Origin of the sequence: Tabrizicola sp., from assembly GCF_030373185.1 — a bacterium.
Lineage (GTDB): Bacteria > Pseudomonadota > Alphaproteobacteria > Rhodobacterales > Rhodobacteraceae > Tabrizicola.
Genome location: NZ_JAUCZH010000003.1, coordinates 1 through 57482 on the forward strand (window position 1 = coordinate 1; position 57482 = coordinate 57482).

General features: G+C 62.5%; 53 protein-coding genes (1 of these 53 running past the window's edge). 31 read left to right on the forward strand and 22 right to left on the reverse strand.

The genetic code is table 11. From position 1 onward, the window contains the following. The 6 genes from QUV21_RS06670 to QUV21_RS06695 form a co-directional block, all read left to right on the forward strand. Window positions 1-208: hypothetical protein (locus tag QUV21_RS06670; protein ID WP_300853859.1), on the forward strand; the 208-nt coding region annotated here is incomplete at its 5' end. A 3-nt stretch (window positions 209-211) separates the two neighbouring features. After that, entirely contained in the window at window positions 212-2584 is a 2373-nt protein-coding gene (locus QUV21_RS06675) for a hypothetical protein (protein WP_300853860.1), read from the forward strand. Between the two features lie 134 nt (window positions 2585-2718). Beyond that, entirely contained in the window at window positions 2719-4785 is a 2067-nt protein-coding gene (locus QUV21_RS06680; RefSeq protein ID WP_300853861.1) for a dynamin family protein, read from the forward strand. A 30-nt stretch (window positions 4786-4815) separates the two neighbouring features. Next, window positions 4816-5769, forward strand: a complete 954-nt coding sequence (locus QUV21_RS06685; protein ID WP_300853862.1) for a dynamin family protein — start codon at window positions 4816-4818, stop codon at window positions 5767-5769. Between the two features lie 36 nt (window positions 5770-5805). Continuing rightward, window positions 5806-6171, forward strand: coding sequence for a hypothetical protein (locus tag QUV21_RS06690; RefSeq protein WP_300853863.1), 366 nt, complete (start codon window positions 5806-5808; stop codon window positions 6169-6171). A gap of 66 nt (window positions 6172-6237) precedes the next feature. Then, window positions 6238-7155 carry a hypothetical protein gene (locus QUV21_RS06695; RefSeq protein ID WP_300853864.1) on the forward strand — a complete coding sequence of 306 codons (918 nt, stop codon included), beginning with the start codon at window positions 6238-6240 and terminating at the stop codon, window positions 7153-7155. A gap of 3 nt (window positions 7156-7158) precedes the next feature. Here the strand turns inward: QUV21_RS06695 and QUV21_RS06700 are convergent, their stop codons facing one another. The 6 genes from QUV21_RS06700 to QUV21_RS06725 all read right to left on the reverse strand — a co-directional run bounded on the left by QUV21_RS06700 (window position 7159) and on the right by QUV21_RS06725 (window position 13199). Continuing rightward, entirely contained in the window at window positions 7159-8157 is a 999-nt protein-coding gene (locus QUV21_RS06700) for an ATP-binding cassette domain-containing protein (RefSeq protein ID WP_300853865.1), read from the reverse strand. Window positions 8158-8164: 7 nt separating this feature from the next. Beyond that, the gene (locus QUV21_RS06705; RefSeq protein WP_300853866.1) at window positions 8165-9187 is read right to left on the reverse strand and encodes a Gfo/Idh/MocA family oxidoreductase; all 1023 of its coding nucleotides are present in this window, start codon (window positions 9185-9187) and stop codon (window positions 8165-8167) included. Continuing rightward, window positions 9184-10020, reverse strand: coding sequence for a carbohydrate ABC transporter permease (locus tag QUV21_RS06710; protein ID WP_300853867.1), 837 nt, complete (start codon window positions 10018-10020; stop codon window positions 9184-9186). The genes QUV21_RS06705 and QUV21_RS06710 overlap by 4 nt, the downstream gene beginning before the upstream one ends. Further along, window positions 10020-10940 carry a sugar ABC transporter permease gene (locus QUV21_RS06715; protein ID WP_300853868.1) on the reverse strand — a complete coding sequence of 307 codons (921 nt, stop codon included), beginning with the start codon at window positions 10938-10940 and terminating at the stop codon, window positions 10020-10022. Before QUV21_RS06715 ends, QUV21_RS06710 begins: the two co-directional genes overlap by 1 nt. 85 nt (window positions 10941-11025) lie before the next feature. After that, window positions 11026-12273, reverse strand: a complete 1248-nt coding sequence (locus QUV21_RS06720) for an ABC transporter substrate-binding protein (protein ID WP_300853869.1) — start codon at window positions 12271-12273, stop codon at window positions 11026-11028. A 41-nt stretch (window positions 12274-12314) separates the two neighbouring features. Continuing rightward, entirely contained in the window at window positions 12315-13199 is an 885-nt protein-coding gene (locus tag QUV21_RS06725; RefSeq protein ID WP_300853870.1) for an N-acetylmuramic acid 6-phosphate etherase, read from the reverse strand. Between the two features lie 151 nt (window positions 13200-13350). Between QUV21_RS06725 and QUV21_RS06730 the strand changes: the two genes are divergently transcribed. The 9 genes from QUV21_RS06730 to QUV21_RS06770 all read left to right on the forward strand — a co-directional run bounded on the left by QUV21_RS06730 (window position 13351) and on the right by QUV21_RS06770 (window position 23067). Then, window positions 13351-14199 (forward strand): BadF/BadG/BcrA/BcrD ATPase family protein, encoded by an 849-nt coding sequence (locus QUV21_RS06730; protein WP_300853871.1) that lies wholly within the window; start codon window positions 13351-13353, stop codon window positions 14197-14199. Continuing rightward, window positions 14199-14966 carry a GntR family transcriptional regulator gene (locus QUV21_RS06735; protein WP_300854154.1) on the forward strand — a complete coding sequence of 256 codons (768 nt, stop codon included), beginning with the start codon at window positions 14199-14201 and terminating at the stop codon, window positions 14964-14966. The genes QUV21_RS06730 and QUV21_RS06735 overlap by 1 nt, the downstream gene beginning before the upstream one ends. After that, the gene (locus tag QUV21_RS06740; RefSeq protein ID WP_300853872.1) at window positions 14963-15988 is read left to right on the forward strand and encodes an SIS domain-containing protein; all 1026 of its coding nucleotides are present in this window, start codon (window positions 14963-14965) and stop codon (window positions 15986-15988) included. The genes QUV21_RS06735 and QUV21_RS06740 overlap by 4 nt, the downstream gene beginning before the upstream one ends. Next, complete coding sequence (gene nagA / locus QUV21_RS06745) at window positions 15988-17148, forward strand: N-acetylglucosamine-6-phosphate deacetylase (RefSeq protein ID WP_300853873.1); 1161 nt, start codon at window positions 15988-15990, stop codon at window positions 17146-17148. Before QUV21_RS06740 ends, nagA begins: the two co-directional genes overlap by 1 nt. Window positions 17149-17261: 113 nt before the next feature. After that, window positions 17262-18107 carry a flagellar motor protein MotB gene (locus tag QUV21_RS06750; protein WP_300853874.1) on the forward strand — a complete coding sequence of 282 codons (846 nt, stop codon included), beginning with the start codon at window positions 17262-17264 and terminating at the stop codon, window positions 18105-18107. 96 nt (window positions 18108-18203) lie between these two features. Beyond that, window positions 18204-19511, forward strand: coding sequence for a flagellar hook protein FlgE (locus QUV21_RS06755; RefSeq protein WP_300853875.1), 1308 nt, complete (start codon window positions 18204-18206; stop codon window positions 19509-19511). Window positions 19512-19517: 6 nt separating this feature from the next. Beyond that, window positions 19518-20981, forward strand: a complete 1464-nt coding sequence (flgK, locus tag QUV21_RS06760) for a flagellar hook-associated protein FlgK (RefSeq protein WP_300853876.1) — start codon at window positions 19518-19520, stop codon at window positions 20979-20981. Next, the gene (locus QUV21_RS06765) at window positions 20978-21979 is read left to right on the forward strand and encodes a flagellin (protein WP_300853877.1); all 1002 of its coding nucleotides are present in this window, start codon (window positions 20978-20980) and stop codon (window positions 21977-21979) included. The genes flgK and QUV21_RS06765 overlap by 4 nt, the downstream gene beginning before the upstream one ends. Then, window positions 21976-23067, forward strand: a complete 1092-nt coding sequence (locus QUV21_RS06770; protein ID WP_300853878.1) for a flagellar basal body P-ring protein FlgI — start codon at window positions 21976-21978, stop codon at window positions 23065-23067. The genes QUV21_RS06765 and QUV21_RS06770 overlap by 4 nt, the downstream gene beginning before the upstream one ends. A 9-nt stretch (window positions 23068-23076) precedes the next feature. Here QUV21_RS06770 and QUV21_RS06775 read toward each other — a convergent pair whose 3' ends face one another. Further along, on the reverse strand, window positions 23077-23889 hold the full coding sequence (locus QUV21_RS06775; RefSeq protein ID WP_300853879.1) for a VOC family protein: 813 nt from the start codon (window positions 23887-23889) through the stop codon (window positions 23077-23079). Between the two features lie 291 nt (window positions 23890-24180). Here QUV21_RS06775 and QUV21_RS06780 point away from each other — a divergent pair, with 291 nt between their 5' ends. The 7 genes from QUV21_RS06780 to QUV21_RS06810 all read left to right on the forward strand — a co-directional run bounded on the left by QUV21_RS06780 (window position 24181) and on the right by QUV21_RS06810 (window position 28928). Then, on the forward strand, window positions 24181-24795 hold the full coding sequence (locus QUV21_RS06780; protein WP_300853880.1) for a ribonuclease D: 615 nt from the start codon (window positions 24181-24183) through the stop codon (window positions 24793-24795). Next, a complete protein-coding gene (locus tag QUV21_RS06785) occupies window positions 24776-25747 on the forward strand; it encodes a KpsF/GutQ family sugar-phosphate isomerase (protein WP_300853881.1) in 972 nt (323 codons plus the stop codon). The genes QUV21_RS06780 and QUV21_RS06785 overlap by 20 nt, the downstream gene beginning before the upstream one ends. A 2-nt stretch (window positions 25748-25749) precedes the next feature. Then, on the forward strand, window positions 25750-26352 hold the full coding sequence (lptC, locus tag QUV21_RS06790; protein WP_300853882.1) for an LPS export ABC transporter periplasmic protein LptC: 603 nt from the start codon (window positions 25750-25752) through the stop codon (window positions 26350-26352). 19 nt (window positions 26353-26371) lie between these two features. Continuing rightward, entirely contained in the window at window positions 26372-26866 is a 495-nt protein-coding gene (locus QUV21_RS06795; RefSeq protein WP_300853883.1) for an LptA/OstA family protein, read from the forward strand. After that, the gene (lptB, locus tag QUV21_RS06800; RefSeq protein WP_300853884.1) at window positions 26866-27627 is read left to right on the forward strand and encodes an LPS export ABC transporter ATP-binding protein; all 762 of its coding nucleotides are present in this window, start codon (window positions 26866-26868) and stop codon (window positions 27625-27627) included. Before QUV21_RS06795 ends, lptB begins: the two co-directional genes overlap by 1 nt. A 224-nt stretch (window positions 27628-27851) precedes the next feature. Further along, window positions 27852-28427 carry a ribosome-associated translation inhibitor RaiA gene (gene raiA / locus QUV21_RS06805; RefSeq protein ID WP_300853885.1) on the forward strand — a complete coding sequence of 192 codons (576 nt, stop codon included), beginning with the start codon at window positions 27852-27854 and terminating at the stop codon, window positions 28425-28427. A gap of 36 nt (window positions 28428-28463) precedes the next feature. After that, window positions 28464-28928: a PTS sugar transporter subunit IIA gene (locus QUV21_RS06810; protein ID WP_300853886.1), complete on the forward strand. Its 465-nt coding sequence runs from the start codon at window positions 28464-28466 to the stop codon at window positions 28926-28928. On the opposite strand, the gene QUV21_RS06815 is transcribed toward QUV21_RS06810, so the two are convergent. The 7 genes from QUV21_RS06815 to cysQ all read right to left on the reverse strand — a co-directional run bounded on the left by QUV21_RS06815 (window position 28925) and on the right by cysQ (window position 36810). After that, window positions 28925-30322 carry a nodulation protein NodH gene (locus tag QUV21_RS06815; protein ID WP_300853887.1) on the reverse strand — a complete coding sequence of 466 codons (1398 nt, stop codon included), beginning with the start codon at window positions 30320-30322 and terminating at the stop codon, window positions 28925-28927. The two genes, QUV21_RS06810 and QUV21_RS06815, sit on opposite strands and share 4 nt — an antisense overlap. A gap of 4 nt (window positions 30323-30326) precedes the next feature. After that, window positions 30327-32024 carry a beta-1,6-N-acetylglucosaminyltransferase gene (locus tag QUV21_RS06820; RefSeq protein WP_300853888.1) on the reverse strand — a complete coding sequence of 566 codons (1698 nt, stop codon included), beginning with the start codon at window positions 32022-32024 and terminating at the stop codon, window positions 30327-30329. Continuing rightward, window positions 32021-33031, reverse strand: a complete 1011-nt coding sequence (locus tag QUV21_RS06825; protein ID WP_300854156.1) for a glycosyltransferase family 2 protein — start codon at window positions 33029-33031, stop codon at window positions 32021-32023. Before QUV21_RS06825 ends, QUV21_RS06820 begins: the two co-directional genes overlap by 4 nt. A gap of 13 nt (window positions 33032-33044) precedes the next feature. After that, a complete protein-coding gene (locus QUV21_RS06830) occupies window positions 33045-34136 on the reverse strand; it encodes a glycosyltransferase family 2 protein (protein WP_366907655.1) in 1092 nt (363 codons plus the stop codon). Window positions 34137-34139: 3 nt separating this feature from the next. Next, complete coding sequence (gene galU / locus QUV21_RS06835; RefSeq protein ID WP_300853889.1) at window positions 34140-35036, reverse strand: UTP--glucose-1-phosphate uridylyltransferase GalU; 897 nt, start codon at window positions 35034-35036, stop codon at window positions 34140-34142. 185 nt (window positions 35037-35221) lie between these two features. Continuing rightward, the gene (locus tag QUV21_RS06840; protein ID WP_300853890.1) at window positions 35222-36022 is read right to left on the reverse strand and encodes a manno-octulosonate cytidylyltransferase; all 801 of its coding nucleotides are present in this window, start codon (window positions 36020-36022) and stop codon (window positions 35222-35224) included. Next, the gene (gene cysQ, locus QUV21_RS06845; protein ID WP_300853891.1) at window positions 36019-36810 is read right to left on the reverse strand and encodes a 3'(2'),5'-bisphosphate nucleotidase CysQ; all 792 of its coding nucleotides are present in this window, start codon (window positions 36808-36810) and stop codon (window positions 36019-36021) included. The genes QUV21_RS06840 and cysQ overlap by 4 nt, the downstream gene beginning before the upstream one ends. 121 nt (window positions 36811-36931) lie before the next feature. On the opposite strand from cysQ, the gene QUV21_RS06850 reads away from it, so the two are divergent. The 4 genes from QUV21_RS06850 to dnaJ all read left to right on the forward strand — a co-directional run bounded on the left by QUV21_RS06850 (window position 36932) and on the right by dnaJ (window position 41712). Continuing rightward, complete coding sequence (locus QUV21_RS06850) at window positions 36932-37756, forward strand: ABC transporter permease (RefSeq protein ID WP_300853892.1); 825 nt, start codon at window positions 36932-36934, stop codon at window positions 37754-37756. Then, entirely contained in the window at window positions 37753-38361 is a 609-nt protein-coding gene (locus QUV21_RS06855; RefSeq protein WP_300853893.1) for an SH3 domain-containing protein, read from the forward strand. The genes QUV21_RS06850 and QUV21_RS06855 overlap by 4 nt, the downstream gene beginning before the upstream one ends. A 215-nt stretch (window positions 38362-38576) precedes the next feature. After that, entirely contained in the window at window positions 38577-40484 is a 1908-nt protein-coding gene (gene dnaK / locus QUV21_RS06860) for a molecular chaperone DnaK (protein ID WP_300853894.1), read from the forward strand. A 73-nt stretch (window positions 40485-40557) separates the two neighbouring features. Continuing rightward, on the forward strand, window positions 40558-41712 hold the full coding sequence (gene dnaJ, locus QUV21_RS06865) for a molecular chaperone DnaJ (protein ID WP_300853895.1): 1155 nt from the start codon (window positions 40558-40560) through the stop codon (window positions 41710-41712). Window positions 41713-41772: 60 nt separating this feature from the next. Here the strand turns inward: dnaJ and QUV21_RS06870 are convergent, their stop codons facing one another. Continuing rightward, on the reverse strand, window positions 41773-42843 hold the full coding sequence (locus QUV21_RS06870) for a DUF475 domain-containing protein (protein ID WP_300853896.1): 1071 nt from the start codon (window positions 42841-42843) through the stop codon (window positions 41773-41775). 108 nt (window positions 42844-42951) lie between these two features. Here QUV21_RS06870 and radC point away from each other — a divergent pair, with 108 nt between their 5' ends. After that, on the forward strand, window positions 42952-43722 hold the full coding sequence (radC, locus tag QUV21_RS06875) for a DNA repair protein RadC (RefSeq protein WP_300853897.1): 771 nt from the start codon (window positions 42952-42954) through the stop codon (window positions 43720-43722). A 43-nt stretch (window positions 43723-43765) separates the two neighbouring features. On the opposite strand, the gene QUV21_RS06880 is transcribed toward radC, so the two are convergent. From QUV21_RS06880 to secA, 3 genes are all read right to left on the reverse strand, one after another. Continuing rightward, complete coding sequence (locus tag QUV21_RS06880) at window positions 43766-45292, reverse strand: phosphate ABC transporter substrate-binding/OmpA family protein (protein WP_300853898.1); 1527 nt, start codon at window positions 45290-45292, stop codon at window positions 43766-43768. An 18-nt stretch (window positions 45293-45310) separates the two neighbouring features. Then, a complete protein-coding gene (locus tag QUV21_RS06885) occupies window positions 45311-46228 on the reverse strand; it encodes a hypothetical protein (protein ID WP_300853899.1) in 918 nt (305 codons plus the stop codon). Between the two features lie 147 nt (window positions 46229-46375). Then, window positions 46376-49108, reverse strand: a complete 2733-nt coding sequence (gene secA, locus QUV21_RS06890) for a preprotein translocase subunit SecA (protein ID WP_300853900.1) — start codon at window positions 49106-49108, stop codon at window positions 46376-46378. A 189-nt stretch (window positions 49109-49297) separates the two neighbouring features. On the opposite strand from secA, the gene QUV21_RS06895 reads away from it, so the two are divergent. From QUV21_RS06895 to QUV21_RS06910, 4 genes are all read left to right on the forward strand, one after another. Beyond that, complete coding sequence (locus QUV21_RS06895; RefSeq protein ID WP_300853901.1) at window positions 49298-50140, forward strand: peptidylprolyl isomerase; 843 nt, start codon at window positions 49298-49300, stop codon at window positions 50138-50140. Window positions 50141-50179: 39 nt separating this feature from the next. Beyond that, window positions 50180-51514: a bifunctional glutamate N-acetyltransferase/amino-acid acetyltransferase ArgJ gene (gene argJ, locus QUV21_RS06900; RefSeq protein ID WP_300853902.1), complete on the forward strand. Its 1335-nt coding sequence runs from the start codon at window positions 50180-50182 to the stop codon at window positions 51512-51514. A gap of 78 nt (window positions 51515-51592) precedes the next feature. Beyond that, a complete protein-coding gene (locus QUV21_RS06905; protein WP_300853903.1) occupies window positions 51593-51991 on the forward strand; it encodes a (deoxy)nucleoside triphosphate pyrophosphohydrolase in 399 nt (132 codons plus the stop codon). 91 nt (window positions 51992-52082) lie between these two features. Further along, on the forward strand, window positions 52083-52223 hold the full coding sequence (locus QUV21_RS06910) for a hypothetical protein (RefSeq protein ID WP_300853904.1): 141 nt from the start codon (window positions 52083-52085) through the stop codon (window positions 52221-52223). A 63-nt stretch (window positions 52224-52286) separates the two neighbouring features. Here QUV21_RS06910 and infB read toward each other — a convergent pair whose 3' ends face one another. The 4 genes in view from infB to rimP are tightly spaced (at most 25 nt apart) and all read right to left on the reverse strand, a layout consistent with a single transcriptional unit that may run on beyond the window. After that, a complete protein-coding gene (gene infB / locus QUV21_RS06915; protein ID WP_300853905.1) occupies window positions 52287-54872 on the reverse strand; it encodes a translation initiation factor IF-2 in 2586 nt (861 codons plus the stop codon). A gap of 5 nt (window positions 54873-54877) precedes the next feature. After that, a complete protein-coding gene (locus QUV21_RS06920; protein ID WP_300853906.1) occupies window positions 54878-55513 on the reverse strand; it encodes an RNA-binding protein in 636 nt (211 codons plus the stop codon). A gap of 25 nt (window positions 55514-55538) precedes the next feature. After that, window positions 55539-57152, reverse strand: a complete 1614-nt coding sequence (nusA, locus tag QUV21_RS06925) for a transcription termination factor NusA (RefSeq protein WP_300853907.1) — start codon at window positions 57150-57152, stop codon at window positions 55539-55541. Between the two features lie 18 nt (window positions 57153-57170). After that, window positions 57171-57482, reverse strand: the 3' portion of a protein-coding gene (rimP, locus tag QUV21_RS06930; protein ID WP_300853908.1) for a ribosome maturation factor RimP. Its footprint extends 294 nt past the window's final position; the window shows 312 of its 606 coding nt (coding positions 295-606); the start codon falls outside the window, past its right edge; its stop codon occupies window positions 57171-57173.

Here is a 57482-nt window from a genome sequence, read left to right on the forward strand (position 1 = left end):
CGCAATGACCGTCACAAGACCCAGACGCTTGACGAGCGTCGTCACAGAGCCGATGCTGCTGCCGATCCAGACGCCCCCGGCGCCGGCGGAGCATGTCGTTGCAACGGCACCAGAAGACCCACCAGAGCCTTTGCCCCTGGCAGAGCCGCCGGCGGAGAATTTGTCCGAAGTGCGGATGCGGCCACGGCGCGTTATCGTCGTGAAGTGAGACATGATTGAAGAAGACGGTGAACTGACGGTCGCAGAGCGGCTTGGTCGTCTTTTGGACCGAGGGCTTTTGCCTGCTGGTGGCCCGGCCGAGGCTGCGGAACGGCTGATCGAACGCCTTGAACGACCGGCGCGCGTGGCTTTGCTGGGCTTGCCGGGCGCTGGGAAGTCTTCGGTTCTCAACCTGCTTGCCGGTACCGTGGTCGTTCCCGAGACGCTTCGGCTGCCAACGATGGTCGTGCAGCATGGCTCAGAGGCCCGAATGCTTTGCACCCTTGCCGATGGCCGGGTGGAAGATGTTCCAGGCACGAACCTGGAACAGGCGCTGAGGTTGAACCCGGCACTTGTGACTGTCGAGATGGACCTGCCTTCCCTGAAGGTCATCAGCCTGCTGGAGGTCGCCGCCGGGCCGATGGAGACCGAACAGCGCCGGGCCGCAGTCTGGGCCAGCAAGCGCGCCGATATCCTGATCTGGTGTACGACTTCATTTCTACCCAAAGAGCAGATGGTGTGGGAAAGCATGCCCGACTCGGTGAAGGACAACGGGTTCCTGTTCCTGACCAAAGTAGACTTGCTTGGCAGCCCCGAAGCTGCGCAGGGCATGCTTGAGCGTGTGGAACAGCGCGCAGGCGAAGATTTCCGGCAAGTCCTGTCGATTTCCACAAAACAGGCACGGGCGGCGATGCCTCCGGGCGGACCGATCGACCGGAATCTTTTCCGGGACAGTGGTGCCGCAGCCGTGATCACGACAATCAAGGCCCGGGTGCAAATGGCGCAGCGCGCTGACACCGACATGGCGGAACTCTTGCTGGCGCGGCACGTCGAAGCTGGCGGCATCGTTGCACGCCGCTTTGCAGATCCGGACCCGGCGGCCGCCACAGAGGCGGTTGCCGGACAGGCAGATGCGTCGACCGAGCCAGCGACACCCCCAGCCAGCACCGAGCCCGAAAAGGTGCCAGAGCCGGAGCAGGTATTCAGGCTGGAACTTGTGGCCAAACCCGAACCAGCGCCGGAACCAGCCCTCGTCGAAGATCCCGCCCCGGAGCCGGATCAGGTTGCAGGCCTGCTTTCAGCGCTCAGGCTGGAGCCTGAGTTGGAAGCTGCCGTCGAGCCGCAACAAGAGAGTGCAGCAGAGGGTGTTGCAGAGATTGCCGAAGGGCCGGACTCGCAGCCGGAGCCGGAAATTGAGCCGGAACCGGAAGATCAGGACGATCTTCCGGCTGACGCCGCTTCCAATGAACCAATGGACGCAGAACCACTGTCAGCGGCGGGGGCAAAACGCTTCTCGGACCGGATCAGGCAGGCCGCACCTGCCACCGACGCAGGCGCCGCGCCGCCCGTGCCATTGCGAACAACCTGGAAATCACGGAACGAGCCTGCAGAAACGTCCGCCGCTGCGCCGAAGCCAACTCTGACGCCACGGAAAGACATTCCGAAGACCCCTCCCCCGCCGCGTGGCAAAGTGCTCGAGACCCCCGCCCGACCCGCCGATACATCGACCGACGCCGGGCCTGACGATGCGGCGATTGCCGCAATGCTTGCAGCGGCTGCCGCCCCCCCGAGAGAACCGCGCACCCCCCGCGACCGGCAATCGCAGTCGGCGTCCACCGCGCCAGTTGGGCCAGCAGCAAGTGACCGCGCCCAGCGGACCCGGCTGTTTGGCGCCCGCAAACCTGCCGCCCCGGAACTTGAACCCCCGGAACTTGCGCCCGCAGAAATTGCTCCCGCGGCCGAAGCGCCTGTCGAACCGGTTCAGCCTCAGGATGAGGCCGTTGACCTGGCCGAGGCACCCGCACCGGCCGCGACCCCGGTCGAACAGCTGACCGATCTGCCCGAAGACCAGCCGACCGCCCCATCAGCGCCGCCTGCGGTGCCGGAAACCCGTCGGTTTGTGGCTGCGCGAGCCGCCGGCGCTGAAGACATGCCTTCACCCCGGGTTGCGGTGTTGCGCGAACGCAGGGCTGACGCTCCCACTGCCGAACGCCGCGAACGACCGCGGATCGCCGCCCGCGTCGTTGCCGCCGCACCGGCACCTGAGGCTGGCCCCAGGGCCGTTCCTGCCTCCGAACATGGAATTCTGAATCAGGCTGTTGCGCTGATCATCTCGCGGGCTGCCGATCTTGAACGTCTGGTTGATCCCACTGAAAAACCACCGGTCGACCTGATCCTTGACCACGGTCGGGAAACCACCGAGCAAGTGATCGAGGTTCTGTCGCAGGCATCTTCCGCCGAGTTGCGCCGAATCAACCATGACCTGAGTGAGGTTCAAGACCTGATCATGCTGATGCAGCTGGAGAAGGGACATGCCCCAGCCGACGACGCAATGACGCTTATCTTGCAGATTCGTCGCGATCTGGAAACATTGCGTGCGGCGTGACACTATTACTCATCGAAGAATCGACAAAAACCTGCCCAATTCGGACCACTTTCCCAACTTATGTCATGATCACGGGGACTTGCGCCGTTTTATGTGCGACATAAGTGGTTTGGGGCGGAGGTTGTGAGGTTATCATGGGACTTGGCGCCATAGTTCAGAGCGATGAACAGGCAGTCGACGCTGCCGCTGGACCAGCACCTGAAGTTGCGCTTGAACGCAGCTTCCCGGGCCTTGGGCGTATTGCCGAAGCAACCCAGCAGTTCGAGGACGTTCTGCGCGACTTCGTGACGATGGCAGACCCCGACACGTCGAAGAAGGTCACGCGGATCCTGCAACAGGTGCGCGACGTTGAACCTTCGGTAACGGTCATCGGCCAGATCAAGGCTGGCAAGACCTCGCTGATCAACGCGATGATCGGCGCGCCGAACCTGCTGCCGACGGACGTGAATCCCTGGACGTCGGTCGTCACGTCGCTGCACATCAACACCCCCAGCCCGGAACTGAACGTCAAGGCGAAATTCAAGTTCTTTGACGGCGCAGAATGGGACAAGCTGGTCTCGAACGGTGGCCGGATCGGCCAGCTTGCGGCGCGTGCGGGTGCCGATGACGAACTGGAAAAGCTGCGACTGCAAGTCGTGGCCATGCGTGAAAAGGCGCAGGCCCGGCTTGGCCGCAAGTTCGAGATGCTGCTTGGCACCGAACACCGCTATGGCGCGGTCGATGATGCGCTTTTGCGCCGCTATGTCTGCGTTGGCGACGAAGAGGCAGGTTCCGCCGATCAGGGCCGCTTTACCGACATCACCAAATCGGCCGATCTTTACATCGAACGTGATGACATTCCGGTCATGCTTTGCGTGCGCGACACGCCCGGCGTGAACGACACCTTCATGATGCGCGAACAGATCACGATCAACGCCGTGCGCGACAGCCGGTCCTGTATCGTCGTGCTGTCTGCCCATCAGGCGCTGACGACGATGGACATGGCGCTGATCCGCCTGATCGCGCACCGCCAATCGCGTGAGATCATCATTTTCGTGAACCGGATCGACGAACTGCCTGACCCGGGGACACAAGTGCCGGAAATTCACCGGTCCATCCTTGAGACGCTGGAAAAGAACAACGCGCCACAGGATATCGACATCATCTACGGCTCGGCGCACTGGGCCAATGCCGTGCTGCTGGGTCAGATCGACGAGATGACCGACGACAGCACGGAATCGGCGATCAACTGGACCCGCGCTGCCTTCGCCGACAAGATGGACAGTTGGTCAGCCGAACAGCTTGTCTGGCATGCCTCGGGCGTGCCAGCGCTTCTGGATGCGCTTGGGCAGCGGATGTATGAAGGCCCGGTGCAAGAGGCGTTGCAAAAGTCGGCCCGTCAGGCGCTGAACCTTGCGCAAAGCCTTGATGTGGTGGATCAGGTCCGCATCCTTGAATCCGACGGCCAGCTTGACCGGACGATGACGCCCGGGCAGCTTGACTCCGAACTGCGCCAGATCGAGGTCGCGGCGGTGGAAAAGCTGACCCACCTTACCGACAATGCCTGCAAGGACTTCACCAACCGGATCGACCAGTCCTACGAACGCTTTCTGGAGCGCGCAACGAATTCGCTGATCGAACATCTTCAGGCCAATGGCGAAGATGCGACCTGGCATTACAGCCCGCTTGGGCTGCGGATGCTGCTGTCTTCCAGCTATCAGGTGGTGCTGAAGAAGATGCACGTCATCGCCGCCGACGTGAACAATGAGACCGCTGTCAGGATTGCCGATCTTTACGGCAAGACCTTCTCGATCACGGTCGAAGGCTTCAAGATTGAAACCCCCGTCGTTTCCTACATCCCGCCGCCGATCAACCTTGGCCAGACCATCGCGCTGGACCTTCAGGTTGGCTGGTGGAAGGGCTGGTGGCAGCGCCGGCGGGGCTACAAGGCCTTTGCGCAGGATTTCTACAAGTTGATCCGCGCCGAGACTGACCCGATCATCAATGATCTCAAGACAATCCAGATCGGCCTGTTCCGCGAAAGGACACAGAACACCCTGCGCGACTTCCTGCAAGAACAGCGGGAACTTCTCATGAGCGCGCTTGCAAGCTCGGAAATCTCGATGGAAGAGATGAAAGAGTTGTTCGGCGTCAACGCCTGGGAAGACAGACAGGAATGTCTTGCGTCGATCATGGACGAACTTGGCGCCTATGCCGAGTAAGCCCGTGCTGCGCAAAAGAGGACCAGACCAATGCCTTTGACCCGCAAACCCCGCATCGCCATCATGGGCGAGTTCAGCTCGGGAAAAAGCACACTCTGCAATGTGTTGATGGGTGCGCGCCCCCTGCTGGAAAAGGTGACTGCCACCCAGTTGCCGCCCGTCTGGCTGTCCTACGGGCCGGATGATGCCTACACGATGGGGCTGGACGGCGTGGCCTATGATCTGGACGTCGCCGATCTGGAATCCGTTTCGCTGGAAACGACGGAACATGTCCGCATCTTCATGCAAAGCGACATCCTGCGCTACTGCGACCTGATCGACATGCCCGGCATTTCCGACCCCAGCATGTCACCCGAAGTGTGGGAGCGGATGGCCCACCTTGCCGATGGCGTGTTGTGGTGTACCCATGCAACGCAAGCCTGGCGTCAGTCGGAATCCGGGGTCTGGTCGACATTCCCTGCCGAACTGCGCCGCAACAGCCTGCTTCTGGTCACCCGGTTCGACAAGATCGTCAACGAAAGCGACCGCGCCAAGGTGCTGAAGCGGGTGGTCGCCGAAACCAGTGACCTGTTCGCCGAGATCTTGCCGGTCTCGCTGCTCCGGGCGATGAACGCCGGGGATGACGAACAGAAATGGGCCGACAGCGGCGCGCAGGCCCTCACGTCTGCTCTGTTTGACATCGTCCACCGCGTGATTGACGAAGGCCACCCCGAGCCGGGGGCGGAATTGTCTGCGCCCATTCAGCCGGAAGCCGTTGAAAATCCGGAAATTGGCCAAAGCCTGATCGCCAGAGCCTTTGAACGGTTGACGACCATTCGCCGCACGCCCGTGGTAAAGGTCATGCCGCGTCGGGTTGCTGCGGGTGAGCGTCTGCTGCGCACCGAGCGGCCAACGGGGGAAACCGGTCCTGCCGTGGTGTCCTTCTCGGATGGGCCCGTGGAAGAAGATGCCCTGCTTGCCCTGACCCGGGCGCCGGGCCGCTAACGGGCGCCAGAGCCGGGAAGGATTCATGGATTGGGCGTGAACGAAACACTCGGTGCTGTGATCACGGCCCATCCGCAGGCGCGGGTGGTGGCCTTCGCCGACCTGTCTGCCAGCATGATACTGGCGAGCCAAGGCAGGGATGATATCACGCAGGAACATCTTGACCGGCTGTGCCTTCAGGCGCGCGCAAGTTTTGACGATCCGCTCTTTTCGCTTTCGGTCGAAGCCTTCGGCGAACCGCACGGCGCTGTTGTGATGGGTGCGGATGGCATCCGGGTTTTCCTGCGTTCGGAAAGCGAACCCGCCGACGCATTGTGCTGCATTTGCGATCATGGCATTGACCTTGCGGCGTTTGTGGCCAAGATCCGCGTAACACTTGAGAGCATCACCTCCGGTGGGTGACGGGGCAGGTTCAAGTCAGGATCGGGCAAGCCGTTGAACAGAGGCACTCTTCCTATCATATCCCGTTTGCAGTCCTTGCAGGCACCCGCGCATGTGGCGCCGGGCGGGGCGCGTATCATTGCTGCGGCTTCGGATCCGAACCCGCTTGCCGCGCTGCTGCGCGAGGTGAACGAAACAATGCTGGGCCGCGCCCTCACCTTTGAGTCGCGCATCGGCACCAATCTTACGCTGGAGGTTTCCGGGCGCCGGGTCTTGCGGTTGACGGCGGCCAGCGGGCTTGCCGGGGCTGAAAGCTGTCTGTCCGAACCAGCGCTGGAAGACGCGCACAAGGATGACCTTATCAAGTTGCTGCAAGCACTTGCGGTCCCAAATCAGGAATTGCGGGTCACCACGACCCCGATCGACCGCGAGCGGGAAGGGGTCAGCGTCGGCTTGCCCGTTGCGTTGCTGGCTGATCTGCTGCTGGTCGATCTGAACCCGCTTGCGGCGACCGAGTTTACTGCGCTCGAGGCCATGCCGACAACCGCCCCCTCTCCAAAGGTCGCACCCGAGGCAAGGCTTTTCGCAGTGCCAGATCCGCCTCCTGTCGCTGTCCGCCCCCCGGCAACCGCGCCGGTAGCGCCCGAGGCAGCCACCTACAAGACCGCAAGTGCCGATTTTCTGGGTCGCTTTGCGCGGGGAACGGGGCCTGTGCTGATGGCGTGGCTGATCACCGGCGGCGATGAGGATGGCACCACCGAAGGCCCGGATGAGATGGTTTCGCATCTGCAAGGCTTTCTGGACGATGAGGCTGAGGCTGTTTCGCATCAGCTTGACCAGATTTCCACCGCTCCCGATGGGCCGATCTGCATCGTGCTGGGCGCGACCCTTGTCGAAGGTCACAGCGTGCTTTGCGCCCGGTCGGGTGAAGGTGTTCTGCTGGGCGTCATCGAAGGGGATGGAACCCAGACCCTGATGCAGGCGTGGTCCGCCGCCTTTGCCTGACGGTCAGCGCCGCCTCTGACCCTCGGGGTCGAACAGGAATATCCGATCACGCGACAGCGACAGATGAACCGTTTCGGAAACGGCGTAGTCATGTTCGCCAAACAGCCGCACGGTCAAAAGCCCGTGCTGCGGATGGCGGGCATAGACCAGCGTTTCCCCACCCAGCTTTTCAATATGGCTGACCTCGGCGGCAAATTCACCGCTCTCGCGTGAGATCATCAGGTGTTCGGGCCGGATACCCACCTGCCCCGGCGGAAAGCCAAGTGCGGCGGCATCAAGAAAGTTCATCTGCGGGCTGCCGATGAACCCGGCGACGAAGGTGTTCGCCGGGTCGTTGTAAAGTTCCATCGGAGAGCCAACCTGTTCCACCTTGCCCGCGCGCAAGACGACGATCCGGTCGGCCAGCGTCATCGCCTCGACCTGATCATGGGTCACATAGATCATCGTGGCCTTCAGGTCGCGGTGCAGGCGCGCAATTTCGATCCGCGTGGCCACGCGCAGGGCGGCGTCAAGGTTCGACAGCGGTTCGTCGAACAAGAACAGCTTCGGGGTCCGCACGATGGCCCGGCCAATGGCAACACGCTGGCGTTGGCCGCCGGAAAGTTCCGCCGGACGTCGGTCCAGCAATGGCCCCAGCTCCAGCATCGCCGCAGCCTTGTCGGTCGCCGCCATGATTTCAGCCTTGGGCTTGCCCGCCTGTTTCAGCGCCAACCCCATGTTGTCACGCACGGTCAGATGCGGATAAAGCGCATAAGACTGGAACACCATGGCCAGTTCGCGTTTGGCCGGGGCCACGTCATTCATCCGCCGCCCATCCAGCAGGATGTCACCATCGGTCGCATCCTCCAGCCCCGCGATGATACGCAAAAGCGTGGATTTCCCACAGCCTGACGGGCCGACAAAGACGCAGAATTCGCCGTCCTTCACCGACAGGTCAACGCCCTTGATCACCTCGGTCGCGCCGAAGTTCTTGGTGACGCCTTTCAGTTCCAGCGCGCCCATACGGCCCTCACAATTTCACAGGATGGCCGGACCGGACGCTTTCGTCCGCGGCAAGACAGATGGCAAGCGACTGCACGGCGTCTTCCATATGCCGCGTCAGATCGAGATCTTCCGTAATCGCGCGGGCCACGAAGGCCTGTTCGCGTTCGCACAATTCCTGATGGCCGGGTTCATCCGCCATGCTCAGATCCTGATCCGGCTGGCCGACGCGATGCACGCGGATGGTCTGGGTCATCGTGTGGGTGGAATGGTCATCCGACCTGGCGCTTTCCGGCATCTTGATCGACACCGCCCCGTTCGGGCTGACCACATCCTTCACGAAGAACGCGGTATCCGACATCATCGGACCCCAGCCAGCCTCGTACCAGCCGACCGAGCCGTCCTCGAACAGCACCTGGAAATGGCCGTAGTTGTACATGTCCGGCGCGATTTCATTGGACAGTCGCAGCCCCATGCCGCGCACCTCGACCGGCTTGGCATCGGTGATCTGGCACATGACATCGACGTAATGCACCCCACAATCCACCAGCGGACTGGTGGTCTGCATCAGGGTCTTGTGAACCTCCCATGTCGGGCCGGATGACTGCTGGTTCAGGTTCAGCCGGAAGACATAGGGACCGCCCAAGGCCCGCGCCTCGGCGATCATGCGCATCCATGACGGGTGATGCCGCAGGATATAGCCGACCACGACCTTTCTGCCGTTGGCCTTGGCGCAATCGACCACGCGACGGGCATCGGCCACGGTTGTCGCCAGCGGCTTTTCGACAAAGACATGCGCCCCCGCCTCCATCGCCGCCACGGCATAATCGGCATGGCTGTCGGAATAGGTGGACACGTTCACAAGGTCCGGCTTCAACCGGGTCAGAGCCGCATGGAACACTGGCTCGACGACATATCCGTCCAGCGCCGGGTCCAGCTTCGGCGTCGAGCGGTTGACCAGCCCGACCAGATCGAAGGCCGGGTTGCGGTGGTAGGCCAGCGCATGGCTGCGGCCCATGGTGCCAAGACCTGCGACCATCACACGGATCATTTCACGGCTCCTGCGGTGATCCCGCGGATCAACTGCCGCGAGAAGATGAGGTAAAGGACCAGGACCGGAATGATCGCCAGCGACAGGGCCGCCAGAACGGCATTCCAGTTGGTCACGAACTGCCCGATGAACACCTGCGCACCCAGTGTCACGGTCTTGGTGTGTTCAGCCGGGGCAAGGATCAGCGGAAACCAAAGGTCATTCCAGATCGGGATCATGGTGAAGACCGCAACCGTTGCCATCGCCGGGCGCACAAGCGGCAGAACAAGGCTGAAGAAGATACGGTATTCCGACAGCCCGTCGATCCGGCCCGCGTTCTTCAGATCATGCGACACGGATTTCATGAACTCGGACAGGATGAACACCGCCAAGGGCAACCCCTGCGCCGTGTAGACCAGAATAAGCGCGGTCAGCGTGTTCACCAGACCGGTGGCCACCATGATCTCCAGAATGGCAACGGTGCCAAGCCGGATCGGAATCATGATCCCCAGCGCCAGATAAAGGCCCATCAGCGTATTGCCCTTGAACCGGTATTCCGACAGCGCAAAGGCTGCCATCGCGCCAAACAGCAGCACAAAGAACAGGCTGACAACGGTGACAATCAGACTGTTCTGAAAATACAGGAAGAAGTCCCCTTGTTTCAGCACCGTCTGGTAGCCCACCAGATCAAAATTCTCCGGCCACGGCAGCGCCAGCGGGTCGGCAAAGATCGCCTTGCGGGTCTTGAAGCTGTTGATGACGATCACGAAGACCGGGAACAGCGCGATCAGCGTATAGGTCAGCAGCACCGCATGGGCTGCAATGGTTCTCCCGGTGGACATGCGCGCGCTCATCAGAACTGATACCTCCGCAGCCGGGTCTGGATACCGAACAGATAGACACAGACGCCAATCAGGATGATCCCGAACATCGACCCGGCAATGGCCGACCCCATGTAGGGATCGCCCAGTTGCAGCTGAAAGCCAAAGAAGGTGCGATAGAGGAAGGTGCCAAGGATATCGGTGCTGTAATCCGGCCCGGCCAACGCACCTTGCGCCACATAGATCAGGTCGAACGCATTGAAATTGCCAACGAATGTCAGGATCGAGATGATCCCGATGGATGGCAGGATCAAGGGCAGCTTGATCTTCCAGAACTGCGAGGCACCAGTGATTCCGTCCATTTCGGCGGCTTCCAGAACCTCATCGGGGATCGACAGGAGGGCCGCATAGATCAGCATCATCGGGATGCCGACAAACTGCCAGACCGATACCAGCGCCAGCGTGGTCAGCGCGTATTCCTCGCGGCCCAGCCACGGCGCGAACAGGGATTTGAGGCCAACCGCGTCCAGCATCCCCGGCGCGATGCCCCAGATCGGCGACAGGATCAGCTTCCAGACAAAGCCGACGATCACGAAACTCAGGATCGTGGGGATGAAGATCGCGGTCCGGTAAAAGGCCGCCATTCGCAAGCGAGGTGTGGAAAGGATCGCCGCCAGCGCAATGCCGATCGGGTTTTGCACCAGCATATGCACGACGAAGAACCAGGCGTTGTTGCCCAGCGCGTTCCAGAACGCGTCAGACCAAAGGGCATTGCCAAAGAGCGTGGCAAAGTTCTGCAAGCCGACGAAGACCCGCTCCCCTGCCGCGCCCTTGTTGAACAGCGATTGGAGCAGCGTCCCGAACAGCGGGATGATCATCAGCGCGGTGTAAACCAGCACCGCCGGGGCCAGAAACACGCCGATATGCCAACGCACGGGCTTGCGCGAAGCCATGGTCTTCCCCTTCCTGCCTGCTCTTTTCGGAAATACTCCGCGGGGGTCCGGGGGGCGCGAAGCCCCCCGGTTCCGTCGGTTCAGCTTACTGCTGCGGCGCGTACCAGCTGGCAAGACCAGCTTGCAGACGCTCGGCCGCAGCCTCGGGCGCTTCGGACCCGCGGATCACGTTGGCCGAGGCGTTCCAGGTCTCGTTTTCAAGGTTCGGGGTGCCACGCGACAGGATCTGGTAGGTGGACCGGATCGTCGATTCGCACTTGCCGCGCCACGACACGAACTCTTGCGCCAGCGGGTCTTCCATCGCCACCGGGGTGGAATTCAGGCTGAAGAAGCCTGGCAGGGCGTTGGCATACATCGTCGCAAACTCGGGCGAGCCGACCCAGTCAAGGAACACACGCGCCGCATCGGCATTGGGCGAAGCCGCGTTCAGGCCGATGGCAATGTCGGTGTGATCGCTGATATAGCAGGTGTCACCTGCTGCCGCGACCGGCGGCGGGAAGGCACCCATCTTGAACTCGGCCTGTGCGTTGAAGCCCGAGATTTCCCACGAACCTGCCGGATAGATCGCGGCGCGGCCAAGGGTGAACAGGTTCTGGCTGTCGGGGTAGGTCTGCGCCTCGAAGCCGTCGCCCAGATAGTCCTTCCACTTTGCCAGTTCGGCAAATGGTGCGACCCATGCGTCATCGGTCAGCTTCTGTTCGCCCTTGATCAGCGCCAGACGGCCCTCCTCGCCCTTCCAGAAGTTCGGCCCGATGTTGTTATACCCCATCGTAGCGGCTTCCCACTGGTCGTTCGTCCCCATCGCCATCGGGATATAGGTGCCATCGGCCTTGATCGCGTCCAGAGCGGCGTAGAATTCGTCGTTCGTCGTTGGAACCGACAGGCCCAGCGCCTCGAAAGCGTCAGCGTTGTAGATGAAGCCGTGGATCACCGAAGCCATCGGCACGCAGAAGGTGGCGCTGCCGTCATCGGTCTGCCACGCCGATTTCGCCACCGGCGAGAAGTTCGCCATGCTTGCCAGATCGGACAGGTCGGCCAGATGGCCCTGATTGTAGAGCTCAAGGCTGGCATCGAACGGGCGACAGGTGATCAGGTCGCCCGCTGACCCGGCCGAGAGCTTCGAGTTCAGCACCGCGTTGTATTCTGCCGGGGCGCTGGGGGCGAAGATCACCTTGATATCGGGATGCTGGGCCTGAAACGCCGGAATGATCGTGTCCTGCCAGATGGTCAGGTCGTCATTCCGCCAGCTTTCGATGGTCAGCGTGGTTTCGGCCAAGGCCGGACCGGCAAGCAGCGTGCTGGTCAGAAGGGCGTAGCGGATGGTTCTTGTCATTGCAGTCTCCCTGTTGGGGCAGTTCGCCCGGTTGGTTCTTGTCAAATCTTCATGGCCTCGGCCAGATGCCCACCTGCACGGGCCAAGTTTTCAGATGCATCCTTCGGTGTTGCGCCGCGCGCCACCAGAACAGCAGGTTTCACCGCGCCATCGGTGATGTCCAGAGCCATGCGGGCGGCGCTGGTTTCCACCCCCGCGATCCGCGCCACGATCCGGGCGGCGCGGTCGCGCAGCTTGGCGTTGTCGGCAATTACATTCACCATATTGCCATCATGCACATGGCCAAGCCTCACGCCAACCAGTACCGAAATCAGGTTCAGCGCCACCTTCTGCGCCGTTGCCGCCCCCAGCCGCGTGGACCCGGCGACGATTTCGGCTCCGGTATCCAGCAAGACAGGCACATCGGCCATTTGCAGCAGGGCGGAACGCGGCACATTCGCAATCCCGATCACCGTCGCCCCCGCCCGCGCGGCATGTTCGGCCACGACCAGGGTGTAAGGGGTGGACCCCGAGGCGGAAATGCAGATCACCGCATCCCCCGCCCCAAGACCTGCGCTGGCAAGATCGGCAAGGGCAAGCGCCGGGTCATCTTCGACCCCGCCGGTCATCTGCAAAAGCGCCTCCGCTCCACCGGCAAACAACATCGGCGTGCGCGCTGTCGGAATCCCGAAAGTCCCCAGAAGCTCCAGACAGTCGGCCAGCGCCATCAGGCCGGACGACCCCGCCCCGGCATAGGCCAGCTTGCCGCCACCCCGCAGCGCGGCAACGGCCAGTTCCGCCGCAGATTCAAGCGCCGGAAGGATTGGCCGGACTGCCGCCAGTGCCGCTTCCTGCGCGGTCAATGCGCGCGACAGCACGTCAATAGCCGGGGCCAGATGCAACCCGGCAGACAATGGATGCAGCGCCTCTGTGGGACGTTCGGTCATTTGATTCCCCCTGACATCAGACAATGCCAAAACAATACCACTTGTAAAGAAGGAAGTATCACATGGCACTATTTTCACTTAAATGCCGCTCCGAGAGATACCACTTTCCAAATGGTCTTGTTTTGGTATTATTTCAAACAGGAGGATTCGCATGGCGCTTTTCTTGGGCATCGACGGCGGGGGAAGCGGCTGCCGCGCGGCGGTGGCCGATGCGTCGGGTCGTATCCTTGGCGAAGGCCATTCAGGCCCGGCCAATATCGCGAGCGATCTGTCGACTGCCCGCTTGAACATCCTTGCCGCCACCACCTCGGCCCTGACCAAGGCTCTTGGTGCCGATCAGGTGGCACACGCCTTGCCAACCCTGTCTGCCGGGCTTGGCCTGGCTGGGGCAAATGCTGCCGGGGCGGCAGAGGGTTTGCGCGCGGGCCTGCCCTTCGCCCGGATCCGGGTGGAAACCGACGCCATCGCCGCCGTGAAAGGCGCGCTGCGGGGCCGGGACGGGATTGTCGCGGCCATTGGCACCGGGTCGGTCTATGCCCGACAACTGGGCGGCGTGATCCGCCAGATCGGGGGCTGGGGGCTGGTTCTGGGCGATGACGGCAGCGGCGCGCGCCTGGGGCGCAGCCTCTTGGCCGAAGCGCTTGGCGCGGTTGACGGGTTCCGCCCGATGACCCCCTTGCTGCAACAGGTGCTGGATGACCATGGCGGAACCGAAGGCGTGATCGCCTTTTCCCTGTCGGCGCGACCAGCGGATTTTGCCAGACTTGCCCCCCGCATCCTTGCCGCCGATGATCCGGCCGCAGCGGGTCTTCTGGCGCAGGCGACCGCCGATGTCGCCGCATCCATCGCGGTGCTGCAAACCGACCCACCCCTGCCGGTCACCTGTATCGGCGGCCTTGGCGCGGCCTATGCCCGGCGCCTTTCCGACCGTTGGCCAGTTGCCCCGGCGCTTGGTTCGGCGCTGGACGGCGCGCTTTTGCTGGCAAGAGAGGCGGCATGATGGACGCGCTGTTTTCATCCGAAGGTTTCGCAACCGGGGCCGGGCCGCTTTACCTGCAACTGCAACGCCGGATTGCCGACGGGATGGCGCGCGGCGTGCTTGCCCCCGGGTCCAGCCTTCCGGCGGAGCGCGACATTGCGGCGATGACCGGCCTGTCGCGTGTCACCGTCCGAAAGGCGATCGAGGCGCTGGTCGCCTCGGGGCAACTGGTGCAGCGGCGCGGGTCCGGCACCTTTGTCGCGCCAAGGGTGGAGCGGCTGGAGCAGGCGCTGTCCTTGCTGACCTCGTTCACCGAAGACATGTCCCGGCGTGGCAAGTCGGTGGAATCGGTCTGGATATCGCGCAGCGTGCAAGCCCCCACCCCCGAAGAGGTCATGGCCCTTGGTCTTGGCGCGGGTGACAGGGTGGCCCGGCTGGAACGGGTGCGCAGGTCTGACGGCGTGCCGTTGGCGATCGAGCGCGCCTCGATCCCGACGCAGGTTCTGCCAGACCCGGAGGCGGTCGGGGATTCGCTTTACGCCTTGCTTGAAACCCATGGCTTCCGCCCCGTCCGCGCCGTTCAGCGTATCTCGGCCGCCAATCTTGGCCCGAAGGACGCCGAGCTTCTGGGCGTTCCCCCCGGTGCGGCCGGGTTGCGGATCGAACGGATCGGCTATCTGCCCTCGGGTCGCGTCGTGGAATTCACCCGGTCGCTCTATCGCGGCGATGCCTATGACTTTGCAGTGGAGCTGAAACTGGCCCCCGAACCCGAAAGGCCTGCACAATGACGCAATCCCACATGTCCCGCGAAGTGGCGGAAATCCCCGAAGCCGCGCGCCGGTTTCTGACGCTTTCCGCCGACGCCACCGCAAGCGCGGCGGCGTCGATGCGCAAAGCCGACCCCGCGCTTGTCGTCACCGTGGCGCGGGGGTCATCCGACCATGCCGCGACCTATCTGAAATACGCGGTGGAACTGCTTGCGGGCGTTCCCGTTGCATCGGTCGGGCCGTCCGTCGCGTCAATCTACCACCGGCCCCTGAAGCTGGGCCGCGCCGCCTGCATCGGCATTTCGCAATCCGGTCAAAGCCCGGATATCGTCGAGATGATCCGCGCGGCGGGCGAAGGTGGCGCGCTGACGGTGGCGATCACCAACCACGCGGCCAGCCCGATGGCCGCAGCTTCGGCACATTGTCTGGCGCTTCAGGCGGGGGTTGAACACAGCGTTGCTGCGACCAAGACATTTGTGTCTTCGGTGCTTGCGGGCCTTGCGCTGCTGGCGGAATGGCAGGAAGACGCAAGCCTTCGCGCCGCCGTCGCCGCGCTGCCGGAGGCCTTTGCCGAAGCCTTGTCGATGGATTGGGCACCCCTTGCCGCGCGGCTGTCCCGGGCGCAGTCGCTTTACGTCATTGGCCGTGGCCCTGCCTTTGCCATCGCCAACGAGGCAGCGCTGAAGTTCAAGGAAACCTGCGGGCTGCACGCCGAAAGCTATTCGGCCGCCGAAGTCCTGCACGGGCCATCGGCCATCGTGCAGGCCCAGTTCCCGGTCTTTGCCCTTGGGGTCGAGGATGCCGCCCTGCCGAAGCTGACCGAAACCGCCATACGTCTGGTCGCGCAGGGGGCCGATGTGTTCCTGACCGGGGCAGATGTGCCGGGGGCGACACGGCTGCCCTCGGTTTCCGGGCTGCATCCGCTATGTGCGCCACTGGTGCTGTCGGTGTCGTTCTACGCCTTCATCGAGGCTCTTGCCCGCCGCCGGGGCTTTGACCCCGACATCCCCCCCCATCTGCGCAAGGTGACGGAGACGGTGTGATGCCCCAGCTTTTTACCGGTGCCGCTGTCTTTGACGGAACCACGTTGACCGAAGGCGCAAGCCTGCGGGTGGAAGATGGCCGTGTCGCCGCGCCAAAATCAGGGCCAAAATCAGGGCCAGAATCAGGGCCAGAATCAGGGCCGGTGCCGGGTGATGAAGTCCGACTGGGTGGCGGCATCCTTGCGCCCGGCTTTCTGGACCTTCAGGTCAATGGCGCCGGCGGGCGCATGGTCGATGGCAGTTGCACCGCCGACATGCTGGCCGAGATGTGCGCCACGCATGCACAGCTGGGTGCCACGGGCATCCTGCCCACCCTGATCACTGACACAGCCGAGGCGACGGCCAACGTGATTGCCGCAGGCATTGCAGCGGCGCAACGGCAGGTGCCGGGCTTTCTGGGCCTGCATCTGGAAGGCCCGCATCTTGATCCGCGCCGCAAGGGCGCGCATGACCCAAGCCTGATCCGCCCGATGACCGAGGCTGACCTGACCCGCCTGCTGGATGCTGCGGGCAGGTTGCCCTCGCTCATGGTGACGCTTGCGCCGGAAAGTGCGGCACCGGAGCAGATCGCCCGGCTTGCCGCAGCCGGGGTGATCGTCAGCCTTGGCCACAGCGATTGCAGCCATGCCCAGGCAGCGGCAGCCATTGCCGCAGGCGCATGCTGTGTGACCCATCTTTTCAACGCGATGAGCCAGCTTGGCAATCGTGACCCCGGCCTTGTCGGCGCGGCCCTGACGCAGCCTGTCCATGCCGGTCTGATCGCCGATGGCATCCACGTCGCACCCGAAACGATCCGCGTTGCGATCGCTGCCAGTGACCGGCTGTTTCTGGTGTCCGACGCGATGGCCGCCGCGGGCAGCACCCTGACCGAGTTTACCCTGAACAACCGTCGCATCCTGCGCCGCGACGGCCGGCTGACGCTGGAGGATGGCACGCTGGCCGGGGCCGACCTCACCCTGCCACGCGCGGTGGGCGTGATGATCGGTTTTGGCACCCGGCCCGAGGTGGCGCTGTCGATGGCAACGTCGCGCCCTGCCGCCTGCCTTGGGCGGAGCGACCAACTGGGCCACCTGACACCCGGGCGGGTTGCGGACATGGTCCACCTTTCAGCGGATGGCACCTTGCAAGGCGTCTGGCGAGCGGGCCAGAGGATCCTTTGACCCTGGGCCAACTGTGACCGGCCTGCGGCCTTTCCCTAAAACCTGACAGGTTAAGCAGGTGTAAAGGCAGCAGGTGCTATGTCTGATCCCGGGTAAATATACGGGTGTATGGGATGGCAGCGCAGGGCAACGCCGCGCCGGTCATCATCAAGCGCAAGAAGGTCGTCCAGGGCGGCGGTCACCACGGCGGGGCATGGAAAGTGGCCTACGCCGATTTCGTGACCGCGATGATGGCGTTCTTTCTCTTGATGTGGCTGTTGAACGCGACAACGGAAAAGCAGCGAAAGGGGATATCGGACTATTTCAATCCGACGATCCCGGTAAACCGCATTTCAGGCGGGGGTGATGGCGCCTTTGGTGGCGACAGCGTCTTTTCGCAGGAAACCATGGCCCATACCGGAACCGGTGCAGTGGATCGCAAGACCGCCGCCGCCTCGGCCGAGGCTGAAGGTCAGGGCGCAGGCCAAGGCACCGCGGGGGAAGGGCGCGCGCAATCGGAACTGGAAGATGTGGAAAAGGCGCTTCTTGCCCGTGGTGGCGAAAGCAACACGATGGAACAGTTGTTGCGCCATGTCGTCACCAAGGTCACCGACGAAGGCCTTGTGATCGAGATTTTCGATCTTCCGGACGCCCCCCTGTTTGATGGCGAAACGGCGGAACCCTTGCCCGTTGCTCTTTCCATGGCAGACCTTCTGGCCGAGGTCCTGAACCTGACCACCAACAAGATCGCCGTGAACGGCCACTTGCGCGCCTATCCGGTAACCCTGATTGAAAATCCCGTTTGGAATCTGTCGGCTGATCGCGCCCAATCCGCCCGGATCATGCTGGAAACCGCAGGCATTGCGGCGGAACGGATGCAGCGTATCGGCGGATTTGCAGACCGCAAGCCCGCGACATCAGACCCCGCCGCCCCGCGCAACAACCGGCTGGAGATTGTCCTGCTGCGGCGGGACCGCTGATGAAATAGGTCGAACTTTATGCGTTAGGTCAATGTTAAGCGCCCAGAGTGCAGGTTCAGGCAATCAAGGCCCGAAGCATCAGAAAGGCGCTTTCTCATGACAATTTCATCCTCGCTCAGTGCGGGCGTGGCCGGCCTCAACGCCAACGCGACCCGGCTTGCCGCGATTTCGGACAACATCGCGAACTCTGGCACTTACGGCTACAAACGCGCCTCTACGGAATTCGCCAGCATTGTCGTCACCTCGTCGCGCGGGTCAGGGGCGTATTCCGCTGGCGGGGTCCGCGCCTCAACCGTGCGGCTGGTCGAAGAACGTGGCGATCTGGTCGGCACCGGCAACGCGCTTGACCTTGCCATCGCCGGACGTGGCATGTTTCCAGTCATAAATGAGGTGTCGCTTGCCAACTCGCTTGGCAATACGCCACTTCTGATGACCCGGACCGGCAGCTTTCGCGCCGACGCCGATGGCGTGCTGAAGACGGAATCCGGCCTTGTGCTGATGGGATGGCCTGCCGATGGCGATGGGACCATTCCCGCCAATCCGCGCGACTCGATCACCGGACTGGTTCCGATCGTCATCAACACCAACCAGACGGCGGCCGATCCGACAACGGCGATGAACCTCGGCATCAACTTGCCTGCGACCTATACCGTTGCCGGGTCCACGGCCGTGCCACCGCCATTGTCGGTGGAATATTTCGGCAACCTTGGCACCTCGGAATCGCTGGAAATCAGCTTTGCCCCGGTCGTTCCCGCGACCGGATCCTCCAATCAATGGACGATGCAGATCCGCGATGGCGCTTCAGGCGGGGCCTTGGTCGGTGAATACACCCTGACGTTTGACGATACCCGTGGTGCAGGCGGCACCTTGGCGGCGGTCTCTGTGGTGTCGGGCGGGGCCTACAATCCGGCTGATGGCACGCTGGCCCTGACGGTTGCCGGTGGCCCGATGTCGGTTGGTATCGGCCGCGTGGGCGATCCGAACGGCCTGACCCAGCTTTCTGATACCTTTTCCCCGGTCGCGATCACCAAGAACGGCTCTCCCGTCGGGACCCTGACCACGATCGAGATTGACGAAAGGGGCTATTTCAACGCCACCTATGACACGGGCTTCACCCGCCGCCTGTACCAGATCCCAATCGTCGATGTGCCAAACGCCAACGGTCTTGTTTCACTGTCGAACCAGACCTACCAGGTTTCGCCGGATTCGGGCGCGTTCTTCCTTTGGGACGCGGGAACCGGTCCGACGGGATCGATTCAGGGCTATTCCCGCGAGGGATCGAAGACCGATGTGGCTGCAGAGCTGACCAATCTGATCCAGACCCAGCGCGCCTATTCCTCCAACGCCAAGGTCATTCAGACCGTGGATGAAATGTTGCAGGAAACCACCAACATCAAGCGGTGATAGGCGATGAGCATTACCTCCGCCCTCGGATCGGCCCTGACCGGGCTTTCGGCCGCCTCGCGGCAGGCTGAAATCCTGTCGTCGAATGTAGCCAACGCCTCGACGCCCGGCTATGCCCGGCGCGAAGTCGGGCTGAGCGCGGCCATCCTTGCGGGGTCCGGGCAAGGGGTATCGGTCACCGGGATCACCCGCGAGGTGGACCGTCAGCTTCTCGCCGAACGCCGCCTTGCGCAGGCGGGCGACGGGGACCGCAGCACCCGCAGCGACTTCTTGCGCCTGGTGGAAACGACCATCGGCTCGCCTGACAGCGCGGGCTCACTTGCCGCCCGTCTTGCCGCCTTTGATCAGGCCTTGATCGAGGCGGCCGGGCGGCCCGATTCCCAGACCCGGCTGCAAGGCATTGTTACCACCGCTCGAAGCCTTGCCGATGGTCTTGCCAGCGCCACCGCCAACATTCAAACCGCGCGCGCCACCGCAGACCGCCAGATTTCCACCGAAGTCGGCAGGCTGAATTCCACGCTGGCCCAATTGCAGGAGCTGAACGTCGAACTGCGGTCCTTTTCCGGCGCCGGCCGCGATGTCTCGGCGCTGCTGGATGAACGGCAGCGGCTGGTCGATACGATCTCGGCCATTGTTCCGGTCCGCGAAATCCCGCGCGACCTGAACCAGATCGCGCTGTTCACCACGGGAGGGGTGATGCTGCTGGAGGGTTCCGCCGCAGTCCTTGGCTTCACCTCCAGCAACACGATCACGCCAGAGATGACACAGGCGCTTGGCGGCCTTTCCGGCCTTACGATCAATGGCCGCCCCTATGACACCGCCGGAACTGCCAGCCCGATCCTTGGCGGGACGCTTGGTGCGCTGTTTGCGGTGCGCGATGATCTGGCCATCACCGCGCAGGGCAAGCTTGACGCCATCGCCCGCGACCTGGTCGACCGCTTTTCGGCCACCGGCCTTGACCCCAGCCTTGCGCCGGGGGCGCCGGGCCTGTTCACCGATGCAGGTACCGGCTTTCTGCCGGTGAACGAAACCGGGCTTGCCGGGCGGCTGCGGCTCAACGCCGCGGCTGACCCGGAACAGGGCGGCGCGCTTTTCCGCCTGCGCGACGGGCTTGGTGCGACCAGCGAAGGCCCGCCCGGCAATGGCACGCTGCTGTCAGCGCTGCATGCCGCCCTTTCCGCCGCTGGCCCGCTTGCATCGCCGGGGTTCACCCAAGGCAACCGCAGCTTTGCCATGCTGATCGGTGATCTGCACGCCGACGCTTCGGCCCACCGCCTTGGCGCCCAGTCAGAGCAATCTTTCGCCGCCGCCCGCCTGACCGCCCTGACCGATCTTGAGGCGCAGAACGGCATCGACACTGACAGGGAAATGCAGTCGCTGTTGGTGATCGAAAAGAACTACTCCGCCAATGCACGGGTCATCCAGGCGGCGAGCGACATGATAGACACGCTGTTAAGGCTTGGAAGATGACCCGGATTTCCGTTGGCGATGCCAGCCTGAGCAATATCCTCGCCCGGCAAGGTGCCGAAATGCGCGCTCTGGTCCAGCGCGCCTCGGCCGAGGTTACGACAGGCCGCCACACCGATATCGCGGGTGCCTTGCGTGGCGATGTCTCGCCGCTTCTGGCCATTGATGCCAGCCTGTCGCGCCTTGCCGCCTACAAGACCACCACCACCGACGCCGCCCTCCAGACGGCGGCCCAGCAGTCAGCCTTGGCGGGCCTGTCGTCGCTGGCGACGGGGATCACGACAACCCTGCTTGGCGCGCGCGATTTTCCGACGCCCGTGCAGGTAAATTCGGTTGCGGCGGATGCCCGTGGCCGGCTGGCCACCGCGATCGGCCTTTTGAACACGCAGGTTTCAGGCCGCGCGGTCTTTGCCGGGGTAGCGACGGACAGGGTGCCGCTTGGGTCGGGCGATGACCTCTTGTCTGCGTTGGAGACCGCCGCGGCGGGGGCCACAACGGCGGGGCAAGTGGCCGCCGCAGTGATGAACTGGTTTGCCGATCCGCTTGGTTTCGGGGCGTTCTATCAAGGTGGCGCGCCACTTTCCCCCACCCCCATCGCGCCGGGGGAGACTGCCGAAATTTCGGCCACCTCGATGGACCCGGCCATTCGAGACACGCTTGCAGGCTTTGCCATGGCGGCGCTGATCGACCGGGGCATCCTGCCCGGCAACCCCGAAGAACGTGCGCGGCTGGCGCAGATGGCGGGGCAGACCCTTCTGACCAGCGAAGATAGCCGGATCACCCTTGCCGCCCGCATCGGCACCGTCGAAGCCCAGATCGAGGCCGCCCGCAGCCGCAACGGGGCCGAGATGACCGCCCTTGGCATCCTGCGGTCCGACATCGGGTCGGTTGACCCATATGAAGCCGCGACCCGGCTGGAAACCGCCCGCGCGCAGCTTGAATCGCTTTACCTTGTCACCGCCCGCGTCTCGCGGCTTAATCTTGTGGATTACCTCCGATGATCCGTTTCCTGATCGCCCTTTTTCTGACCGCGACCCTCGCCGTGGCCGAACCGATCCGCATCAAGGATCTTGTCGAGTTCGACGGCGTTCGCGGCAACGATCTGGTGGGCTATGGCCTTGTTGTCGGCCTGAACGGCACTGGCGACGGTATCCGAAATGCGCCCTTCACCGAAGAGATCATGGCCAATCTTCTGGAACGTCTGGGGGCCAATGTCACGGGCGAAGAGATCCGGCCCAAGAACGTGGCGGCGGTTTTCGTGACGGCGGCGCTGCCGGCCTTTGCTCGCGCCGGGGGGCGGATCGACGTGACCGTGTCTGCCATTGGGGATGCGAAAAGCCTGTTGGGCGGGACGCTGATCATGACCCCCCTGAACGGAGCGGACGGGCAGATCTACGCCGTGGCGCAAGGCACCATCATCGCTGGCGGCATTTCGGCCGAGGGCGACGCTGCCCGCGTCGTGCAAGGGGTGCCAACCGCCGGTGTCATCCCCTCGGGCGCACGGGTGGAACGCGAGGTGGAGTTTGATTTCGCCGGGCTGCCGGTGCTGCGGCTGGCTCTGAAATCGGCCGATTTCACCACGGCCGAACGGATCGAACGCGCGGTGAATGCAGAATTCGGATCGCGGATCGCACTGATGCAGGACGCAGGCACCGTTGCCATCGACATTCGCGCAGCAGGGATGCGGTCGCCCGCCCATGTGTTAAGCCGGGTCGAGAAGATCATGGTGGAACCGGAAACCCGGGCGCGGGTGGTGGTGGATCAGCGGTCAGGCACCATCGTGATGGGCGCAGACGTGCGGATCAGCCGGGTCGCCGTGGCGCAGGGCAACCTGACCTTGCGGGTCGAGGAAACCCCGCTGGTCATCCAGCCCAATCCATTCAGCGACGGCGAAACGGTGGTTGTCCCCCGCAGCAACGCCGAGATCGACAAGACGGGAACCGGCCTTGCCGAGGTGCGTGGCGGCACCGATCTGGCCGAGGTTGTTGCGGGGTTGAACGCGCTGGGCGTGGCCCCGCATGACATGATCGACATCCTCAAAAGCATCAACGCGGCAGGGGCGCTGCATGCAGAGTTTCTGGTGAACTGACCCGGCCCCTTAGGCGGCTTTCGGGACAAGGCTGATCATCGTCCCCCAGGGGTCGGACATTTGGTCCGCGCCGCCTGCGGCATGAATGGCCGCCCGTGCGTTGGCATCGGTTGCCAGAACCAGTTCGGCAAAGCCCGTCGCCGGATAGCTGCGCGCACCCGCTCCCCGGCTGTTCCAGACGTTCGTCGCGATGTGGTGGTGATACCCGCCCGACCCGTAGAACGCCGCGCCGGGGTAGCGTGCCATCACCGACAAACCAAGGGTGCCGGCATAAAAGGCCTCTGCTTCTGGTACCGCGCCGACTTGCAGATGCACATGGCCCAGAACCATCCCTTCCGGCGCGCCGGTCCACGGGGCATCGGCATCGCGGACAAGGGCGTTCAGGTCCAAAGGCTCGGTCGCCATCTTCACGCTGCCGTCGGCTGCGTGCCATGTGCTGCGGGGGCGGTCGACATAAACCTCGATCCCGTTGCCCTCCGGGTCGGCCAGATAGATCGCTTCACTGACCAGATGGTCCGAGGCTCCTTGCAGCCGCAAACCGCTGTCGGCCGCATGGCGCAACCAGCGCGCCAGGGCGGCGCGGTCAGGCATCAGAAAGGCGTTGTGAAACAGCCCGGCCTCTTGCGGGCTGGATTTCCGGGCCGCGCGATCCTCACGCAGGTCCAAGAGGGTCTTGTCGCCAACCCCAAGCCTGATCTGGCCGGGCGCGGCTGACACTTCGTCGAGACCCAGCGCCTTGGCGTAAAAGGCAGCCATGCCGCCAAGATCATGGACCGTCAGGGCAACGTGGGCGATTTCAACCGGTGCGGATGCAGTGGACATCGGAGGCTCCTTCAAGATCCGGTCTACCTGACTCCAAAGATGGACCCGGTGACGGCTTGGCGCAATTGACCCATGCGAACAGTGAGTCTCTCAAATACCGCAGCCAAGGCTGAACCCGGCGCGACAGACCCGCCCGGGGGCCAGCCCACCGCCTGCACCGGATCGGGCGACCCCGGCCACCTTCCGCTTCGCACCAATCCCCGCCAACCGCGACAGCCTGATCCGGCCCAAGGTTGACCCCAAGAGGTGCGGGGCGTAATCGGAAGGCGCATTCAGGAAAAGAGATCACCCGTGGCCATTCACCTTCACAAGACCGACCTTCCCGATGGGCTGACCCTTGGCCCGGTGGTGGCGATTGATACCGAAACCATGGGGCTGGACCCGCGCCGCGACCGGCTTTGCGTGGTGCAGCTTTCCGATGGGTCGGGCGACGCGCATCTGGTGCAGATCGCGATAGGCCAGACCAGCGCGCCAAACCTGGAGCGGATGCTGGCCGACCCGGCGGTGCTGAAGCTGTTCCACTTTGGCCGCTTTGACATTGCGATGCTGAAGCAGGCCTTCGGTGTGACGGCGGCCCCGGTCTGGTGCACCAAGATCGCCTCGAAACTGGTGCGGACCTTTACCGACCGCCACGGCCTGAAATACCTGCTGGCCGATCTGGTCGGGGTTGATGTCTCCAAGCAGCAGCAGACAAGCGACTGGGGGTCAGAGGTTCTGACCGAGGCGCAGAAGGAATATGCGGCATCCGATGTCTTGTATCTGCACAGGCTGAAGGCCGAGCTTGAAGCGCGACTGATGCGCGAAGGGCGCCTGGAACTGGCGCAACGCTGCTTCGATTTTCTGCCAACGCGGGCCGAGATGGACCTGCTGGGTTGGGGCGATGCGAATGACATCTACCTTCACTGACCCGACCTCTGCCGATTTTCTGAGGACCGGACGCCGGGTGATCCAGCGTGAGGCGGGGGCGCTGGAGGCGCTTTCCGAGGCGATTGGTGAAAGCTTTTCCGCTGCGGCGGCGCTGCTGATGGCGGCCAGGGGGCGGGTGATCGTCTCTGGCATGGGGAAATCCGGGCATATCGCGCGCAAGATCGCCGCGACCTTCGCCAGCACCGGAACGCCGGCGCATTTCGTCCACCCGGCAGAAGCCAGCCATGGCGATCTGGGCATGGTGGCCGAAGGCGATGTGCTGCTGGTGTTGTCAAACTCGGGCGAGACGCCGGAACTGGCTGATATCGTCGCCCATTCGCGCCGCTTTGGCATATCTCTTATCGGGGTGGCCGGGCGGGCCGGGTCAACCCTGTTGCGGCAGGCGGATGTTGCGATCCTGCTGCCAGAGGTGCCAGAGGCGTGCGAAACGGGGATCGTCCCCACGACATCCACCACGATGACGCTGGCCCTTGGCGATGCCTTGGCAATTGCATTGATGGAACATCGCGCCTTCACGCCCGACCATTTCCGCATGTTCCACCCCGGCGGCAAGCTGGGCGCGCGGCTGTTGCGGGTGCGTGATCTGATGCACGATAACCCCCCCCTCGTGCCGGAAGACCTGGGCATGGGCGAGGCCCTTCTGGCCATCACGCGCAGCGGTTTCGGCGTGGTGGGCGTGACCGATGCCGAAGGGCGGCTGGCGGGGATCATCACCGATGGCGACCTCAGGCGGCATCTGGATGGGCTGATGTCTCATACCGCAGGCGAGGTGATGACGCGAAACCCGCGGACGATTGGCACCGACGTTCTGGCGGGGGAAGCGCTGGCGGTGATGAATGATCGCAAGATCACCTGCCTTCTGATCACCGAAGACAGCACCGCGATCGGCATTCTGCATGTGCATGACTGTCTTCGCGCAGGCGTGGTATGATCATGGCTCGGGCTGATGCGCATACACGGCTGGTAAACTGGCTGAAGGTTGCCCTGCCCTTGATTGCGCTGGTCCTGCTTGCGACGCTGTTCTTGCTGGCCGACCGGATCGACCCCGAAGATGCGCTTCCCTATGCCGAGGTTGATGTGGAGGCCCGGGCGCGCGAACCCCGGATGACCGCGCCGACCTATGCGGGAACAACTTCTGACGGGGCGGCACTGACCCTTGCGGCCGATGAGGCGCGGCCTGCGGCCGAAGGCACCGCTGCAAAGGCGCAGGGTCTGCGCCTGCAACTGGACACGCCTGACGGCAGCCGGACGGAATTGCTGGCACCCTCTGCGGTAATGGATCAGACCCAGCGCGAGATCGTGCTATCCGGCGGCGTAATCGTCACCACCTCGTCCGGCTATCGTCTGGAGACCGCAGAGGTCGCGGCAAAGCTGGACCGGTCTGGGCTGGAAAGCCGCGCTTCGGTATCGGCCACAGGGCCGGGCGGAGAGATCGAGGCAGGCAGCATGTCCCTTGGTCAGGACAACCAGACTGCGGGGGCCTATGTTCTGGTTTTCAAGGATGGGGTCCGGCTGATATACCGTCCGGGCGGCTAGACGCCGAGAGGTTCAACGAATGGCATTCAAGTTTTGGTCTTTTGGTGTTGCGGCGACGCTCATCTGCGTTGCGGCTGCGGGCTTTGCGCAAGAGGCAAAGATCGCATTTGGCGATCTTGATCAGGACACGACCCTTCCCGTCGAAGTGCAGGCTGACCAGCTGACGGTGAACAATGCCGATGGCATGGCGGTGTTCAGCGGCAATGTCCGGGTGGTTCAGGGCGAGATGGTGATGGCCGCCGCAGAAGTACAGGTGAAATACGCGGCCGACGAAAAGTCGATCGACCAGCTTGTTGCCTCGGGCGGGGTGACGATCACAAATCTGGGTGATGCGGCAGAGGCAAGGGAAGCGGTCTATACCATCGACAGCGGCGTGATCGTGCTGACCGGCGATGTCCTGCTGACGCAAGGCCCCTCGGCAATGGCCGGTCAAAAGCTGACGATCAACCTGAAGACCGGAAGTGGCGTGATGGAAGGCCGGGTCAGCACTGTCTTCGTGCCGGGCGGCAACTGATGGCCATGAAACCGGAACTCACGATCACCGAAGGGGCGGGCGGGCTTCAGGTCCGGTCGTTACGCAAGAGCTACAAGAAGCGGCCGGTCATCCGCGATGTCAGCCTTGATCTGCGTCGGGGCGAGGTGGTGGCACTTCTGGGGCCGAACGGATCGGGCAAGACGACCTGCTTTTATGCCATCGCGGGCCTGATCTCGCCGGAAGGCGGGCAGGTGTTGATCGATGGCAAGGACGTGACCGCCCTGCCGATGTATCGCCGGGCGCGGATGGGAATTGGCTATCTGCCGCAAGAGGTGTCAATTTTCCGAGGACTCAGCGTCGAAGACAACATCCTTGCCGTGCTGGAGATCGCGGTCGATGACCCGCACAAGCGGCGCGAGAGGCTGGAAGAATTGCTGTCGGAGTTCTCGATCACCCATCTGCGACGCACACCCGCCATGGCGCTTTCAGGTGGGGAACGGCGGCGGGTGGAGATTGCGCGCTGTCTGGCGGCCGACCCGAAATATCTGCTGCTGGACGAACCCTTTGCCGGGGTCGACCCGATTGCCGTGGGCGAAATCCGCCATCTGGTCCATGATCTGAAAAGCCGCGGGATCGGTGTTCTGATCACCGACCACAACGTGCGCGAGACGCTGGAAATCGTGGATCGCGCCTATATCCTGCATGATGGCAAGGTGCTGATGTCGGGAACCACGGACGAGGTTGTCCGGGATGAAACCGTTCGCCGCGTCTACCTTGGCGAAAACTTCCGGATCATCTGACACATCTTCCCGCGCGGACCCATCGATTCGGTTGACAAGGGGCCATGGGCTGACGCCAAATACCCATGATGCGTGCGTTTGATGCCCTTGCCATGTTCCGGTTCGCCGCGGTGACCCCAGCCGGCAATCCCCTTCTGACGCAACGTTTTTTCCGTTCCAGACTGGAAGACCCGGACGGCCCGGGATGACCCGGCCCAACCGGCTGCATGAGAAAAGGAGAGGCCATGCGCTATCAGATCAGTGGAAAACAGATCGACGTCGGTGAGGCCCTTCAGACGCATGTAAAGGCGGAAATGGGCGAGGTGGTTGAGAAATATGCCCAACGACCAACAGAATGCATCGTGGTTTTTTCCAAGGTTGCGCATGAGTATGTCTGTGAAGCGGTGATTCATCTTTCCACCGGCCTGACAGCGCAGGCCAAGGGCCATGCGACCGAGATTTACGCCGCCTTCGAAAGCTGCCGCGAAAAAATGGACAAGCAGTTGCGCCGCTACAAGCGCCGCATCCGCAACCATCACAACCACCGTGCAACCCCGGTTGAATTCGGCGGGGCGGCCTCGTATATCCTCGCCTCGTCCGAGGATGCCGAGGATGTGGAGCCCGAAACGCTTCAGCCCATCGTGATCGCCGAGATGGAGACGAAGATTCCTTCGATCACCGTCGGCGAAGCCGTGATGCAGCTGGAACTGGCCGGGCAACGCATGCTGGTGTTCCGAAACGAAGGTCATGGGGGCGTGAACGTGGTGTATCGTCGGGAAGACGGCAACATCGGCTGGATCGACCCGCGCAACAGCAAGTAACAGACGCCATCTTCGGCGCGGGATCATCGCCCAGTCATGGAACTTTCCAAGCTACTTACGCCAGGGGCCGTTCGGGTTGTCGGGCAGTTCACCTCCAAGAAGCGCCTTTTTCAGGAGCTGGGCGAAATCGCCGCGCAGGCTTACGGGCTTAGCGCGGCGGTGGCGATCGATGGCCTGCAAGAGCGTGAGACGCTGGGGCCAACCGGCGTGGGGCATGGCGTGGCCCTGCCCCATGCGCGGCTGGAAGACCTTAAAGGCATCGTAGGGGTGTTCCTGCGGCTGGAAAAGCCGCTGGATTATGACAGCGTCGACCGGCAGCCGGTGGATCTGGTGTTCGGTCTGTTCGCCCCGAAGGATTCCGGGGTCGATCATCTGAAGGCGCTGGCTCTGGTCAGCCGCACGATGCGTGATGCGGGTGTGGTGGCAAAGCTGCGGGCCAATTCCGATCCGGCGAAACTCCACGCGATCCTGACCGAAAGCCGTGCGCCACAGGCAGCCTAAGGCCGCCAGCAGCCAAAGCCGAAACCTGTGTAATCGCGAGCATAAGCCTCGGCCGCGGCGGTCTCCAGCCTGTCATCATGAATCGCAGCAAGCGCCTGGGCCGCAGCATCATCAGCCGGGACAGGCGACGCAGGAAGCCCGATTTCCGCTGCAAGAAAGCCAAGGCCTTCGCCCAGCCGGTCTTCCCGGATCACCAGATCAAGAGGCCGGAACGTTGCGAAACCCTGCACGATTGCAGTCTGGGTCGCCCAGCTTGGGTTGACCCGCTGCCCGGTCTGGCCCGCCGTGGCCAATTGGGCATAGCGCAGAAAGATCAGGAACGCCGCGCGTTCCGATGCGGCATCGGGGAAAGGCTGACCTGGTTCCGGCAACTCGGCCTTGTAGGCGCGGATCAGGATGCGGCGATGGTCGGCAAGTTGACCGGACACGATCCTTTCCCGAAAAGCCACATGGGCGCGCAACAGCGGATGGCGGATCACGGTAAAGCTGCGATGCCCCGGATGGTCACGCATCCACTGGCGCAAGGACTTCTGCCCGAACTCATCGACCAGCCCACCATGGCCGGCAAGCCAGTTGCAGATTCCCGTATCGGGGGCTGAACGGACAGGAAAGAACAGTATCGGCGCATCCCGGGTAGCGACGACATTCGGGATCGCGGCAGGTCGGCGCGGCTCAAAGTTCGGCGGGCGGGACAGGGCGAACAGATCAATCCGCTGCAACGCGACAGCCAGCGCCTCGGGATTTTCCAGCTTTGCTTCGATGGGTTCGGGATTTTGCTTCTTAAGCGTATCGTCCACCGCCTTCAGCCGCCCCTCAACCCCAAGAAAGGCAGCAAGACCGTTCAGAACCTCGACCGAGGAAAGGTCTTCATAATCCAGGTAGAAGGCCGTCTGGCCTGTGGTCTGTAGCCGGTTTAGAAGCTGAAGCTGAAACCCTTGCAGCGTTGCAAGATGTCTTTGAAATTCGTCCGCATCAAAACGGGCCTTGGCGGATTTCAGCCCTTTTGCATCGGTCAGCTTCCACTGGCCGGTCGCGCCGGCGATCTTCCAGCTTACATAGCTTTCCAGCGGGTTGCGGGTCAGGATGATCTTGGCGCAGCCCGGATCATCCATGACCAGATCAAGCACCCGCGGATCGTGGTCGTGAAAGAAGCGAAACCCCGAAAGACCCACGGTCTCGGACCGCAACCTGCGCAGCATCCGCTTCGGATTGGCTTCACGCTCGTCAATCGAGATGCCGAACAATTCCAACTGGTCTTTCCGGCCGATGAAGTGCGGGTTGAACACCTCGCCATGGCTGGTAACGCCGGCAAGCGCATTCAGGTTGGACTCAAGGAAGTTGGATCCGGTGCGCATCTCGGCGAAAAGAACGAAGCTGTGGAAAGAGCCTGCCACCCGATCACCGCGCCAACTGCGGACGGACCATGCCCCGCCCGATCCGATCCATCTCGATGACTGCCGGGAATTCACCCATCAGCACCGGCTGCATCCCCTGATTGCGCAGTTCTTGCAGGAAGCCGCCGAAACCGGACAGATCCACCATGCGCGGCAATTCCGTCATCCGGTGCGGCGCCCGGGGGTTCAGATCGTCAACGATCTGGTGCAGATGTTCCACCGGATCCTCGACAAAGTCAGCCAGCGTCCAGACGCGGGTACGGGCCTTGGTTTCGGGGCCTTGCAGCAGGGCAATGAAATCCGCCTCGATCTTCTGAAGCCGCGCCGCCTCGGCCCGGATCTCGGGAACGCTGCGACCCGAACGCCAAAGCGGAATCGCAAAGGCACCCGACACGATCGCGATGCTGGCGTTCGGGTCGCCTGCAAGAAACGGTGCTATATCCTGGACATCGCCGGGACCGAACTGAAAGCACTGCCGTTCGCCGCGTGTGTTCCAGATCAGGCTGGTCAGGAAGCTGCGCGGGTTATAGTCGCGCAGGCTGGCACTGTCAGACAATCCACCCTTGAACACCGGTTCGCCGCCCGAAAACTGCGCACGGTCCGGGGCAAACAGATGGCCATGCACCCGGGCCTCGGCAACTCGGGCCAGCCAAGGGTGAAAATCGCTGAAAAGGTCGTCAAGGCCTTCAAAAACCCCATAGGGCGCCGCGGCGCGATTGGCGCCGCGCGCCTTCGAGGGAAACCGGCTTTGCATGTAAAGCCCCGGGCGGCCTCGGGTGCGGCGTTCCACGGCCTTGGCGAACAGGCGGTCAATCTTGCCCGGGTTGGGTTCCGGCCGACTGGCGGTCTCAGTCGCAGGCGCAAGGTAGGTGTCGTAAAGCTGGTCCGCCTGCGGCCAGATCTTGCGGGCGACGAATGCTTCCGTCCGACGCAACAGATGCATGTGATCGTCATAAAAGACGTAGGGACGGCCCTGAAAATCGAACTTCGACAGGGTCAGTGACCGGCTTTCGACACGGGTCGACAACTGACGGACAATCGTCTGAAAATAGCTTTCATCCGGAATCCAGACCCTGCGGAAATAGCGGTCATGCCGCGCGCGGTCCGGGTGATGCAGGATCGCCTGCAAAGTGGGGCGGGTCAGGCACCACCACTGGCTGCCAAGATGCGGCACAATGCCTTCGGGGATACGGCGCTGAAATCCCAGACGGCGTTGCAGGCGAACATAGCGATCAAAGAACTGACGCTGCTTCTTCCACGAAAAGGGAAAGCGCAGCGTGAAACGTTCTTTGTTCAGTCCGCCGACGGTCCAGCCGACATCGGCCGTTGTGACGCTTTCGATGAAATCAGTGTGCGGATGGGCGGCAAGATGGGCCTCCAATTCCGCTACTGGGCGGATGGGCAGGCACGACCCGGAGGCAAGGTAGACATGCCCCGCCTGTGGAAAGTCCTGCAACATGCGGGTGGCGGCTTCGATCGTCGCCTGAACCAGGCTGAAGGTTCCCCATTCACAGGCAATGCGGCGGGAAAACCGCACGTCCGGCAGATCGGCCAGAGCGGCGGCAAAGTTGGCCCGATCCGCTTCGGCAACCCGGCGGTCAAGGTGGATCACCACCGGGCAGCCAGCCTGCGCCCAATGCCGGGCAACCTGGGCTGCGCGGTGCAGCGAGGCATGGCAAAGCATCACGACGCCAACGGTCACGCCCAGTTTCCCTTCGACATCAGACCCAGAATCTCAAGCTGGCGCCAATTGATGTATTTCTCGCTCCAATTGCACCACAAATCGCGTTCACGCGCGATTCCTTCGCGATAGGCGCGATACTCGTGACTTTCAGCATAGTGCTGGCCGCGCCGGAGTTCTTCTTCTGCCTTGGCAGCGAATGTGTCCAGAAACTTGGCGTGCAGAAGACAGCCGGAAGGTTTTTCGCCGCCACCGCTTTCATAGGTCAGGTTCAGCCCCCGCGGCAGCATCATGTGTGTTGAACTGACATAGGCATAGCCCGGATCCCATTTGACCAGCGGGATCTTGTTCATCGCCGGCGCCTTCTTCGGGGCATCGGCAAAGAAGACCCGGGCGCGGGGGCCACCTTGGATCCAGAGGTTCAGATAGGGCCAGTTGCGCTTTATGGTGTAGTTGCCGCTGTCGAAATACTGGGCAATCTCGAACGGGTTCTGGCCCTCTCGGTAGGGCTGCTCATGCATCGCGCCTTTTGGATACATGTCCAGAAGCATTGCCGCAAAAGCACGCGATCCGGCGCTGTCCAGCCAGTCGGTCAAGGCACGCAGGGGGCGCGTTTCGCAGAACGGATAGACCAGAAATTCATCTACATCGACGGTAAGACACCAGTTGCCGGTGCCATGCCGACGCAGAAGATGCATCAGCCAGTCCATGCCAAAGCGCGACTGCTTGTAGCCGGCGCCTGTGGTCCAGAGCGATACGTCCTTCTGTTCGGCCAGATATTCGCGGGTGCCGTCATCTGAACCGTTGTCGACGATCAGGAAGTGATCGACCCCAAGCTTGCGATAATAGTCCAGAAAGAAGGGCAGCCGCACCCTTTCGTTGCGCATCGCGGAAAACAGCAGGATCGGCTGCGCGCGCAGACCAACCATGCGATTGGCAATCTGGCTCAATTGACGGCGGCGGCGAAAGGCGCGCAGCAACAGCCGCTTGCGCTGCAAGCGCAGTCGATAGACCGAGATCAGCCCCATGGAGCCCACCCCGTCATATCCAGCCACCACGTGACATCAGGCCAAGCGCCTCCATTTGCCGCCAACCGGTGTAACGGGTGGATCGCGCGCAATGCAACACCGGGTCCGCGGCAAGCCGATCATAGTAGGCTGCGTATTGCGCACCATCGGCGAAATGTTCGCCGCGCGACTTTTCCTCGGCCGAACGGTCAAGGATTTCGGGCAGAAACTTGGTATGCAGCAGGACGCCGGACGTGCGTTCACCGCCCGTGGTGTCATAAACCTCGTTCAGGTGGGGCGGCAGCAAGGCATGTGTGGAGTTCACATAGGCATAGCGCCAGTGCCAGCGGACCAGCGGCGTCTTGTTCAGCGTCGGGGCCTTGCGCGGGCTGTCGGCAAAGAAGGCGCGCGCCCGAGCGCCGCCCTGCACCCAAAGATTGCGCATCCTTGGCTGGACCTGCACCTGATAATTGCCGCTGTCGAACCAGCCCAGCCGGTCAATGGGGTCGTCCCCCGGGGTATGGCCCGCCTGCGACACCGCCCCTTCAGGATACATGTCCACCGTCAGCGCGCCAAAAGACGCATGACCTTGCCGGTCAAGCCATTCTGTCAGCGCGGCAAGCGGACGGCTTTGCCAGTAGGGGTAGATCAGGATCTCGTCGGCATCCAGCGTCAGGCACCAATGGCCATGCCCGTGCCGCAACATCAGCCATGTCAGCCAGTCCATCCCGAAGCGCGCGGCCTTGTAGCTTGCACCGGTGCGCCAAAGCGAAACATCCGGCTGGCTGGCCAGCAAAGCAGACGTACCGTCAGTGCTGGCGTTGTCCACGATCAGGAAATGACGAACTCCAAGGCGGCGGTTGTGGTTCAGCGCGAAGGGAAGGCGCGAAGCCTCGTTCCGGACGCACATGAAGCAAAGGACATCTTCGGGGGTGATTTCTGCCGTCCGGTCGGCAACCGGCACCAATTGCCCGCGACGGCGTGCCGCGCGCAACAGAAGCGCCCGGCGCCGCAGGCGCAGCCGATAGGCTTGCCAGGGCGACCACGCCCCAAGGCCCGGTTCCGGCAATTGTCCGATCGGGCAGGCACTGGGCAGGCGTTGTCTTGGGGCGGTGGCAGGCTCCAAGGCTTACTGCGCCGCCTTCTGCATGGACATCAGCTCGTGCAGGAAAGTCTCAAACTCCACTCCGAATTCCGGGCGCGACAGGCCAAACGCAACCGTCGCCTGAAGAAAGCCGATCTTGGACCCGCAGTCATAGCGCTGACCCCGGAACCGCAGACCATGAACACCGGCCTTGCTTCCGGTTTCCTCGGCAATCGCATCGGTCAACTGGATTTCCCCGCCTGCACCCTGCTTCATCCGATTGAGGTTGGTCAGGACTTTCGGTGTCAGGATGTAGCGACCGATGACGGCAAGGTTCGATGGTGCTTCACTTGCCTTCGGTTTTTCGACCATGCCCCTGACCTTGACGACGGAACCTCTCTCATCCTCCACATCCAGCACACCATAGCTGGAAATGCGTTCTGGCGTTACCTCCATCGCGGCAACCATGCAGCCGCCGGTTTCGGCATGCGCCTCAACCATCTGTTGCAGACAGGGGCGTTCGGCGGCAATCACGTCATCAGGAAGCAGGACCGCAAAGGGTTCGTTGCCGATCAGACGGCGCGCGCACCAGACGGCGTGACCAAGACCCAACGGCCGGTTCTGCCGGACATAGGCGATTGCGCCCGAATCCATGTTGGTGCCTTTCAGCACCTCAAGCAGTTCGTCCTTGCCCGATCGGCGCAGGGCGCTTTCCAGTTCGGGAGCGTGGTCAAAATAGTCCTCAAGTGCAGATTTTCCGCGTGAGGTGACAAAGATGAACTCCTTGATCCCGGCAGCGCGGGCTTCGTCGATTGCGTATTGGATCAAGGGGCGATCAACCAGCGTCATGATCTCTTTCGGGATCGACTTGGTTGCCGGAAGGAACCGCGTGCCAAGACCCGCCACAGGAAATACGGCCTTGGTGATTTTCTTCGTCTTCATGTTCGATCCGTTCCTGCGCACAAAGGGCCGACGCTGCGGCCCGAACTTTTGTCAACAGCACACTTAGAGCAGGTGAATCTGACCTTATCCGGGCAAGCGCGCGGCAACATCGCCAATTTGCACGGCATAATCCCGCTACGCACGAAAAATATTCATGACATGCCGGCGCAGGACGCCAGAAGCCGCTACTCTCGCGCCGCCGCCTGCTTTGCGAGCATCGCTTCGATCACCTCAACATCCGAAGGGTTGTTCAGCTCCCAGAACTCGCGCCCCTGCGATTCCACCTCGACGCAAAGTACGTTCCGGCCGTTTTCCAGAAAACGAAGCTGTTCCAGACCCTCCAGCGTCTCCAGCGGGCCAATTGGCCAGGCGCTGTAGGCGGCAAGTGCGGCCGGGCGGTAGGCGTAGGCGCCGACGTGGTGGAAGACGGGGGTTGGCTCATCCGGGGCATAGTCGCGACCGGTGTAGGGAATCACTTCCTTGGAGAAATACAATGCTCGGCCACCGGCACCGAAGACCGCAGTCGTGCCACCTACACGCCCTGCGCGGCGATCGGCCAGAAAGCCTGCCACGGCGCGGCCATCGCAGCGCAGTACCGGGGTGGCGATGTCGGCGGCCGGGTTGGCGGCAAGGCCCTTGACCAGCGCCTCGACAAACCATGCCGGCGTGAGCGGGGCGTCACCCTGAAGGTTCACGATGACGTCGAAACCAGGAAGGACCGCGGCAACCTCGGCGCAGCGTTCGGTGCCGTTGCGCGCAGCGGGCGAGGTCATCACGACCTCGGCCCCGAACTCTGCCGCATGGTCGGCGATTCGGGCATCATCCGTCGCCACGACCACTCGGTCGACGCCACGCACCGACATCGCTGCCTCCCAACTGCGGCGGATCAGGGTCTTTTCCCCATCCGGCCCACGCAACGAGACCAGCGGCTTGCCGGGATAGCGGGTCGAGGCATAGCGGGCAGGAATGGCAACAAGGGTCTTCATTTCAACACCACCCCCGGGGCATGGGCGATGAAGAACGGATTGTCCCAGCCGCGCTTTCCATAGCCCAGCGGAGAGTGGTCATCAAAGCGCACCACATGCCCGCCAGCCCCGCGCAATACGGCGTCACCGGCTGCCGTGTCCCATTCCATCGTGCGGCCAAGGCGGGGGTAAAGATCAGCCTCACCCGTGGCGACAAGGCAGAACTTCAGACTGGAGCCGGCAGATTTCATGTCCCTGACCGCATAGCGCGAAATATAGTCGTCCGTCGCCTGATCACGGTGCGACTTCGAGGCCACGACCATAAGCGCCGCATTGTCCGGGCGCGAAACGCGCAGCGGCCGGGTCTTGCCCGGCGTCGCCTTGTCGAAGGGGCCGGTTTCCTCCACGGCAGTTCCATCGGCAAGGGTGTAAAACAGACGCTCCTGCGCCGGGGCATAGACAACACCGCTGACCGGCACCCCGTCTTCCACATAGGCGATGTTGACCGTGAAATCGCCACGCCGCTGGACGAATTCCTTGGTGCCGTCCAAGGGATCGACGATCAGGAAGGTCCGGGCGATCAGGGAATGACTGTCAGCCTGCTCCTCGGTGATCAGCGGCACGTCCGGAAAAGCCGCACGCAGCCCGGCCGAGATCACGGCATCTGCGGCTTCGTCGGCCTCGGTCACCGGGCTGGCATCACCCTTGGCGCGTACCTCGAATTCGGGGCCGTTATAGACCTGCATGATACGGTCGCCCGCCTCCAGCGCGAGTCGGCGCATGAGTGGCACCAGAGTTGCACGGTTCATTACTTCTCCTGTCGGAACGATCACGGCGATTGAACAACTTGTCCGCCGCCTTTATCCTTCGGCACTAACGGATCGGCAAGGTTTCCCTGCACAAGGTGCGAAAGCTGACAGGATTGATCAGATGTTCCGCCACGCAAGCCGCAGGAAGACAACATTCGGGACGGGGTTCGAAACCCTTGAACTGATCTTCCATGCCGCCGTCCGCGACATGCGCAAGACCAACGGAAATGCGGTTCTGGGCCTTGTGCTGACCATCATCCAGTCGCTTCTGATGGTCATCATCATGTATACGATGTTCGAACTTCTGGGCCTGCGCCGCATCGCGGTGCGCGGCGACTTCATGCTTTATGTTATGTCGGGCGTCTTCATGTTCATGACGCATATCAAGTCCATCGGCGCGGTTGCCGGTGCGGACGGGCCGACATCGGCGATGATGATGCATGCTCCGATGAATCCGATCATCTCGATCTGCGGGGCGGCTCTGTCCACGCTGTACAAGCAGACGCTCTCGGCGGCGGTGATCCTGTTTACCTATCACGCGGTCTTCACGCCGATCTCTATCGATGAACCGGTGCAGCTTCTTGGCGTCTTCCTGATTTCGTGGATTTCCGGCGTGGGGATCGGCATGGTCCTCTTGGCGGCGAAACCCTGGCAGCCGGAACTGATTGGCATCCTGACCATCATCATCATGCGGGTGAACATGATTGCGTCGGGCAAGATGCTTCTGGCCAACAACACCCCGGCAAGCGTACGCGCGATGTTTGACTGGAACCCGCTGTTTCACACCATAGATCAGGGGCGGGGTTACATGTTCCTCAACTATGCCCCACGCTACACGTCGATCGATTACCCGCTTTATGTGGCCATGGTCTGCATCATGATTGGCCTGATGGCGGAATTCTTCACCCGCCAACATGCCTCGGCAAGCTGGAACAAACGCCGTTGATCCGCACTTCCCTTCTGCTTTTCCTCCTTTTCGCAGGCGTTTTGCCCAGCCCGCTTGCGGCGCAGGACTTTCCGGCGCTGTTTTCTGTTTCGGGTGTTGCCCCGGATGACAGCCTCAACATCCGGGCCGCCCCCGATCCTGCCGCGCCGATCATCGGGACGCTTCCGTTCGACGCCTCCGGAGTCGAGGTTGTTTCGGTCACCGACGGCTGGGCGAAGATCAACAGCGGCGAAGGGACAGGGCATGTGGCGCTGTCCTACCTCATGCGGGACGATGGGGCTGCCTGGTTCACCCTGCAACAACCATTGTTCTGTTTTGGAACCGAGCCGTTCTGGTCGCTGGAACTTGATGCCGCCAACGGTCTGATCACCCGAAAAAGTCCGGAAGTCCCGGCCCCCCTGATTGACCGGATCGGTGATACATGGCCCGGAAAACCCTGGTCCCCCGCTGCGGCGATTGCCTTGCCGGATGGTCTGGCCGTGCTGCGTCCGGCCGATTGCAGCGACGGCATGTCGGACATGACCTATGGCATTGCGCTGGACGTCTTCCTGAACGGCCCCGACGGCAGGCGCCTTTCGGGCTGCTGCACACTGGCGCTTCGCTGATGCAGGCTGCCAACGGTACGCTTTGGCCGAATTTGCAGCAGGCGCGATGAAGATTCACCACAGACTGTGTATTGCAGACGTTGCAGGGGCATTTGCACCTGCCTATATACGGCTGGCACGACGGCAGGCCGCCAGACCTGTCGCCTCATCATGGCGGGGATGCCGATATGCACGGGTCCGCGCCGGAACATCGCCTGAAGTAAAGGGATACGCATATGGCCAAAGTCATCGGTATTGACCTCGGGACCACCAACTCCTGCGTTGCCATCATGGATGGTTCGCAGCCCCGGGTCATCGAAAACTCGGAAGGCGCACGCACGACGCCTTCGATCGTCGGCTTCACCGACTCGGAACGTCTGGTCGGGCAGGCTGCCAAGCGGCAGGCCGTCACCAACGCCACCAACACCGTCTTCGCGGTCAAGCGCCTGATCGGGCGTCGGTTTGATGATCCGGTGATCCTCAAAGACCAGAAGAACATGCCGTACAAGATCGTTAACGGCGGCAATGGCGACGCATGGGTCGAAGCGCGCGGCGAGAAGTATTCGCCAAGCCAAGTGTCGGCTTTCATCCTGCAAAAGATGAAGGAAACCGCGGAAAGCTATCTGGGTGAAACCGTCACCCAGGCCGTGATCACCGTTCCGGCCTATTTCAATGACGCCCAGCGTCAGGCCACCAAGGACGCAGGCAAGATCGCGGGTCTTGAGGTGCTGCGCATCATCAACGAACCGACGGCCGCGGCGCTGGCTTACGGCCTCGACAAGAAAGAGACCAAGACCATTGCCGTCTATGACCTTGGCGGCGGCACCTTCGACATCACCATCCTCGAAATCGACGACGGCCTGTTCGAGGTGAAATCCACCAACGGGGACACGTTCCTTGGCGGTGAAGATTTCGACATGCGGATCGTCAACTACCTCGCGGATGAGTTCAAGAAAGAGCATGGCGTTGACCTGTCTCTGGACAAGATGGCGCTGCAACGTCTGAAGGAAGCTGCCGAAAAGGCCAAGATCGAGCTTTCTTCGGCCAGCCAGACCGAAATCAACCAGCCGTTCATCAGCATGGACAAGAACACCGGGCAGCCCCTGCACCTGGTGGTCAAGCTGACCCGTTCCAAGCTGGAAAGCCTGGTCGAGGATCTGATCAAGAAGTCGATCAAGCCCTGCATGGCCGCGCTGAAGGATGCGGGCGTTTCCAAGGACGACATCGACGAAGTGGTTCTGGTCGGCGGCATGACCCGCATGCCCCGCGTGATCGAGGAAGTGACCAAGTATTTCGGCAAGGAACCCCACAAAGGTGTGAACCCTGACGAAGTCGTGGCATTGGGCGCTGCCATTCAGGCTGGCGTGCTGCAAGGTGACGTGAAGGACGTGGTCCTTCTGGACGTGACTCCGCTGTCCTTGGGCATCGAAACGCTGGGTGGTGTCTTCACCCGCCTGATCGACCGCAACACGACGATCCCGACCAAGAAGTCTCAGGTCTTCTCCACCGCCGAAGACAACCAGAACGCGGTGACGATCCGTGTCTTCCAGGGCGAACGCGAGATGGCCGCCGACAACAAGATGCTGGGCCAGTTCAATCTGGAACAGATCCCGCCCGCCCCGCGTGGCGTGCCGCAGATCGAGGTGACCTTCGACATCGACGCCAACGGCATCGTGTCGGTGAAAGCCAAGGACAAAGGCACCAACAAGGAGCAGGCGATCACGATCCAGGCGTCCGGCGGTCTGTCGGATGACGAGATCGAAAAGATGGTCCGCGACGCCGAGGCGAATGCCGAGGCTGACAAGGAACGCCGGGAACTGGTGGAAACCAAGAACCAGGGCGAAAGCCTGCTGCACTCGACCCGGAAGTCGCTTGCCGACCACGGTGACAAGGTTGACCCCTCCACGGTTGAGGCGATCGAACTGGCGATGAGCCCGCTTGAAGACGCGCTCAAGGGTGAAGACGCGGGCAAGATCCGCAGCGGGATCCAGAACCTGACCGAAGCCGCGATGAAGCTGGGTGAGGCGATCTACAAGGCCAACCAGTCCGAAGGTGGCGGCGGTGACGAAGAACCGCGCCCGGTGGATGACGATGATATCGTCGATGCCGACTTCGAAGATCTGGGCAACAGCAAGCGGAAGTAACACCGCGTGAACCGGAAAAGGGGGCGGTCCGGCAACGGACCGCCCCCCTCCGGTTCGGTTTGGGGGTTTTGCCGTGGCAAAGCGCGATTATTACGAAGTCTTGGGTGCCAGTAAGGGTGCTTCGGCTGATGAGTTGAAGAAGGCCTATCGCCAGAAGGCGAAAGAGCTGCACCCTGACCGCAACTCTGACAATCCACAGGCCGAGGCCCAGTTCAAAGAGGTGAACGAGGCTTATGAGGTTCTGAAGGACGAACAAAAGAAAGCCGCCTATGACCGCTTTGGTCATGCGGCCTTTGAGGGCGGCATGGGCGGCGGGCCGCGCCCCGGTGGCGGCTATGGCCAGCAGGGCGATTTTGCTTCGGCCTTCTCGGATGTGTTCGAAGACCTGTTCGGGGATTTCATGGGGGGCCGTGGGGGCGGCGGCGGCGGCCGCAGCCGGGCTCAGCGTGGGTCAGACCTGCGCTATAACCTGCGCGTGACGCTGGAAGAGGCGTATAACGGCATCCAGAAGACCATCTCGGTTCCCACAGCCGTCACCTGTGACGTGTGCAGCGGGTCCGGCGCGGAAGGCGGGGCTGAACCTGTCACTTGTCCCACCTGCTCGGGCATGGGCAAGGTTCGCGCCCAGCAGGGCTTTTTCACTGTGGAACGCACCTGCCCCACCTGCAACGGCATGGGCCAGATCATCAAGAACCCCTGCCGGAACTGCGGCGGCCATGGCCGGGTGCAGAAGGAGCGCACCCTTTCGGTCAACATCCCGCAGGGGGTGGAAACTGGCACCCGTATCCGGCTTGCGGGTGAGGGGGAGGCAGGCCTGCGCGGTGGCCCGAACGGTGATCTTTACATCTTCATCGAGGTCAAGGACCACGCGATCTTCCAGCGCGACGGCGTGCATCTGTTTTGCCGCGTCCCCGTTTCCATGCCCACAGCCGCCCTTGGTGGCGAGGTCGAGGTGCCGACGATTGATGGTGGCAAGGCCAGGGTCAAGGTTCCGGCAGGCGCCCAGACCGGCAAGCAGATGCGGTTGCGACTGAAGGGCATGCCTGCCCTGCGCAGCAACAACACCGGCGATATGGTGATCGAGCTTGCCGTGGAAACCCCGGTCAACCTGACCAGCCGCCAGCGCGAGCTTCTGCGCGAATTTGAAGCGCTGTCGGAAGAAAACAACCCGGAATCCTCGTCCTTCTTCTCGAAGGTGAAGGGGTTCTGGGACGGGATGAAGGGCTGATCTTCCCCGACAATGGCACCGGACCCTGACAATGGGTCCGGTTGCCGTGCATCCTGCGGCTTACGGGGACTGGTCGGCGATCAATTCGTCGTGGCTATCCCCGTTCAGGCGACGCCAGCGGATCGAAGACCAGAACGCCACCGCGATGAACCCCGCGCCAAGCAGACCGGTGATAACCTCGGGAATATGGGCAAGCGTCTGGCCGAACATCACGCAAGCCAGCACGAAGATCGACCAGAAGGCCCCGTGTTCCAGATAGCGAAACTCTGACAGGGTCTTGCGCTCGACCAGCATGATCGTCATCGACCGGACATACATCGCGCCGACGCCCAGACCGATGGCGATCAGAAACAGGTTCTGCGTAAGGGCGAAGGCCCCGATCACGCCGTCAAAGCTGAACGAAGCGTCAAGCACCTCAAGGTAAAGAAACGCCCCGATCCCGCCCTTGACCGCAAGGTCGGCGGCCTTGTCGGCCCGGTCAAGGATATGGCCGATGACATCGACGATCAGGAAGGTGACCAACCCGGCCACAGCCGAATAAAGGAAGGTCGCCAGAACCGCTTCGGGCATGATCGTGGCGAAGATCAGGATGATCGTCAGAACGATGGCCAGCTCCAGCCCCTGCACCGACGAAAACCGCGACATCGCCCGTTCGATCATGGCGATCCAGTGGATATCCTTGCCTTCGTCAAAGAAGTATTTAAGCGCGACCATCATCAGGAAGGCCCCGCCAAAGGCCGCGATGGACAGATGCGCCTCGCCCACGATGCGGGAATACTCCTCGGGTTCCGAGGCCGCCAGCCGCAAGGCCTCGATCGGGCCGATCTTGGCGGCGAAGACCACGATCAGGACCGGAAAGACGATCCGCATGCCGAAAACGGCAATCAGGATGCCCCATGTCAGGAAACGGCGCTGCCAAAGCGGTGTCATTTCCTGCAACTTGTTGGCGTTCACAATGGCGTTGTCGAAGGAAAGGCTGATCTCAAGCACCGAAAGGACCACGCCGATGAACAGGAAACCAAGCGCACCTGACAACGTGCCGCTATAGGCAAAGCCCAGCCAGACCGACAGAAGCAGGCCGACCCCGGTGACAAGGAAGGCCCAGCGGAAGTAATGCATCGCGGTTGACATCGGTTTCCCCCGGCTGACCAAGCCCTGCTCTAGGGCCAAGCAGGGAAATCTGCAAGCAATCGGGCGGTATTTACCATTCATTCACAGTTGCGGCGGCAGGGTCTGTCCATGGCATTACCTTCCGGCTTCAGCGATTCCCTGTTTCCGCAGCTTTCCCCGCCAGTTGACGGGGACGAAGCTGCCTTTGCACCCGTGATGGCCAGACTTCCCAGCTACATCGCGGATCACCGCACCCGGCTGCGGGCGCGGTTTCTTGAAGGTGGCGCCGCTGCCATGCCGGATTATGAGCTGCTGGAACTGGTCCTGTTCCGCGCCATTCCCCGGCAGGATGTGAAACCCCTTGCCCGGCTGCTGCTGGACACGTTCGGCGACTTCAACCGGGTCATCACCGCCTCCCCTGCGCGGCTACAGATGATCAAGGGCGCAGGCCCCGCCGTGGTGCTTGAATTGAAGCTGGTCGAAGCCGCCGCCCAACGGATGATGCGGGCGCGGGTGATGCAAAAGCCGCTTCTGTCCAGTTGGGACGCGCTTTTGGATTATTGCCACACCACGATGGCGCACCGCGAAACAGAACAGTTCCGCGTGCTGTTCCTTGACCGCAAGAATGTGCTGATCGCCGATGAGGAACAGGCCAAAGGCACGGTGGACCATGTGCCTGTCTACCCGCGAGAGGTGGTCAAGAGGGCGCTGGAACTGAACGCGAGCGCCTTGATTCTGGTCCATAATCACCCTTCCGGCGACCCGACGCCTTCCGAAGCCGATCTGTCGATGACCCGGCAGGTGCAAGACGCTTGCGCCGCGCTTGGGCTTGTCCTGCATGACCATCTGATCATCGGCAAATCCCGCGAGCTCAGCTTTCGGTCCAGCGGCTATCTTTGAGCGGTCGCCTCGGCTACAGGCACGCCCTGCCACGGCAACCAGATCAAGGGGTGGCCGGATCAGCGCTGACTGACGGTAGCCCGAAATCTGGCACCAGCCACAACTCCACCCGGCGGTTCAACTGGCGACCAATCGCGGTTTCATCGCAGGCCATGGGCAGCGCTTCACCAAAGCCTTCGATGGCTGGCAGGGCTGAAACTGGCAGATCGGGGGCAATGACGGCCAGTTCCTGCGCCACCTTGGCCGCACGTTCCACCGACAGCGCCAGATTGGCCGCCGCCGGACCAGAGCCGTCCGAAAACCCTGCCAGCACCATGCGTTGATTGCGGAATCGGCCCGATGCAATCAGTTGCGCCAGATCGGCAAGGTTATCACGGGACTGGGCATCGAGCGTTGACGATCCATCTTCGAACCGGAAGGTCAGCGAAAGCCTGTCCGCGCCATCCATCAGGTTCACCAGCCGCTTCAGATCGGCCAAGGTGATGTCGTCGCCTGCGCCTTGAATGGCGTTGATCAGGCGCAGACCGTCCGCCGTCATCGGCTGGCTGGAGGCGGAACGATCGATATAGCCGCTGGCGGAAATCACGGATTGCGCAGCCGGGGTGCGCAGAAAATCCAGAAACTCCCGCGCCAAAAGCGGCAAGCGCCGCTGCGGGGCCAGAAGGATGACCGGCAGCGAAAGCGGGTAGTCCTGGGCCTTGACGGCAAGCGGAGTGGGCAGCAACGGAAAACCGCAACTGTCGGTCAGCGGAATCTGCCGGGCCGGCAGGCTGGTGGACCTGCCGGTGATCCCGATGGCCCAAGGGTCTTTGGCAACGGCGTCGGCCAGACTTTGCTGGTCAAGGTGCAGGGTTGCGGCAGCAACGGGCGCGCCAAGCCGTGCTGACAGGGCTTGCTGTAGTTCCGTTTCGGGCCTGAGGGCATGCAGGACGATGGGCATGTCGGGTCCGCCAATGGCCGACCAGTTGTCGACCTCGCCCGTCAGGACGCGGGCAAGATTGACTGTCGAAATCTGCGGTGTCGGATTGTCCGGGGCAACGATGGCAACAAGCGCATCCATCGCAACGCTGTGGGTGCCAAATCCGCGCTCGGAAAGAAACGACAGCTTCAGATCCGCATCGCCAGACGAAAGGGCAGCCGTCGCGGCGCCGGGCGGCATGGCGCGAAAGCTGATCACCGCCAGCTCATTGCGGCTGTCGGGGTCAAGAATCCGGGCTTGAAAGCCATCCCCCGGGGTTGTCTCGTAGATCAGGCCGCGTCGCTCGGCAAAGCTGCGAAACAAGCTGGGCAACAGGGCCGCTGCGGGGTCGGCTGCACCAACCACCCGGATCACGGCCTTCGGCGCGGCAAGGTCCGGGCAGGCCGGGCCTTCGCAGATCACGCCCTGGCCATCAACAGTCAGCATCCCGTATGAGGTTTCGATCCGGTAGAATTCGCCATCATAGGCCTGAAGCGAGCCGGTCAGCACGATGCCCCCTTCGCGCGCCACAAGTGTCACGTCCTGCGCAAAGGCCGAATTTATGCAAAAAATGGCGGCAGATGCTGCCGCGACTGCCGCCTTGAAACCCATTGCCTGCCAGATTGGCCCCTATCTTGGAGCGGCGAGTGTCAGGTCGCGGAGAAGATTCTTCAACAGCAGAATGTCACCAGAAGTGCCGCAAAGTGGCACTTCCACGGCCAGTGTCGCCAAGGTCACTTTTCCACCACGGGCAAGGATCGTTTCGACCGGCAGCGTCCGCCCGCAGGTTTCAGGCGTGATCCGAAGTTCGACCGTAAGATCGGCTGACGAAGGGTCGTCAGCCGGCAGGGTATAGACCTGAGCCAGCAACGGCTGGGCGACCTTGGCCGTTCCCAGCAAGGCGATCTTGCGGAGGCCGCCATCCGCAGTCCTTCCCCCGCTGCTGCCGGAAAAGACCTGACCGTTCTCTTCCGCGCGCAGATCGAATTGTGCGGGCAGATGCATTTGAACCCCAAAGCGGACATGCGCGGCAGCGTCAGGAACCGACACGGTCGCAAGTGTCATCTCCGACCCGTCAAAATAGGCGGCAACAAGGGCGTCGGCCTCCAACGCCGGAATTTGCAGGCGCAGTTGGCCCTCAGGGGGGGTGACTGCAGTAAAGGACAGGCCAGAGTGGCGGATCACGACACGTTCGCCGCGATGGCAAGGCGCCGACAGTGCAAGGTCGATCATCGCCCCGGCCGCCGCCGTAAGGCCCAGCGCCACATCACAGGCCTGCGGTCCCCGCCCCTCGGCCGTAGCGGCAACGGGGGTAATGCCGGTCAGTCTTGGCAGGCCATCGCCCGTTCCGTCGTCAAGCGACGCGGATCCGGGAAGGCTGTTCCCCGGAGTGCCGATTGCGGCAGTCAGTTCTGGCTGGCCAACCGAAACGGCCGCCTCCAGACGTGCAGTTGCAACTGTGGGACGCAGGGTTTCCACCAGTTCGCCAGCCGCTACAGCGACAGACAACACAGCAACAACCCGCAAAATCCGCTTACGGCCGATCATTCCAGCCACCTCAACTCGAATCACTTCTGAGACACTTAAGGGGCAAACCGGGCGATGCGGTGGCTTTTTTGCGCTAAGATTCTTCGTCTTGCCACTAATTTGCCACAGATGGCCCGGGCCTGACTGGCCCGGATGAGCCGCAAACAGTCAGACAAGACGTCCGTGGCAGTGCTTGAACTTCTCACCCGATCCGCAGGGGCAGGGATCGTTGCGCCCCGGATTTCCCCAAGTGGACGCGTCTGCCGCATCAAAGCCAGCCAGTGCCGCGCCAACCGCTGCCGCAGGGGCCACACCCGCCATTGCAGGTTCGGGTGTTTCGGCCGCAGCCGTTACCGTAGCTTGCGGTGCCTGCTGCTGCGCCAGCATCTGCCGCATCATCGCCTCTTGTTCTTCCTTGGTGACCGGACGGATGCGTGAAAGCTGCTGGGTCACCTGCTCACGCAAAGAGTTCAGCAGGGTCTCGAACAGCTGGAACGCCTCGGTCTTGTATTCGTTCAGCGGGTCACGCTGCGCATAGCCACGGAAGCTGACGACCGACCGCAGATGTTCCAGCCGCAGAAGATGTTCGCGCCACTTGCTGTCAATCGCCTGCAACAGCACCTGCTTCTCGATCGTTTCCATCGTCGAGGTGCCAAAGCCTTCGGCCTTTTCGGCCATCATCTTGTCGGACGCCTCGATGATCCGCTCCATCACGCCAGACTGGTCAACGCCTTCCTCGGCGGCCCAATCGGCAATCGGCAGGTCAAGGTTCAGCATGTCCTGGCAAGCGGCCTTCAGCCCCGCCACGTCCCACTGATCGGGGTAGCTTTTCGGCGGCATGTTCAGATCGACCAGATCCTCGACAAGCTGATGCCGCATGTCGGTGGCGATATCAGACACATGTTCGGCCAGCATGATCTCCATCCGCTGACCGAAGATGGCTTTGCGCTGGTCGTTCATCACGTCGTCGAACTTCAAAAGCTGCTTGCGGATGTCGAAGTTGCGGCCTTCAACCTTGGCCTGCGCCTTTTCCAGGCTCTTGTTGACCCAGGGGTGAACGATGGACTCTCCGTCCTTCATGCCCAGCGTCGAAAGAACCTTGTCCAGGCGTTCCGACCCGAAGATGCGCATCAGGTCGTCTTCCAGCGACAGGAAGAATGCCGAACGCCCCGGGTCACCCTGACGGCCCGACCGGCCGCGCAACTGGTTGTCGATCCGGCGGGATTCGTGGCGTTCGGTGGCAAGGACGAACAGACCGCCAGCGGCCTTCACGGCCTCTTCCTCGCCGGTATGGGCGGCTTCGATGCGGGCGCGGATGGCGACATGGTCACCTTCCGGGTCAGCCGCGATGGCTTCCAGCACCTTGAATTCCACGTTGCCGCCAAGCTTGATGTCGGTTCCGCGGCCCGCCATGTTGGTGGCGATGGTCACCGCCCCCAGCTTGCCGGCGTCAGCGATGATCTTGGCTTCCTGTTCATGCTGACGGGCGTTCAGCACGTTATGGGTGATCCCGGCCCCCTTCAGCAGGGCGGAAAGCTGTTCCGACTTTTCAATCGAGGTGGTGCCGACAAGGATCGGCTGGCCCTTGGCATGCGCCTCCTGAATGGATTTCAGGATGCCGTCAGACTTTTCGCGCGCGGTGCGGTAGACCTGATCATGTTCATCAATCCGCTGCACCGGGCGGTTGGTCGGCACTTCGACCACGCCCAGACCGTAGATTTCGGCAAACTCCTCGGCCTCGGTGGAGGCGGTGCCAGTCATGCCGCCAAGCTTTTCATAAAGCCGGAAGTAGTTCTGGAAGGTGACGCTGGCATAGGTCACGTTTTCAGGCTGGATCTTCACGCCCTCCTTGGCCTCGATCGCCTGATGCAACCCGTCCGAAAGGCGGCGGCCTTTCATCATGCGGCCGGTGAATTCGTCAATCAGCATCACCTCGCCATCGCGGACGATATATTGCTGGTCCTTGTGAAACAGCTTGTGCGCCCGCAGCGCCTGATTGACGTGGTGAACGATGCTGGTGCTTTCGGTGGCGTAAAGGCTTTGGCCTTCGGGCAGGATCCCGGCCTGCAACAAAAGGTCTTCAATCGCCTCGTTGCCTTCTTCGGTGAAGGTCACGTTGCGGGCCTTTTCGTCCAGCTTGTAATGGTCTGGCTGCAAAAGCGGGATCACCGTGTCGACCGACTGGTAAAGCGGGCTGCGGTCCTGACTTGGGCCAGAGATGATCAGCGGGGTCCGCGCTTCGTCGATCAGGATCGAGTCGACCTCGTCAACGATGGCGTAGAAATGCCCGCGCTGCGACATCTCTTCGATCGACGACTTCATGTTGTCGCGCAGGTAGTCGAAGCCAAGTTCGTTATTGGTGGCATAGGTGATATCGGCGCGGTAAGCGGCGCGCTTTTCATCATCCGGCTGGTGCGCGTAGACAACACCCGTGGTCATGCCCAGCTGCGCATAGACCTTGCCCATCCAGTCCGAGTCACGCTTGGCCAGATAGTCGTTCACCGTCACCACATGCACGCCCTTGCCGGTCAGCGCGTTCAGATAGGCGGCAAAGGTGGCGACAAGGGTCTTGCCCTCGCCGGTCTTCATTTCGCTGATGTTGCCCTGATGCAGGAAGATCCCGCCCATCAACTGCACATCAAAGGCACGCAGGCCCAGCGCCCGCTTTGCAGCCTCGCGGCAGTTGGCAAAGGCTTCTGGCAGCACCGCCTCAAGGCTTTCGCCACCTTCCTGCACGCGCTTTTGCAAATCACGGGTGCGGGCGATGATCTCGTCATCCGTCAGCTTCTGGAACTCGGGCTCCAGAGCGTTGATCTGCGCCACCAGCGGACGGACGGATTTCACCTTGCGGTCGTTCGGTGACCCGAAAACCTTCCGCGATAGCGCACCAATTCCCAGCATGTTTTCTCCGTGGGGCGACGTTCCTGACAGCAACGTGTGGCTCTCGGACTTGCCCGCCCTCAACGCCTTCCATAGAAGAGCCAAGTAGAAGGCCGGACGGCCCCGCCTCACGCGACTGTCGCGATGTAAGGGGTCGGCCCGGCATAGTCAACGTGGCAGGCCTGTCCCGCCCGATCAGGAGACGGTGAAATGCTGAAACAAGCGCGTATCTGGCCGGGCCTTGCGCTGATGGCTGCCCTTGCAACCCCGGTCTGGGCCGAAGGCGAAACTGCCGATACCGTCGTGTCGACGGTAAATGGCGTGACGATCACGCTTGGCCACATGATTGCCCTGCGTGAAAGCCTGCCGCCGCAGTATCAGTCTCTGCCCGATGATGTGCTGTTCAACGGCATCCTGGACCAGTTGGTCCAGCAAGAGGTGCTGCGCCAGTCGGTCAAGGATCTGTCGCCGCGCCACGCCGCCACGCTGGAAAACGACACTCGGGGCTATGTATCCGGTGTTGCGATCGAAGCCATCGTCCTCGATGCGGTGACGGACACGGCCTTGCAGGCCGCCTATGATGCGCGCTTCATGGATGCAGCCCCACAAACCGAATACAACGCCGCGCATATTCTGGTCGTAACGCTGGAAGAGGCTGAACAGCTGAAGTCCGATCTGGCCGGCGGTGCCGATTTTGCCGAACTGGCCAAGGCCAACTCCATCGACACCGGGTCAGGCGCCAATGGCGGCGAACTTGGCTGGTTCGGGGTTGGCGTCATGGTCAAACCCTTCGAGGAGGCTGTCCTTGGTGCCACGGTTGGTGAAGTGGCAGGCCCGATCCAGACCGATTTCGGCTATCACCTCGTCCTGGTCAAGGAAACGCGCAACGCTGAGAATCCGCCGCTCGACCAGATCCGCGACGAACTTGCCGCAGAGATCGAGAATGCCGCAATCGAAGCCCGGTTGAAGGAACTGACAGATGCCGCAACGGTCACCCGGGAAGGCGAGGGGATTGATCCGACGATCCTGAAGAACGTTACGCTGATCGACTGACACTTCAACCTGCAGCGCAGGCCAAATGGGGGGCGCGGAATGGGCAAGACCGACTGGAAGGCCGAAGCAAAGGCCTTGAAGCAAAAGCTGCGCAAGCTGAAGGCAGCGCCGGAAGGCAAGGCAAAGGCGGGCAAGGCAAAGGCGGCAAAAGCCGTCTCGCCCCTTGCCCCGGCTGCCTTTCCGGCGCTTCCCCCGATCCGCGGTGTGGAATTCGCCGCGGTCGAGGCCGGGGTGCGGTATCAGAACCGCAAGGACGTGATGCTGGTCCGCCTTGCGCCCGGCACGGCGATGGCCGGGGTCTTCACCCGGTCTTCCACTCGGTCGGCCTGCGTGCGCGACTGTCAGGCGAAACTTGCGCTGAAGGCCGGGGCCGAGGGCGCGGCAATCATCGTGAACTCGGGCAATTCCAATGCCTTTACCGGCAAGATCGGCGACGAGGCCGTTGCCGCCGTGACCGGCGCCGTGGCCGAGGCGCTGTCGATACCCACCGCGCGGGTGTTTTCTTCCTCTACCGGTGTGATCGGTGAACCCCTGCCCCATGACAAGATCACCGCCGTTGTCCCCGCTCTGGTGGCAGACCTGCGCGAAGACGCCATCGAAATGGCCGCCCATGCGATGATGACCACCGACACCTTCCCCAAGGGCGCTGCGGCTACCGTGCAGGGCGAAGGTGGCGTGATCCACATCGCGGGCGTCGCCAAAGGGTCAGGCATGATCGCGCCGGATATGGCGACGATGCTGGTCTACATCTTCACCGATGCAAGGATCGCGCCCGCAGCATTGCAAAAGATGCTGTCGCGCAATGTGGATGCCACGTTCAACTCGATCACCGTCGACAGCGACACCTCCACCTCCGACACGCTTCTCCTGGCCGCCACCGGCCAGTCCGACGCGGCCGAGGTGAAAGGCCCGGTGGCCAAGGCTTTCGAGACCGCACTCCATGGTGTGATGCGCGACCTCGCGCTGCAAGTGGTCCGCGACGGCGAAGGGGCAACCAAACTGGTCGAGGTGCGGGTGACCGGCGCGGCAAATGACGCAGACGCCGCAAAGGCCGCCTTCGCCATCGCCAACTCCCCCTTGGTGAAAACCGCCATCGCCGGGCAAGACCCGAACTGGGGCCGGATCGTCGCCGCCATCGGCAAATCCGGCGCCACGGCCGAGCGTGATCTGCTGACCATCCGCTTCGGTGATATCCTGGTGGCCGAAAAGGGCTGGCGGAACCCGGATTACAGGGAAGAAGACGGGGCTAACTACATGCTTCGGCCCGAACTGCTGATCCATGTCGATCTTGGCCTTGGCAAGGCCAGACGCTCGGTCTGGACCTGCGATCTGACCGCCCGCTACATCGAGATCAACGCAGACTACCGCTCCTGATCCTTCCTCTCTGCAAAAATATCCCACGGGGGGTCCGGGGGGGTGTGAAACCCCCCGGCGCCGCAGCAAAGGCCACGCATGAAGATCGTCCTCGTCTCCGCCGTCGCGCTGATTGATGCTGATGGCCGCGTGCTTCTGGCCCAGCGCCCCGAGGGTAAATCGCTTGCGGGCCTTTGGGAATTTCCCGGCGGCAAGGTCGAACCCGGCGAAACGCCCGAGGCCGCCCTGATCCGCGAGCTGAAAGAGGAACTGGACATCGACACCTGGTCCTCCTGCCTTGCACCCCTGACCTTCGCCAGCCACAGCTATCCCGATTTCCACCTCCTCATGCCGCTTTTTGCCTGTCGCCGCTGGCAAGGCACCGCACGCCCGACCGAGGGGCAGAAGCTGGCCTGGGTGAAGCCCGGCGCCCTGCGGGATTATCCGATGCCCCCGGCCGATTTGCCGCTCATTCCGATCCTGCGCGACTGGCTTTGAGCCCGGTCTGAACATCTCGTGAAGGGGCCTTGCACTTTATCCGTGATCGCCACATCTTTTCTTTCAACCTGAAGCTGCAAGGAGTGCCCTGATGTTGCGCACCATAAAGGTCGGAAGCAGCCTGCTGATCCAAGGCGTTTTCATCGGAACAACCGATGACGGCAAGCTGCTCATTCGGGTTGGTGACAAGACCTTCGCGGGAATACCCGTGCCAAGGCTTCGCGCCGCATGAGCCCCCCCATAACGAAGAAGGCCGGGCATCACGCCCGGCCTTCCTGTTTGATCGATGCCGAAATCAGGCCAGCGTGCGCTGGATTTCTTCGCGCTCGAAGATCTCGATCACGTCGCCGGGGCGGATGTCTTCATACCGTTCGAACGCCATACCGCATTCCTGACCGGACTGGACTTCCTTCACCTCGTCCTTGAAGCGCTTCAACGTCTTCAGCGTGCCTTCGTGGATCACGACCGAATCGCGAAGCAGGCGAACCCCGGCAGACCGGCGCGCCACACCTTCGGTGACCAGACAGCCGGCAACATGGCCAACGCCGGTAACCTTGAAGACTTCCTTGATCGTCGCATAGCCGATGAAGTTCTCCCGAACCTCGGCCTTGAGCAGGCCGGACGCTGCGGCTTTGATGTCATCCACCAGATCATAGATGATCGAGTAATAGCGGATCTCGACCCCTTTCTGGTTGGCAGACTGCCGGGCGCTGGCATTGGCGCGGACGTTGAAGCCGATGATCGGGGCTTTTGACGCCTCGGCCAGACCCACATCCGTGTCGGTGATCGCGCCAACGCCGGAATGCAGCACGCGGACGCGCACTTCGTCGTTGCCGATCTTTTCCATCGCCTGAACGATGGCTTCGGCGGAACCCTGCACGTCGGCCTTGATAAGGATCGGCAGTTCGGCAACCGAGAGGTCAGCCTTGGCCTTGGCCATCAGCTGTTCCAGCGTGGTTGCGGCACCTGCGGCAGCGCGCTTGTCCTTGGCCGCTTTCTCGCGGTAGTCGGCGATTTCACGCGCTTGGGCTTCGGTTTCCACGACGTTCAGCGTGTCGCCGGCCGAGGGCGTGCCGGACAGGCCCAGCACTTCGACCGGAACCGACGGCCCCGCTTCCAGCACGGTTTCGCCCTTGTCGTTGATCAGCGCGCGCACCTTGCCCCACTGCTCGCCGACGACAAAGATGTCGCCTTTGCGCAGCGTGCCGTTCTGAACAAGAACGGTGGCGACAGGGCCACGGCCCACATCCAGCTTGGCTTCGATCACGGCACCGCTTGCCGCCCGGTTCGGGTTGGCCCGCAGTTCCAGAAGTTCGGCCTGAAGCGCAATCGCCTCCAGCAGGTTATCGATGCCCTTGCCGGTCTTGGCCGAAACCTCGACATCCTGCACGTCGCCCGACATGGCTTCGACCACGATCTCATGCTGCAACAGATCCGTGCGGACCTTCTGCGGATCGGCATCGTGCTTGTCGATCTTGTTGATCGCCACGATCATCGGCACCTTTGCCGCCTTGGCATGGGCAATCGCCTCAACCGTCTGCGGCATCACGGCATCATCTGCCGCCACGACCAGAACGACGATATCCGTCACCTGAGCCCCGCGCGACCGCATCGAGGTAAAGGCCGCGTGGCCCGGGGTATCAAGGAAGCTGATCTTGGCCCCGGTATCCGTGGTTACCTGATAGGCGCCGATGTGCTGGGTGATCCCGCCAGCTTCACCGGACACGACATTGGCCTTGCGAATCGCGTCCAGCAGGCTGGTCTTGCCGTGGTCGACGTGGCCCATGATCGTGACGATCGGCGGGCGCGGCGCCAGATTTTCATCCGTGTCCTTCACCGTGTCGATGACCTGCTCCACGTCGGCATCCGACACGCGAACCGCCTTGTGGCCGAATTCCTCGATCACAAGTTCGGCGGTGTCGGCGTCGATGGACTGGTTCATCGTGACCATCATGCCCATCTTCATCAGCGATTTGACGACATCGGCGGCGCGTTCGGCCATCCGGTTTGCCAGTTCGCTGACCACGATGGTTTCCGGCAGCTGCACGTCGCGCACCTGCTTTTCGGCCTTCTGACCCAGACCAAGCGCCTTGGCGCGGGCCTTTTCCTGCTTGCGCTTCATCGCGGCAAGGCTGCGTTGCCGCCCGCCTTCACCTGCCAGCGCGTCATTCAGCGTCAGCTTGCCAGTGCGGCGCGCATCGTCGCCTGCGGTCCGCTTGGCACCACGGTCGGCGCGGTCATCACGGTCACGGTCAGTCTTGCGCGGCGCGAGGCCGGGCTTGGCCGAGGCCGGGCCGCGCGGATCACCCCCCGGAGTGGCAGTTGCCGGGGCCTGCTTGGCCTGCGCCTCGGCGGCAGCTGGTGCTGGCGTGGCGGAACGCGGGCGCGTGCCAAGCACATCGGCGCGGCGGGCTTCGGCGGCAGCCAGCTTGGCGGCGGCTTCGGCCTTGGCGGCACGTTCCTCTTCCTCGGCCTTCAGGCGAAGGGCTTCGGTGCGTTCGCGATCTTCACGTTCTTTCGTCTCGATCTCTTCGCGGCGGCGGGCGCGGTCTTCTTCGCGCAGGCGGTCTTCCTCGGCGCGGCGCACCGCGTCTTCGGCTTCGCGGGCCTTGGCGGCACGAAGGGCAGCCATCCGCCGGTCCATTTCGGCATCAGAGATGCCGGCAGGCCGCTTTGACGGGTCGCCGTAAATGGTGGGCGCTGCCGACTGGCCAGCGCCGGGGGTTCCCGGCTTGGGTGCGGCGGTCGGAACGACCACGCGCTTTCGTTTCGTTTCGACCACGACGCTCTTGGTGCGGCCATGGCTGAAGCTTTGCTTCACCTGTCCGGAACGGGGCGCGCCCCCGAGGCCAAGAGGTTTCTTGCCGTCTGTATCGCTCATGCGTCCTACGTATCCTTCATGGCGGTATCACCGCCGTCATGCCCGCCTGTCTGCCCACGCAGACCAGCAAGCTTTGCCGCTTCCTCTACAACACGGGTTCTGAGTCCACCAGCGGCAAGCGCGGCGTGTATCGCACGTTCGCGGCCGAATGCCAAACCCATTTCCCCTGCGCTCAAAACACCGATGAAACCGCGCGCGCCTTCCGGCGGGTGCAGTTTCGTCTTGCCGCGTTCCGACCCGTCGCTGGCCTGGATCAGCGTTGCCGCCTTGCCCTTGACCAGCCAGTCCTTCACCTTCTCATAGCCCATCACGGCATCACCTGCCTTGCGAGCCATGCTGAGAAGGTCGATCACCCGCTGGGTGATCAGTCGCTCCACCAGATCGGCCAGACCATCCGGCACCTTGACAGGCTGGCGTGCGGCGCGAGAGAAAAGCCCCTTCTTCGCCGCCTTCTCGATCAGTTCCCGGTCGGCCGAGACATAAATCCCGCGGCCCGGCAATTTGCCAAGCACATCTGGCACCACCACGCCATCGGGACCAACGCAAAAGCGGATCAATCCCGCCTTTGGCTGGCTTTCCCCGGTCGCAATGCACTTGCGTTCCGGTTCGTCCTGATCCTTTTCCCGACCGCCGCGCGTCATGCGCCTGGGGTTCCGAGGTCTGAAATCAGACCTCGGCCTCCGAGTCTTCGGCCGCGTCGTCTTCGACGGGCTGTTCCAGATCGGCGGGGTCCACCCAGCCAAGCATGACACGCGCGGTCATGATCAGGTGCTGCGCTTCCTCAAGCGACATGTCGAATTTCTCAAGGACACCTTCGTCCTTCTTGCGCTGGCCGTTTTCGGTCGTCCAGCCGCCAGCAAGTTCCCAGTCGGCGCAGGTGGCAAAGTCTTCCAGCGTCTTGATGCCGTCCTCGCCCAGTGCTTCCAGCATCTGCGGGGTCAGACCTTCAAAGCCGACAAGGCTGTCTTCCACACCCAGGGTGCGGGCGTTTTCCATGGCCTTGGCGTTGGCGGCTTCCAGATAATCCCGCGCGCGGGCCTGAAGTTCACCCGCGGTGCCTTCGTCAAAGCCGTCGATGGACAACAGCTCGTCCAGATCGACATAGGCGACTTCTTCAAGGTTGGTGAAGCCTTCCGCGACCAGAAGCTGCGCCATCATCTCGTCCACGTCGAGCGTATCCATGAAGAGCTTGGTGCGTTCGGCGAATTCCGCCTGGCGACGCTGCGATTCTTCGGCTTCGGTCAGGATGTCGATATCTAGGCCCGTCAGCTGGCTGGCCAGACGCACGTTCTGGCCACGACGGCCGATGGCCAGCGAAAGCTGTTCGTCCGGCACCACGACTTCGATCTTGCCGGCCTCTTCGTCGATCACGACCTTGGACACTTCGGCAGGCTGCAGCGCGTTCACAAGGAACGTCGCCTGATCCTGGTTCCACGGAATGATGTCGATCTTTTCGCCCTGCAGTTCATTCACCACGGCCTGCACGCGGCTGCCGCGCATACCGACGCAGGCGCCCACGGGATCAATCGAGTTGTCGTAGCTGATCACCGCAATCTTGGCGCGGCTACCCGGGTCACGGGCGACGGCCTTGATTTCAATGATGCCGTCATAGATTTCAGGCACTTCCATCTTGAACAGTTCCGCCATGAACTGCGGGTCGGTGCGCGACAAGAAAACCTGCGGGCCGCGCGGTTCGCGGCGGACGTCCTTGATGTAGCAACGGATGCGGTCGCCGATCCGATAGCTTTCGCGACCGATCTTTTCGTTCCGGCGCAGGATCGCTTCGCCACGGCCGATGTCGACGATGACATTGCCGTATTCCTCACGCTTGACCGCGCCGTTGATGATCGTGCCTTTGCGGTCACGGAATTCTTCATACTGGCGGTCACGTTCCGCCTCACGGACCTTTTGCAAGATCACCTGCTTGGCCGATTGCGCGGCGATGCGGCCAAGATCCACCGGGGGAACCTCGTCCACGATTTCGTCCCCGATCTGGGGATCGGCAAGGTAGGATTTGGCCTGCTTGACCGTCACCTGGGCGTGGTGGTTTTCCACCGCGTCATCTTCAACCACGGTGCGGACGCGGGTGAACGAAGCGCGGCCGGTCTTGCGGTCAATCTTCACCCGGATGTCCATTTCCGCGCCGTAACGCGACTTTGCGGCCCGGGCGAGGCTGTCTTCCATCGCCTGGATCACCAGTTCCGGGTCGATCATCTTTTCGCGCGCCACCGCCTCGGCGGTTTGCAGCAGCTCCAGCTGGTTGGCCGATGTGATTGCCATGGGTCTTGACTCCCGCCCTTAGTGTTTCGTCTCGGGGGTAGGCTCTTCGTCCTCGTCCCCGTCAATTTCTTCAATCTCGTCAAACTGGCCGTCAGCCGGTTCCTGCACCTTCTTCTGGCGCAGCATTTCGCTGATCAGTTCATCCGTCAGGATCAGCTTGGCGTCGGACAACCAGTCAAACTTGAGCCCGATGGTCAGATCTGCACCGGCTTCTTCGATCGTGATCAGCACTTCATCATCTTCGACACCGGCCAGCGCACCCTTGAAGCGGCGGCGGCCGTCGATCAGTTCGGTCGTCTCGATCCGGGCCTCCCAGCCCTTCCACATCTC

Excerpts from the sequence above, each read along its gene's own strand:
- QUV21_RS06675 (WP_300853860.1), top strand. The coding sequence starts at position 212 with ATGATTGAAGAAGACGGTGAACTGACGGTCGCAGAGCGGCTTGGTCGT.
- QUV21_RS06680 (WP_300853861.1), top strand. The coding sequence starts at position 2,719 with ATGGGACTTGGCGCCATAGTTCAGAGCGATGAACAGGCAGTCGACGCT.
- QUV21_RS06685 (WP_300853862.1), top strand. The coding sequence starts at position 4,816 with ATGCCTTTGACCCGCAAACCCCGCATCGCCATCATGGGCGAGTTCAGC.
- QUV21_RS06700 (WP_300853865.1), bottom strand. The coding sequence starts at position 8,157 with ATGGGCGCGCTGGAACTGAAAGGCGTCACCAAGAACTTCGGCGCGACC.
- QUV21_RS06705 (WP_300853866.1), bottom strand. The coding sequence starts at position 9,187 with ATGATCCGTGTGATGGTCGCAGGTCTTGGCACCATGGGCCGCAGCCAT.
- QUV21_RS06710 (WP_300853867.1), bottom strand. The coding sequence starts at position 10,020 with ATGAGCGCGCGCATGTCCACCGGGAGAACCATTGCAGCCCATGCGGTG.
- QUV21_RS06715 (WP_300853868.1), bottom strand. The coding sequence starts at position 10,940 with ATGGCTTCGCGCAAGCCCGTGCGTTGGCATATCGGCGTGTTTCTGGCC.
- QUV21_RS06720 (WP_300853869.1), bottom strand. The coding sequence starts at position 12,273 with ATGACAAGAACCATCCGCTACGCCCTTCTGACCAGCACGCTGCTTGCC.
- QUV21_RS06725 (WP_300853870.1), bottom strand. The coding sequence starts at position 13,199 with ATGACCGAACGTCCCACAGAGGCGCTGCATCCATTGTCTGCCGGGTTG.
- QUV21_RS06730 (WP_300853871.1), top strand. The coding sequence starts at position 13,351 with ATGGCGCTTTTCTTGGGCATCGACGGCGGGGGAAGCGGCTGCCGCGCG.
- QUV21_RS06735 (WP_300854154.1), top strand. The coding sequence starts at position 14,199 with ATGGACGCGCTGTTTTCATCCGAAGGTTTCGCAACCGGGGCCGGGCCG.
- QUV21_RS06740 (WP_300853872.1), top strand. The coding sequence starts at position 14,963 with ATGACGCAATCCCACATGTCCCGCGAAGTGGCGGAAATCCCCGAAGCC.
- nagA (WP_300853873.1), top strand. The coding sequence starts at position 15,988 with ATGCCCCAGCTTTTTACCGGTGCCGCTGTCTTTGACGGAACCACGTTG.
- QUV21_RS06750 (WP_300853874.1), top strand. The coding sequence starts at position 17,262 with ATGGCAGCGCAGGGCAACGCCGCGCCGGTCATCATCAAGCGCAAGAAG.
- QUV21_RS06755 (WP_300853875.1), top strand. The coding sequence starts at position 18,204 with ATGACAATTTCATCCTCGCTCAGTGCGGGCGTGGCCGGCCTCAACGCC.
- flgK (WP_300853876.1), top strand. The coding sequence starts at position 19,518 with ATGAGCATTACCTCCGCCCTCGGATCGGCCCTGACCGGGCTTTCGGCC.
- QUV21_RS06765 (WP_300853877.1), top strand. The coding sequence starts at position 20,978 with ATGACCCGGATTTCCGTTGGCGATGCCAGCCTGAGCAATATCCTCGCC.
- QUV21_RS06770 (WP_300853878.1), top strand. The coding sequence starts at position 21,976 with ATGATCCGTTTCCTGATCGCCCTTTTTCTGACCGCGACCCTCGCCGTG.
- QUV21_RS06775 (WP_300853879.1), bottom strand. The coding sequence starts at position 23,889 with ATGTCCACTGCATCCGCACCGGTTGAAATCGCCCACGTTGCCCTGACG.
- QUV21_RS06785 (WP_300853881.1), top strand. The coding sequence starts at position 24,776 with ATGACATCTACCTTCACTGACCCGACCTCTGCCGATTTTCTGAGGACC.
- lptC (WP_300853882.1), top strand. The coding sequence starts at position 25,750 with ATGGCTCGGGCTGATGCGCATACACGGCTGGTAAACTGGCTGAAGGTT.
- QUV21_RS06795 (WP_300853883.1), top strand. The coding sequence starts at position 26,372 with ATGGCATTCAAGTTTTGGTCTTTTGGTGTTGCGGCGACGCTCATCTGC.
- lptB (WP_300853884.1), top strand. The coding sequence starts at position 26,866 with ATGGCCATGAAACCGGAACTCACGATCACCGAAGGGGCGGGCGGGCTT.
- raiA (WP_300853885.1), top strand. The coding sequence starts at position 27,852 with ATGCGCTATCAGATCAGTGGAAAACAGATCGACGTCGGTGAGGCCCTT.
- QUV21_RS06810 (WP_300853886.1), top strand. The coding sequence starts at position 28,464 with ATGGAACTTTCCAAGCTACTTACGCCAGGGGCCGTTCGGGTTGTCGGG.
- QUV21_RS06825 (WP_300854156.1), bottom strand. The coding sequence starts at position 33,031 with ATGGGGCTGATCTCGGTCTATCGACTGCGCTTGCAGCGCAAGCGGCTG.
- galU (WP_300853889.1), bottom strand. The coding sequence starts at position 35,036 with ATGAAGACGAAGAAAATCACCAAGGCCGTATTTCCTGTGGCGGGTCTT.
- QUV21_RS06840 (WP_300853890.1), bottom strand. The coding sequence starts at position 36,022 with ATGAAGACCCTTGTTGCCATTCCTGCCCGCTATGCCTCGACCCGCTAT.
- cysQ (WP_300853891.1), bottom strand. The coding sequence starts at position 36,810 with ATGAACCGTGCAACTCTGGTGCCACTCATGCGCCGACTCGCGCTGGAG.
- QUV21_RS06850 (WP_300853892.1), top strand. The coding sequence starts at position 36,932 with ATGTTCCGCCACGCAAGCCGCAGGAAGACAACATTCGGGACGGGGTTC.
- dnaK (WP_300853894.1), top strand. The coding sequence starts at position 38,577 with ATGGCCAAAGTCATCGGTATTGACCTCGGGACCACCAACTCCTGCGTT.
- QUV21_RS06870 (WP_300853896.1), bottom strand. The coding sequence starts at position 42,843 with ATGTCAACCGCGATGCATTACTTCCGCTGGGCCTTCCTTGTCACCGGG.
- radC (WP_300853897.1), top strand. The coding sequence starts at position 42,952 with ATGGCATTACCTTCCGGCTTCAGCGATTCCCTGTTTCCGCAGCTTTCC.
- QUV21_RS06880 (WP_300853898.1), bottom strand. The coding sequence starts at position 45,292 with ATGGGTTTCAAGGCGGCAGTCGCGGCAGCATCTGCCGCCATTTTTTGC.
- QUV21_RS06885 (WP_300853899.1), bottom strand. The coding sequence starts at position 46,228 with ATGATCGGCCGTAAGCGGATTTTGCGGGTTGTTGCTGTGTTGTCTGTC.
- secA (WP_300853900.1), bottom strand. The coding sequence starts at position 49,108 with ATGCTGGGAATTGGTGCGCTATCGCGGAAGGTTTTCGGGTCACCGAAC.
- QUV21_RS06895 (WP_300853901.1), top strand. The coding sequence starts at position 49,298 with ATGCTGAAACAAGCGCGTATCTGGCCGGGCCTTGCGCTGATGGCTGCC.
- argJ (WP_300853902.1), top strand. The coding sequence starts at position 50,180 with ATGGGCAAGACCGACTGGAAGGCCGAAGCAAAGGCCTTGAAGCAAAAG.
- QUV21_RS06905 (WP_300853903.1), top strand. The coding sequence starts at position 51,593 with ATGAAGATCGTCCTCGTCTCCGCCGTCGCGCTGATTGATGCTGATGGC.
- QUV21_RS06910 (WP_300853904.1), top strand. The coding sequence starts at position 52,083 with ATGTTGCGCACCATAAAGGTCGGAAGCAGCCTGCTGATCCAAGGCGTT.
- infB (WP_300853905.1), bottom strand. The coding sequence starts at position 54,872 with ATGAGCGATACAGACGGCAAGAAACCTCTTGGCCTCGGGGGCGCGCCC.
- QUV21_RS06920 (WP_300853906.1), bottom strand. The coding sequence starts at position 55,513 with ATGACGCGCGGCGGTCGGGAAAAGGATCAGGACGAACCGGAACGCAAG.
- nusA (WP_300853907.1), bottom strand. The coding sequence starts at position 57,152 with ATGGCAATCACATCGGCCAACCAGCTGGAGCTGCTGCAAACCGCCGAG.